This window comes from Sphingobacterium sp. 1.A.4 (assembly GCF_002734245.1).
GTDB lineage: Bacteria > Bacteroidota > Bacteroidia > Sphingobacteriales > Sphingobacteriaceae > Sphingobacterium > Sphingobacterium tenebrionis.
Genome location: NZ_PEAZ01000043.1, coordinates 1 through 57023, shown reverse-complemented (window position 1 = coordinate 57023; position 57023 = coordinate 1). Strand labels below are relative to the sequence as shown.

Genomic DNA, 57023 nt, shown 5'->3' with positions numbered 1-57023 from the left:
ACGGAGATGAAGATTCTGCGTGAACCGATATCGATCCCCGCAGCATGATCGTGAATGATTTTCATGGCACATCAATTAAAATGTGAAACCATTAAGCCCATAGAGGAAAAATAAACGGCAGGCTACCATACGGACAATCTAAAAGATGTACCAAACTCCAATGCCTCAATCTATGGAACCAAGCTCAGGGACAGGCAAGATGCACTATACGATAGTCCGGTCAAACTGCAGAATGGTCAATGAACTAAGTTACTAAATGTCATCACCTTCCGATAAATTTAGTTCAAATTTTTAATTCTAAGGATGACATGGGAAGGAATCAGGATGACATGGAAAGAAAGATTGCTTCGTTCCTCGCAATGACGCGACCCTCGCAATGACGCGGCCGTAGCTATGACAGGGCCCTCATCCCCCACAATGACGGGGATAGAAAACCCATGAAATAAAACATGAAACAAAAAAAAGCTGCATTTTCCAATGCAGCTTTTCCTTTATAATTTTATTTCTTCGTCTTTGGAATTAAAGAAGTGGAATTCAGTTAGATGATACGAACTCATTTCCTTCACGTTAATCCATCGACCATATTTGAAAAACCACTTCATTCTGCGGGATATTAAACCCGATTTAATGTAGGCGGCAATGTAAGGATGCACACAAAGTGTTACACCCTTTTCATTTTGCTCCTGCAAAATAAAGCTCAAATTGTTTTCAATGTCATCCAGCAACACGATGCTAGATCTAATTTCACCCGTTCCGTCACAAGCAGGACACTTTTCATTGGTCACAATGCTCATTTCAGGACGGACACGTTGCCTAGTAATCTGTACTAAACCAAATTTACTAGGAGGGAGAATGGTGTGTCGAGCGCGGTCAGTTGCCATGCACTCTTTTAAGAAACCATACAGTTCCTTCCGATTGTTGGGTTTGTGCATATCGATAAAATCGATGACTACAATTCCACCCATATCCCGCAACCGAAGCTGACGGGCAATTTCTTTAGCCGCTTCCTTGTTCACCAGGAGGGCGTTATCTTCTTGATTTTCCTTGTTGGCAATGCGGTTTCCGCTGTTCACGTCAATTACGTGTAGGGCTTCTGTGTGTTCTACCACCAGGTAAGCACCTCCTTGCAGGTTGACGGTTTTGCCAAAGGACGCCTTGATTTGCTTCTCAACACCGTAATGGTCAAAAATCGGCTCCTTATGTTTATAGAGCTTTACAATTTTTTCCAGGTCTGGAGAGATCTCTTGAATATAGGATTTAACCTCTTCATAGATGTCCTGGTCATTCACATAAATATGGGTGAATTCATCTGTTAAGATATCGCGTAAAATAGTGGATGCGCGATCCATTTCTCCAAGCACTTTTTGTGGAGGTTCGGCTGTTTTAAGACGTTTGGTAAACAATTCCCATTTCGAGATCAGATCGAGAAGGTCTTTTTGGAGTTCATCAACTCCCTTTCCTTCCGACACCGTACGGATTATTACACCAAAGTTTGCCGGTTTAATACTTTCGACAATCTTTTTTAGGCGATTACGTTCAGTGCTTCCTTTGATTTTCTTGGAAATAGATACCGAGCTTGAGAAAGGTACTAATACAACAAACCTTCCAGCAATGGATAAGTCAGAACTCAGCCTTGGCCCTTTGGTAGAGATTGGCTCTTTGGCAATCTGTACGGGCAACAGCATGTTCCGGCTTAAGATATCCGAAATTTTTCCTGATTTGTCAATGTCCTTTTCAAGCTTTAAACTATTGAGCAGTTTTTCTTGGTAACTGCCATTCTTTACTACCCTTGTCAGTTTGATCAAGGATTGAACCTGAGGTCCCAAATCGAGGTAATGCAAAAAAGCATCCTTTTCGTAACCTACATCTACGAAAGCGGCATTCAATCCGGGCATGATTTTCTTTACTCTCCCTAAGTAAATATCTCCTACCGCGTAATTATTGCCGACCTGTTCTCGATTTAACTCAACAAGTTGCTTGTCCTGTAGTAAAGCAATAGTCACCCCCTTATCGGGGACTGAATCGATAATTAATTCCTTTACCAACAGCTACTTCATTAAGGACGGTTGTAGACTCGCTCTACAACGTTTTTGTCCGGTTAAACCTAAAAACCGTTTATGAAAAAAACAATCTATGATGAGTGTTTTCATCATAGATTGTACACATGATTTTACAGGGCCTAAGCCCTAAAAATGCTTATTTCTTTTTGTGTCTATTTTTTCTTAAACGTTTTTTACGTTTGTGAGTAGCCATTTTGTGTCTTTTTCTTTTCTTTCCGCTTGGCATAGCTTAATTTTTTAAAATGTTTAAACGAATGTGTTAATTACTTCTTGAGTTTTTCGATCTCGCGATCGATGAACTGCGAGAGAGAAGGGTCAGCCGCCAGCGACTTGCTTTTTTCAAAAGCAGCGATAGCCTCATTCTTCATCCCTATATTTTGATATCCTGTTGCAAGGTAAAAATACGACTCTGCATCAGGTTTTAATTCAACCACTGTTTTGAAACGATCGATAGCACGATCGAACTGACGTGATTGTAATGAAAACAAACCTAAAGTTTTGTTTGCCTCGATGTTCTTTGGATCAGCTTCAACCACTTCTCTTAAAAGGGCGATACCAGACATAGGATTGTTTGTTCCTGTGACCATGGCAGCACCAAGACCTGTTTTAGCTTCCAAATTTTTACCGTCCAGGTCAACTGCTTTTTGGAAGGCAGTGATGGCACGTTTGTTCAACGCAACAACCAAAGCACTATCCTGCAAATTCGTATATCCTTTACGGTAAGCATTACCTGCTTTCAACCAATAGTCGAATTTTGGTGAAATGGTAGCCATATCCTCATAGATGAATCCTTGAGGGACAGCTTTTTCCACATCATTCCACTTATCGGCCAATTGCTGATAGATCGCAATTTTCTCTTCCCCAGAAGCTTTATCAGCTTTCTTCTCCAGGTCAGTAATTTCAGAAACAATTGCTGGGTTTAATCCGCGTTTGGAGGCTTCCGAAACGCTAGATAGGGTAAAGTCATCTGCAGCGGCGCCTTGTTCAGTAGCTGCTGCAGCTGTTTCTTCTTTTGTCACCAAACCTTTTACAGGACGTACCAATAGAAAGCCCATGATAATGACTACTACTAAAGCTACGACGATCTGTATTTGTCTGGTGTTCTTCATGTTAAATGATTATTTTTTATTTCCGTTTTTCACTTTTTCTACAAAAACTTTTGCAGGTTTAAAGCTAGGCACGTAGTGCTCAGGAATAATGATAGCTGTATTTTTTGAGATGTTACGAGCTGTTTTTTCTGCTCTCTTTTTTACCACAAAGCTACCGAAGCCTCTTACGTAAACATTTTCACCACCAACCATGGCGCTTTTAACTACTTTGAAGAATGCTTCAACGGTCTCTTGTACATCAACCTTCTCTAACCCAGTCTTGTTAGAGATCTCTGCAATAATTTCTGCTTTAGTCATATCTATTTTACTCTAATTAATCTAAACCCTGTACCTCATAGGCCTTTTGGGGTTGCAAAAGTATCTTTTTATATTGAGTAATGAAAATATTTTTGCGTTTTTTTAATAACCAAATCGTTATCATTCAACGAATTAGTAGATGAATCCCCAATATTACATTCCAAAAGGCTTGCAAAGCTACAATTATTTTATTGACAATCAAAGTTTTAAAATATTTTCTCTGGATAAAACCTCCCCTAACCACTCTATATCGGCTGGTCTATGTAGGGCGGACACAATAATACGATTTAAAAGGGGACTGTCCGCCAACGGATAGGGAAAACTTGATATAACAATCTTGTGATTAATAAGGTGTTTATAGAGCGCCGGTGCTTGAGTGGAGAACACGGGAAAATGGGGAATGTGACTTAATTTTAGCCCTTTGACCAGGCCTTCCAATTGGGAAACATTGCCCTGCATCTGGTCGAAGGCGTGGTTATAAATGGCTTTCCCGTTTTTAAGGGCATACAACGCCGCCGGGGCAGAAGGTGATGACCCCAAAAAAATGGGATGCTTTTTAATAGCTATAATGGTCTCGGAATTGCCCAGCACTACCCCCGCATCCGTCCCCATTCCCTTCGCCAAGGAGGCCAGAACAACGATGTTCAGGTTTTCTGCTTTATAGGTTTCTACAGGAGTGGAAACCTGGTTTTTCCGAAGTACCCCGATGCCATGGGAATCATCCAATATCAAGGTAACATACTTATTATTAGAAAGTTGATTTAATGGGGAAAAGTCGTTTAATCTCGGTGTGAGATTATCCATGCTGTTGGAAATCATGACGAACTCCTCTTCATCTGAGGCATTGATTTCCTCGATGCTGTTGGTCAACCAATCCTCGAATCCTACCGCTACCCCTGGATCATCATCCAACCACAGCGAGGGATGGCAGTCGGGGGCATAGTAAACTTTTCTGCCTTTGCTCAAAACCTTTACGGCAATCTGTGCGGCTAAATAACCACTGGAAAGTACCGCAGCATCCTCAAATCCGAATCGTTGTGCCAAGTCCTGCTCTACTTCTTCATAGATCCCTAATTGTACATTATTGGTTCTTGAAGTACCATTGTTCAATCCGTACTTGTCGATACCATCCTTATATAATTCGATATAATCGGGGTTTTGGAGCAGCCCTAGATAGGCCGTACCGCCAAAAAACAGATAAGAGGCATCATCTTGGTGAATAATTCGGCCTGTAGGCTGGTTCAGCTTTCGGAAAGAGGTCATGTTTATTGAAATATGATATCCAAAAATACAAAATCCTTTCAAACTGGAAATCCATCAGTTCATCCGAACATCCTAACGGTTCATCCCTAAAGATTTTTCACAGCTGTAACAGGGAATTAACTTTCCTAAAAAAACCAAATATGCGATTATTATTCTTTTTCTTTTGTTTATTTCCAACCCTGTTGATGGCTCTGGAAATTAAGGTTCAAGGCACGATCAAGAATCCCAAAAAAGTCCCCGTTCAGCATGTCAATGTATTTATTGCTGGAACCTACGATGGGACCATCAGTGATAGTTTAGGAAATTTCCAGTTTAGCAGTTCTGCGCTTGGTAACCAGAAGATCATCTTTAGCAAAGCGGGATATAACCAATTGGAGATGGAAATAGCGTTAAAGGATAGCTTGGATCTTCAGGTTACCCTCTATCCTATTGAAGAAATTGAAGCCATCGAGATCCGTGCCGGACAGATCATGGTGGGGAATAAATACAATGCGGTTTTATCGCCTCTGGATATTGTGACGACCGCAGGAAGCATGGGGAATATTGTCGCTGCGCTACAGAAACTTCCTGGAGCTCAGATCGCCGGTGAGGACGGCCGATTGATGGTCAGAGGCGGTGATCCTACCGAAACCCAAACCTTTGTAAATGGTATTCAGGTCTTTCAACCCTATACTTCCTCGGCCAATGGTGTTCCTGTGCGGGGAAGGTTTTCCCCGTTTCTATTTAAGGGCACCAACTTCTCGACCGGAGGCTATGGTGCTGAATTTGGGAATGCACTTTCCGGGATCTTAAACCTGAGTACCGCCTTGGAGTTGGCAGAACCTAAAACAGAACTCTCTTTTTCCACCGTTGGCCTGGGCCTAAGCAATACGCAAAGTTGGAAGGACAACTCTTTAAGCTTCAATGGGAGTTATACCAACCTGAATCCGTATATGTCCTTGATCCCGCAAGATATCACCTGGATCAGACCCTATCAACAAGCATCCGGAGAAGCCATTTGGAGGAAGAAAGGAAAACAGTCTTTTTTTAACCTGTATGGCAATTATGCCTTCGAAGATTTTCAATTCGAGGACTACAGCATTGAGTATGATGAGCGGATAAAAACCGCTATCCGATCGCACAACGCCTATCTCAATAGCAGTTTCCAACAATACCTACCCAACAATTGGACTTGGGAATCGGGATTGGGTCTTGGATATTTTAAACAGGATCTTCAGTTTTCCAGTTTTGGAATACCTACGGAGCAATGGGGAAGTCATGTTAAAACCCTAATGCGCAAATCCATGGGGAACAAATGGCAATGGATGTTCGGGACGGAATTCCTTTATGAGAAACTGGCGGAGAACCTCCAAGAACCAAGCCTACCCAGGTATAGTTATGGCTACGAAAGAAAGCAGTTGGCTGCATTTTCAGAAGGGCAGTACCGCCTTTTTGCTGGCTTGCAAGTGGGGGTTGGGCTGCGTTATATACAGACCTTTTCGGAGCAACAATTTCTGGAGCCAAGAGCATCGATAGGCTACGCGATCAACCGCAACCATCAGGCGTCTTTTGCTTATGGCAGGTATCACCAGGGGGCGACATCTGCGATTGCCAAGTTCAAAAATGATCTCCCCTGGACTTCCGCATCACATTATGTGCTCAATTACAGCTATATCGGAAAGGGGCAATTACTTCGGTTGGAAGCCTACTCCAAAGATTATGACCAATTGATCACTTATGACACCCAGACTCCCCAATACCAGAGTCGTTTTGAAAACAAGGGATTTGGGAGGGTAAAGGGTATTGATATATTCTGGAGGGACAGTAAGAGTATTCCATTTCTTCAATATTGGGTGTCTTATTCCCTAACGGATGCGCAGAAATTGGAACGTAATTTTACTCATGCGGTACAGCCTACCTATGTGGCCAAGCATCAACTCTCTTTGGTGGCCAAATATTGGATAAGTTCCATTCGATCTCAGGCCAGTATTACCAATACCTACTCTTCTGGCCGTACCTATTTTAACCCTAATGAACCGGATCTAATGCCCATGACCAAAGGGCAGAATGATCTATCCGTTAGTTGGTCCTATCTGTTGACCCAACAGAAAATCCTCTTCTTCTCCATGACCAATGTGCTTGGAAATGAACCTATCTACGGTTATCAATACCGTAGCCATGCAGATGCCAATGGTCAGTTTGCGCGAAAGGCCGTTGTTCCTACCGCAAAACATTTTGTGTTTGTGGGATTCTTCTGGACCATCAGTAAAAACAAAAAAAAAGACAATCAATTGGAGAACCTTTAACGGTTCATCCCTAAAAATCAACAATCCATCAGATTTGACTTGACATATAGGACAGCATCATAGAACTTTAATCGTAAATAACACTAAAACAAAAAGACATGAAAACATTAATGATTTGTTTATTAACAATATGGAGCCTTTCCGGTTTGGCACAGACCCCTTACGAAAAAGCGATGACCGAAGGTTTGGCAAGCTGGAAAGCGGGCAAATCCCAAGAAGCGATGGCGACCTTTGAACGAGTTGCGCAGGTTGAGAAGGATAACTGGATCCCCAAATATTACCAAGCCATGGTGGGGATTACGAATTCTTTTATGATGACCAATAATGAGGAGAAACTGAAAGCCATTGATGCGGCGAAAGCCCTGATCCCCAAAGACGAAAAAAGCCTGAATGCCGAATGGTATGTCTTGAATGCCTTGGCATTAACTTCCGAACTGACCATCGACCCAATGGCAACGGCAATGACCTTGAGCCCGCAGATCATGGAACAATATCAGAAAGCTTTAGCTTTAGAGCCCAACAACCCAAGAGCGCTTTCAGGAATGGCTGACTTTTCCATGCAATCCAAAAAATACATGGGCGGAGATACGAAAGAGGAATGTAAGCAATTGGAAAAAGCGGTATCTTTATTCGATAAGGAAAAAAACGCCACAAAATTCTATCCTTCCTGGGGAAAGGAACGCGCTGCGGCACTTTTGGCTTCCTGTAAAAATTAATTATGAAGTACTTTTTCCTGACCGTCTTATATTCCATAGTGATCACGATAGTCCTGATGTTGGTTATTGCAGGGTTTTACTTGGTCAATGATGGAACATTGGAGATTGCTTTCTTCCAATCTAAGGGTGCCCAAACCGGACTGCTTCGAGGGATTGGTCTAGGAATAGTAGGCAGTTATCTTTCCTATTCCCTGCATAAGGCAATGCCAGCGGAAGATTTGGCCTGGAAAAGGTATTTCTATTACTTGCTCTTGTCTTTTATAATCGTTCCAATAGTGATTTTAGGCATGAACATTCTCTTATCCACCGATAGGAGTTTGGATGGGATAAAAGCCTATGTTTCCGAACTTAGATGGGATTTCGCCCTTTTTCCGACCTTTACCTTTATCATCATTGGTTCTATATTTTATGGCTTGTTCTTTTACTCCAGCTATAAAAATAAACAGATCAAAAAGCAGAAAAGCATTGCTGGGGAAGCAACAGCACAGTTAGAAACACTAAAAAACCAAATAGATCCGCATTTTTTGTTCAATAGCTTGAATGTATTGATCGGGTTGATCGAAGAAGATAAACAGAATGCCATAACCTATACCAAATCACTATCAAGCATCTACCGCTATATCCTCACCCAAAAAGATAAAGAATTAACAAGCATCCAAGAAGAACTATCCTTTGCCCGCAGCTATATTTCTCTTTTAAAACTACGTTTTGAAGATGGAATAAATTATCAAGAAGGAATTATCGAAGCCGAAAGCAAGGAAATCGTTCCTTTGAGCCTGCAATTGCTATTAGAAAACTGCATTCAGCACAACCGCATTTCTGAGGAGAACCCATTGACGATCAGCATCTATCAAGAAGGATCAAAATTAGTGGTATCGAATAACCTTCAGGAGAAGAATTCACCGAATCCATCCACAAAGATAGGCTTGGCTAATATTGTTGACAGATATGCACTGTTAAGTAAAGAGGAAGTTATTATAGAGAAGTCCGATACCTATTTTAAAGTCAAAATCCCTATTATATGAACCTGAACGAAATTCAAGTATTGGTCATCGAAGATGAAAAACCCGCAGCAAGATCGCTGATACGCAAGTTAGAGACCATGGGGTTTTCGCATATCGATATGGTCCATTCCGTTCATCAAGGGAAAATATGGTTTGCTAACCATTCCGAACCGGATCTTATTTTTATGGATATACAGCTTTCTGATGGTCTTTCATTTGAAATACTGGAAAATCACCCTGTAGATTCCAAGATCATCTTTACGACGGCTTACAATGAATACGCTTTAAAAGCCTTCAAGTTGAATAGCATTGATTACCTCTTAAAGCCGATTGTAGAAGAAGAATTGGCCTTTGCCGTGGATAAATATCTGAAAAACCAAAACAGGGCTGATAAGTACATGTTGCATGATCTCAAACAACTACTTGTGAAAGATCAGTTCAAGACCAGGTTCAATGTAAAGATCGGCCAACAGATCCGCTTGGTTCCTGTGGAAGACATCGAATGTATATATGCTGAAAACAAGGGCACCTATCTGTTTACCAAGGAAGGAGATAATTTTTTGTTGGATCAACCCTTAGACAGGGTGGAAGAAGTTTTGGATCCTAAATTATTTTTTAGAATTAACCGAGGGCAGATCATTCATATCCATGCTATCAAGAACATTGCTGTTCATAGTAATTCCCGGTTGAAGATCTACTTCCATAAGTTTCAGACCGATGACGGAATTGTAAGTCGGGAGCGGGTAAATGATTTTAAAAGCTGGATCGATTAATAGAGATGGAAATTTAAAGGGATATTCACGCCTACCCCAAAAGTAAAGCCATCAATAGGCTTAAAATCCTTTTTTGTGTTGATATCAAAGCCATAACCAGCGGAGAACTCCAGTAAATTAAAAAGTCCGATTCCTGCCTTCGCCGTAGCTGTATGGGGTGTAATCTCCCCTTTTATAAACGGCCATACCGCAACATTATTCAAATAATAAGTAACTCCTAATTCCGGGATCACTGTAGTTTTATCCATCATCCAGGTAAAATTAGCTCCGGCATCAATCTTTACATATTGGCTTTGGTTTGCTGCGAAAAGCCCCCAGGCAGAAGCTTTCAGAAAACTGCCACTTTGATACTGATACCCAATGGAAGGACCAAATATCCAACCCGTGTGCTGTTGGTATCTTCGCTGTCCATATCCCAATTGGACCATTAAAAAAAGTGCCAAAAATAAATAAACTGCCTTCTTCATACACATCAATTTGTTGCCAATTTACAATAAAACCCGAAAGTTCTAATAGTGTTTACTGTAAGTTAATATTAATCCCTTAATTTTCAACAATTTTCCAGTTACACATTCAAAGCAATAAACAGATATGAATAGAAAAAGAAGTCTTGGCATACAAAAGGTGCTATTAATACGTTTTTATAATCAGAACATATAACATACTGTTCCTACAGTAGATCACACAACACACAATGAAAATAATTAGTCCGATAAATTCAGACAAGCATCACCCTGGCTTGTTATGCCCATATTGTCAAGAGGCAGACCTCTATGTACGAGTCCGAAGACCTTGGTGGGTAAAGACATTCCTCTTTTATCTTCCTCTACGTCGGTATAAATGCAATAATTGCAATCGAACCACTTATGTAAAAGTGATCAAAGGTATTAATACGTAGTAATAATTCGACAGAAGAATTTTTAATGGCTTTTCGTGTAAGGAAAATATTCCTGTAATCATGGTTTTTGATTAAACTTACAATCAATTTAACATATTACACACTAACACACATCTGCCAGTATGATTCCCTACCTAAGTTCAAAAAACCAGGACTTATTGCTTTTTGCCCAAAAGCGCAAAAAGGAATATGCATCTGCAAAACCCTTTCCGAGTATTCATATCCACGATTTCTTCAATGCGGAATTACTGGAAGAAGTTTTAGCGGAATTTCCGGATCTCTCTAAAGGGGATAATATCGAGTATAACGATCCTTTGCAAAAGAAATTTGCAGGGCAAGGCGAAGCACTTTTTGGCGAAAAGACCAAAGCATTGATGCATTACCTCAACTCCGAACCCTTTTTAAAGTTCATCAATGAACTTACAGGGATTGAAGAACAGCTATTCAGTGATTCGTATTTCTCTGGGGCCGGTCTTCATGAGATCAAACCAGGAGGATTATTAAAAGTCCATGCCGACTTTAATAAACATCCGGTAAATAATCTGGATCGCCGAGTGAACTTTATCGTTTATCTGAATAAGGATTGGAAGGAGGAATATGGAGGACATTTTGAACTATGGGATAAGGAAATGAGCCAATGTGTGAATAGATTTTTGCCCGTATTCAATTCCATCGCAATATTTTCCACAACTTCCATTTCCTATCACGGGCATCCAAATCCATTAACCTGTCCGGCAGATCGCAGCCGAAAATCATTAGCCTTGTATTATTATTCGAATGGTCGCCCAGATGAAGAAGCCATTGCGTTCAAGGATGGTCATAACTCCATTTTTGTAAAAAGGAAAAGTGATGCTACGGATTCTCAGGATTGGGACGCCTATGCGGAAAGGAAGCGGAAGAAACCCCTATTAAAAAGGATATATCGCAAGATCTTTGGATAAAAAGAGCGATATTTATCCTTATGAGCAATATTACCCTTAAGGAGCTGGCGAAAAAACTGGAACTTTCGGTATCCACTGTTTCCAAAGCCTTGAATGATAGTTTTGAAATCAGTGAAGAAACCAAGGTTCGGGTTCGAGCGATGGCGGAGAAATACCATTATCGCCCGAATATATTGGCCAAGAGCCTGAAGATGGGTAGAAGCAATACCATAGGTGTCATAATCCCTTATCTATCCAATCCTTTTCAGTCGCAGGTATTGGAAGGGGCCCATCAGGCGGCCTATGAAAATAATTTCAAATTGGTTTTCATGCAGAGTCGTGAGAATTCCAAGATGGAACAGGATGCCCTAAAAACTTTCCGGCAGCAAAACATCGATGGGATCATCATTACCCCAGCAGCAGAAAGCCATATCAAAACCCTGAAACAATATAACCAGGAGTTCCCCATCGTATTGGTAGATCGGATTGATTTTGAATTGGATACCTTTAAAATCGGGGTGAACAGTGAGAAGGGAGCCTATGATGCCACCCAACATTTGATCGATATGGGTAGAAAGGAAATCCTTTTGTTATGTGGTAAGAACATAGGCATCAATAAGGATCGGATTGCTGGTTATAAGAAAGCGCTTTTGGCGAATTATATCCCTTTGGATCCCAGCAACATTATACAGGTGGAATACGGACAGACCCGAGAGGAATTGATTAAAAACCTGCGTATTTTATTGGAGCGGAGAATAAAGGAATTGGACCATCCCATAGGCCTCCTCGGCACAACGGATACCCTTACGGTTGCCAGTTTAGGAATCCTTTCCCAATTAAACCTTCAAGTTCCTTCGGAAGTGGCTGTGATTGGTTTTGCCAACACCGAAATGGCAGAATCCTTAAACCCATCCCTATCGACCATTGTACAACCGGCCTTTGAAATCGGATATCTCGGCGTCAGCAAATTAATAGAAACCATTGTATCCAAAAACCGCTTTGAAATGGCATTTAACACCACAATGCTCGAAAGCCGGATTATCGAAAGGAAATCGACTAAAGCTTAACCTGCTTCATCTTAGGCACCAATAATTTCATGATAAACCAAGCGATGAGATAAGCAACGGCACAATAGGAAAAGACGAGCATATAACCTTTATCAATCCCATTAGCCACAGTTTCCCCTTGTTTGGTCAAATATTTTAGGAATTCGTCGATATTTGCTACATCAAACTTTTCAAAGAAAGCTTTTCTGCTATCCACATTGGCAATCTCCGGATACTTTTCAAGTAGGTTCACCCCATTTACCTTGCTCCAATGCGTTTCTGCATAATCGAATAATTTCCCAGAATAGATGTTGATGAAGAAGGATCCCAATCCACCTGCCAAACCACCAATTCCTGTTACCGTAGCGATGGCTTTTTTAGGGAACATATCCCCTACTGTGGAGAAAATATTAGCTGACCAAGATTGATGCGCCGCGGCACCTATACCGATCAGTATTGTCGGCACCCAAAAAGACAAATGTCCGTAAGGCTGGGCAAGAAGAACCAATAAAGGAAAGAAGGCAAAAATCAGCATCGCTCGCATCCTTCCTTCGTAGGCATTCATGCCTCGATTAATGAACAAGGATGGCAACCAACCTCCAATCAGGGAAAGCATGGTAATGCTGTACAGTACAAAAAGAGCCAATTGACCGCTCCATTCGGAAGATTTAATGCCATACACCGAGCTCAGATAGGCAGGCATCCAAAATAGGTAGAACCACCAAACACCATCTGTCATAAATTTACCCACAGCGAATGCCCAAGTTTGGCGATGTTTTAAACAATTTAAGATGGAGACTTTTCCTTGGGTTACAGGAACTGTCTGTTCATTTTCTGCAGGGGGAATATCATCCTGTTGGATATAGGCCAATTCTGCTTCATTCACCTTCGGATGTACTTCGGGTTTATCATACATAAATACCCAAAATCCCATCCAAACAAAACCTAAAGCACCAATGATGATAAAGGACATTTCCCAGCCATACCATTTGGCAATAACTGGAATACTTAATGGAGCCGCCAAAGCTCCGATGGTAGAACCGGCGTTGAAAATACTGGTTGCAAAGGCACGATCTTTTTTCGGAAAATATTCCGCTGTGGTCTTGATCGCCGCGGGGAAGTTTCCCGCCTCACCAATGGCAAGGACAAAGCGCACAAAAATAAAGAGCACCACACTGACATTGACTACCCTGGAGAAATCATGAATGCCAGCAATCACCTCTTTTGCTCCTTCGAAGCCTACGAACCATTCGCCTGCTATTATACCCGAGGTTGCAATCCCACAAAAGGCATGTAGGATAGCTCCCACCGACCAGATGGCAATTGCCCATATAAAGCCTTTTTTGGTATCCAGCCAATCTACAAATCGACCCGCAAAAAGCATCCCGACGGCATAAAAAATTGAGAATAACGCCGTGATCAATCCGTAATCATTGTTCGTCCAATGGAACTCGGGAGCTATAAAATCTTTCCAGGTTAGGGAGAGTACTTGTCGGTCTAAATAGTTAATGGTAGTAGCAAAAAACAATAATGCGCATATGGTCCAACGGTATTTTCCAGCTTTTTGATGGTTCATTAGTTTTGTAATTGGTGTGATGTTTAGGTAAATGCAAAACATCCTGTATAATAAAATCCAATTTGCTAATAAAAGTTCAAATAAAAAAGACCTAATTACGCGAACGTTTTCGGAACATTTCGAAATCGATTTCGCAATAAAAGCAACAATTAACACATTTCTAATGTTAACTTGTTGACAAATTAAGTCTTATATGAAAACTACATTTGAAAGCAGATACGCAATCGGTCCTAAAGAAACGAAAACCTTGGACACCCAGGGACTTCGTGAAAACTTCTTGATCGAGCAGTTGTTCTGGGAAGATCGTGTACATTTTGTTTACTCCCATTTTGATCGCTATATGACTGGCGGTGCTATGCCCGTTCAGGAAAGGGTAAAATTGGAAACGATCAATGAACTACTGAAAGAGCCCTTTTTCTTGAGCAGAAGAGAGATCGGTATCATCAATGTAGGCGGCGATGGAAAGGTAGAGGTAGATGGAGAAACCTATGAATTGGGTTTTAAAGAAGCGCTTTATATTGGACAGGGAGCCCAAGAAGTTTATTTCAGCAGCCACAATGCGGCCAAGCCTGCCAAGTTTTACCTGAATTCTACGCCAGCACATAGGTCCTATCCAACAAAAAAAGTAACCAAGGAACAGGCGAACAAAATCGAACTGGGAAGCTTAGAAACGGCCAACCATCGGATCATCAATCAGATGTTATTGCATACCGTATTGGAAACTTGCCAGCTGCAGATGGGGATGACCGAATTGCAGGTAGGTTCCGTATGGAACACCATGCCGGCACATACCCACGAACGAAGAATGGAGGTTTACTTTTATTTTGATATTCCCGAAGGACAGGCGGTCTCCCATTTTATGGGCCCTGTAAATGAAACCAGGCATATCTGGTTGGGGAATGACCAAGCGGTTATTTCACCACCATGGTCTATACATGCCGGCGCGGGAACCAGCAATTATACCTTTATCTGGGGAATGGCAGGTGAAAACCTGGATTATGACGATATGGACAAAAGTCCGATAACGGAATTGAAATAATCATGAAAGCGCTTTTTGGAATCCTTTTTCTTCTCGCATGCTCTATTTCGAGCTTTGCACAGAAACAGATCATCGTCCAAAATCCTTCTGCCCATGTGAGAAAGGAATTGATCGCTATTCCTTTCGAGAAATTCAAGGCAAGCTTTTCAGTAGATACCGTCTTTTCTATATGGGATGAACAGGGAAATGAATTACCCCATCAATTGGAAAAACTAGGACAATCTTCCCCACAGAATGTGTTGATATTAGTGGATCTAAAAGCGAAGGAAAAAGTAAAGCTCTCAGTTAGTGGAACGAGCGGGAAAGTTTATCCAGCCAGAACCTATGCTCGCTATGTTCCTGAGCGCTACGATGATTTTGCTTGGGAAAACGATGTGGTTGCTTTTCGGATGTATGGCAAAGCATTAGAAGGAAGACCAGATGATGCGCAAGGCATGGACTATTGGGCAAAAAGAACAGATAAATTGATTATTGATGCCTGGTATAAGTCTGGGGATTACCATAAAGACCATGGCGAAGGCTTGGATTATTATTCGGTAGGACAGACCTTGGGTATGGGCGATATGGCTTTTTATCCAGAAGGGAAAATCCATTACAGCAAACATTATCGAAGTTTTAAGCTTTTGGACAATGGTCCATTAAGAAGTACCTTTTTACTAATATATGAACCCGAAAATATCCAAGGCCAGCAGATAAGATTTCAAAAGCAGATCAGTTTAGATGCAGGAAGTCATTTCAATCGCATCGAATTATCCATGCACAATGCAAGTACAGCTAACACGCCCTTTGTAATCGGCTTGGCAAAACGAAAGGAAAAAGAGCCTTTGTTCCTTTTGGGTAAAGGGAACCGTAGTTTATCCTATTGGGAGCCTGAGATCAATAAGAGCGGAAGAACAGGAGTCGCCATCATCATTCCAGACCAAAAGGTAGAATTTATAAACGATAGACCAGAACAGTTTCTACTGTTAAGCAAGGCTAAAAATAATCGTCCCTTTGTTTATTACAATGGTGCCACGTGGAACAGGGCAGGAAAAATTACGGATGAAAAGGCTTGGGCAAAGGCAGTAGAAAGCGAAAAAGAAAAAATTGAAAAACCAATAAAAGTCACTGTAAAATAAACGATATGTCGGTATTAAACACATTCGATCTTAGTGGAAAAACCGCTTTGGTAACAGGTTGTAAGCGAGGGATTGGCAAGGCCATTGCCGAAGGATTGGCCGAAGCCGGAGCGGATATCATTGGTGTTTCTGCAAGTCTGGAACGCCAAGGTTCTGAGGTGGAAAAATCCATCCAGCAATTGGGAAGAAAGTTTTTCGCGTATCAATGTGACTTTTCAAACCGAGCGAACCTTTATCAGTTTATTTCTGAGGTAAAACAAGACCATCCACAGATCGACATTCTTTTCAACAATGCGGGGAATATCCTCCGAAAACCAGCTGCAGAACATCCCGATGAATATTGGGATGAAATTATAGAGATCAATCAAAATGCACAATTTATCCTTACTCGAGAGATTGGGAAGGAAATGATTGCCCGTTCATTTGGTAAAATCATCTTTACGGCTTCTCTATTATCTTTTCAAGGCGGAATCAATGTGCCTGGCTATGCTGCTTCCAAAGGTGCGATTGCCTCCATGACCAAGGCTTTTGCGAATGAGTGGGCATCCAAGGGGGTCAATGTCAATGCGATCGCGCCTGGCTACATTGCAACAGACAATACTGAGGCCTTACGCAACGATGCTGATCGATCGGCTTCGATATTAGACCGCATCCCTGCCGGCAGATGGGGGGACCCAGAAGATTTCAAAGGTCCCGCTGTATTTTTAGCATCTGCAGCATCCAATTATGTTCATGGAGCCATCCTTACAGTGGATGGGGGTTGGATGGGAAGATAGGTTTAGGTCTTTCCCTCCATTTTTTATTTCAATTCCTTTAATCTGGTCAAGCCTTCCAGAAAATAATAATCGGCATAGACCAATGGCCTATCGATCTCAGAGTTGTGGGGAAGACTCCCTACACAGTGTTTCAACAGAAAACCACCATTCTCACCATATCCTGCAAAATATTCAGGCCTTGAAAGGGTTTCCAATGTTTCCTTGGCGAAGTTCAAATAGGCTTTTTTATCCTTGCCTTTGGAGAAGGTCGACAGTTCGATCAAAGCTGAAGCAACAATAGCCGCTGCCGAAGCATCTCTAGGGATGTAATTCAAGTTCCGTTTCGAAAAATCCACTACAGGTGTATATCCTTCCTGTCCAGCATTGAAATCCCAGTTCGGAATCTTATCCTTTGGTAGGTTTGGGTGGTTCATATAGAATTTAGCCGCCTTTTGCGCCGTTTCCAGGTATTCCGGTTTTTTGGTTTCTCTATACATCATCGTGAAGCCATAGATCGCCCATGCCTGTCCTCGTGCCCAAGTGGAATTATCGGCATAGCCTTGGCTCGCTTGTCTATGCACCACATTACCAGACAGGTCATAATCCACCACATGATAGGTGCTGTAATCCGGCCTGAAATGGTTCTTCATGGTTTTATCGGCATGGCTGATCGCCACTTGCCTGAATTTGGGATCTCCCGTAAGATCGGATACATAACAAAGCATTTCCAGGTTCATCATGTTATCAATAATAACAGGATATTTCCAAGGTTTGGATTTGTCCCAACCACCTTTAGAATCCCAGGATTTTATCAAGCCTACCTTAGGGTCATAACGTTTTAAAGCCGTATTTGCCGAATAGATGATCAAATCTTTATAGGTTTTAACTTTTTCTGGATCTTTCAGGTATTTGATGGCATTACCATAGGAGCAATACATCACAAAACCAATATCGTGGTTTACGGTAAAATCCTTTGCTTTTTCCAACGCCTCAGTCCATCGAATGGCAGCATTCTTTGTCTGTTCATTTCCAGATTGATGGTATAAAAACCATAGGGATCCTGGGAAAAACCCACCGGTCCAATCCCATTCATTGGTTCCCACGAGTTTACCTGATTTATTGGTCGTTCTTGGAAATAACTTGATTGCATCCGCTTCTTTCGTCAGAAATTCATACTGCTTCTCGGCTTTTACAAAGCTTTCCTTAATAAAAGATGGCGGCTTTGCTGCCATACTTATTAACAACAGGGATGCTACGGCTGCAACGCCTGTTTTTTTGAATTTATGGAGGTTGATTCTCATAGTTTATATTTTTAGTTGATTAGCAAAGTCTATTCTTTAATAAGTTACGTAATAATCTTTGGGAAATACTTCGCCGGAAAAAGCCTTTTGAGAAGTCCATTTCTCGGCTGGGCTGCTCCAGAATTCATCAGATGCAGGCAGTCCCAAAGGCAAAAAAGCTAAAGAAGCTTCATATAGCGAGCCAACATTGGTATAGTAGTCGGCTAAATTGCCTTGTTTATCAGAGGTTAATCCAAGCACTAACCATCCATGTTTATCATAAATATCATGTTGGTAGATGTTTTTCATGATGGCTGTTAAGCCCGCTCTTACCTGGCCTGGTTTTAGGTCCTTCGGTAATTTTTTTTCCAATGCCACTTGCGCTAAGGGTTGGAAACCTCCATTTCTGTAGGTAGAGCTCCGGCCGATGACCGGGAAATAACCCTCCGGCGAGATCAATCTTTCCAAATGGGTAGCATATCGTTGCATGCGCTTGTAGGCTCTATCGTATTTTTCCTGATAGTTCCCTGCTTTTAAATTCTGTCTTAGCGTTTCCACCAACATACTGTGGATCACATAGCCATTGTAGTAATCGAAGGAAAAGGATTTTCCATCGCTGTACCATCCATCGCCAACATACCATTCCGTATCAAAGGTATCAACCGCATGATCTATTTTTGTTCTTTCCGGTTCTACCCCGACACTATACAGAAAACTCTCGGTCATAGCGGCAAACAATATCCAGTTGTTCGGACCAGGTTTTATCCAACGGATATGTTTGAATTCGCTGATCAGCTGATCTTTTGTTTTTTGAGGAAGGGGATCCCATAGGGCTTTAGGAGCACGCATAAACGCTAAGGCAAGGTGGGCTGCATCGACCAAGGTCTGAGAGGACTTGTCCCTCCAGGCAAAATAATCGGGAGAATTCGGATCTACACCATGAATCAGGCCTTGGATGGTCTGCTCCCTAAACTTTTTTCTAAGCTTGCCTTCGGAAGTATTATCATCGGGTAATGCCAGCCATGGCGCAATACCGGCTATCAATCTGGCAAAAGCTTCCAGGTAGCCCACTTTCGGATTGCGGCCATCAAAACTGCTGGAAACAATCATTGGCATATTTATCTGAAAAGTACCTTTACTAATGTTCTCCAGAATTGGACTAGCCATCTTCACCAGAACGGAAACCCAATAGGCCCGATCATCTACTTGTTTATGATCAGGTAAATGGTTTTTTGAAAAAGGGTCTACTTTGCTAGTTGCCTGGGCCCTCTGCATGGTTAATCCTGCAAATAATAATCCTGCCTGTTGTAACCAAGTCCGTCTTTTCATGATTTTGCGTTATAATGGAGTTCCAATTTAATAAGCATTTAACAATAAAAGATGTTTTATTCACGAAAACGATTTCTTAATTAAATTAAGGGAATTGGGATTTTACTTTGTAAGTTTAGTATTCATCCTCATAACCTATAAATTATTCCATGCAAAGAATCTATCTACCTATCTTATTTCTGCTGAGCATTTTTAACATCGAGTCGAATGCCCAGAGCAATTCAGCATATATGATCAAAGCAGATCGCCCTGCCGAATTTTGGGAGGAGGCATTTCCCTTGGGAAATGGTCAAACGGCGGCCATGGTTTTTGGCGGAATATCCGAAGAGTTGATTCAACTCAACGATCATACCTTATGGTCCGGAACCCCAGATCCGGGCAACAATCCTGCTGCAGCGGGTCTATTGCCTGTATTGAGGAAACAGATTTTTGCGAAGGAATATGCAAATGCAGAGGCTACCTGGCGGAAAATGCAGGGACCGTATTCGGCCAGGTATCTTCCTTTGGGTGACTTGCAACTTCAATTTGACCATCAAACCCAAGAGGCTAAGAATTATTTAAGAACATTGGATATCCAACAAGCCGTAAGCACGGTTAGCTATGAATTGAATGGGATTACCTACGAACGATCAGCTTTTATCAGTCATCCCGCGAAAGCATTGATCATTCATATTAAAGCAGACGAGAAAAAAAGTGTCAGTTTTCGTGTAAGGATGAGCAGCAAATTAGAGGCTTCCTCAAGCATCGTATCCGATCAATTGATATTAAAAGGCCGTACGCCATCCATCGTTGCGCATCGGAATTATTTCCCCGAGCAAGTCGTATACAAGGAAAAGGAAGGGATGCTATTTGAGGCCAAACTGGCCATCAAACATAAAGGAGGTACCCTGAAAACTAATGGGGAATTTTTGGAAGTTAAAGATGCAGATGAGGCCACCCTTTATCTCACAGAAAACACCAGCTTCAATGGATTTGATAATTCTGCTATGGCAGATGGAAAAGATCCTGGAAAAGAAGCAGCAAAGAAAATGAAATTGGTGCTGAAAAAGGATTATCAAACCTTAAAGAGAGAACATAGCAGCGATTTCCGCCGATTATTTGATCGGGTTGAATTTGAATTGGGTGTTTCCATGGATCAGAATAACCTGATGACGGTTGATCGAATCCGGAATTTTGAGAAAGATCCCACGGATTTTCAATTACAGACCTTGCTCTTTCAATTCGGCCGCTACCTGTTGATTTCCAGTTCTCGACCAGGCAGCCGTCCTGCCAACCTGCAGGGCATCTGGAACGATAAGGTTCAACCGCCATGGGGCAGTAACTATACGATCAATATCAATACCGAAATGAACTATTGGCTAGCGGAAAATAATAACTTATCCGAATGTCATCAACCGCTATTGGATTTTATTGGGGAACTGGCCATTAATGGAAAGGAAACTGCGAAAGTCAATTATGGAATCCATGAAGGTTGGGTCGCCCATCATAATTCAGACCTTTGGGCGAAAACCTCCCCCGTTGGAAACTTCGATCAGGACCGGACCTATTATCCGGAGGCTTTCTGTTGGCAAATGGGCGGAGCTTGGCTTTCCCTCCATCTTTGGGAACATTTCCAATATACCCAAGATAAAACGTTCCTATCCGAAAAAGGCTATCCACTGATGAAGGGTGCTGCACAATTCATGATGCATTGGCTAGTGGAAGATCCCGAATCAGGGTTCCTGGTAACTGCCCCTTCCAGCTCACCCGAAAACCATTTCAATTATCAAGGAAAAGGGTATAGTATTGGAAAAGCCACCACCATGGATATTTCCATTGTTCGGGAACTTTTTACTGCGGTGATCCAAGCTTCAGAGGAACTAGGATCAGATGCGCAATTTAGAAAGGAACTGATTGGGTTTAAGGAGAGGTTATATCCATTTCAGGTTGGCAAATATGGACAATTGCAGGAATGGTCGGAGGACCTGGATGATCCCAAGGATACTCATCGACATATCTCGCATCTTTTTGGTCTTTTTCCTGGAACACAGATTTCCCCCGGTTTTTCGGATGATCTGGTAAATGCGGCGAAACAGACCTTGGCGCATCGGGGTGATATCAGTACGGGTTGGAGCATGGCTTGGAAAATGAATTGGTGGGCGAGATTAAGGGATGGTGATCGGGCATACCAGATCCTGAACAAGTCCTTCGGGTTTTTAGAGCCTGTTGAAAAGAAGGTGGAAAAAAGACGATCGGGCGGCGGATTGTATAGCAACCTGTTCAGTGGGCATCCTCCTTTTCAGATTGATGCGAACTTTGGGGTAACCGCGGGAATCATCGAAATGCTGATGCAGAGTCATTTAGGTGAAATACGGCTCCTACCTGCCTTGCCAAGTGTTTGGAAAAATGGAAGGATAAAGGGTATTAAGGCTAGGGGTAATTTCGAACTGGATATGGAGTGGAAAGATGGGGAGATTGTAAGGTTAGAGGTAATTTCGCTGGCCGGGAAAGACTGTAACCTGCTGTTCCCGAATAGGGTAAGGTGGAAATCAAAGAATCAAACAGGAAACTCCTTTCAGTTCAAAACCAAGAAAGGAGAAAGGTATGTTTTTGAGAAGATCTAATCTTAGATCTTCTCAAAGTATGGCAATCTTTTCAGCGGAACATCGATCTTGATGGATTTCCCACCTTTGTGTATTTTTCCAAGATCGTCTTTCCATCTACCTTTAGGCAGTTTGACCAGGCGACTATCTTCTTCTGTTATAATCGGAGCGACCAAGAATTTATCGCCAAGCATAAACTGATCCTTGCAGGTTTCAAATCCTTGATTAGGGAATTCGTACTCCAGGTGTCTTACTATTGGCTCTCCAGTTTTAATGGAATATTTTGCCAGGTCTAAAATATAGGCTCCAAATTTTTCATGCAGTTTGGCCATGTTCTTGGTGATCTCCAGGTGTTCCTGATTCAAAATCCGCCAAGGTGCCACCGAAAATTGCATCATCGGCATCAGGGCATGCACCTGGGCAGAGCGAACAATCAATTTCTGATTGAATTCATTTTCTTTGATATTCAGAAAAGTGGCAAAATTACCGCCTCCGATCATATCCGGAAAGGTATAGGCATAGCCCAAAAGACCTGAAGCGAGCATATCCGGAATCAACATCTGCATTGCCCGCCAGGAGTAGGCTTTATCGCCCAATCTCTGTACCAAGGGCTGATTACCCATTTTCCATCCTGAATGGTATTCATTAAACGGAAACTCCAATCCTATTTTTGCCCAAGCCATGGTATGGTCTATGGATAATGCACTGCTGTCAAAGCTTGCCAATCGATCCATCCTGTAGAATTCATTGTCGCCGGCATCAAACTTAAACCCATCGATACCATAATCTTGTTGCATCTTCTTCAGTTTGCCCACAAAATAGGCTTTGGCGTCAGGATTTGTAAGATCAAGACAGGCGCTTTTACCATTCCACCAAGAAATGATCGCTGGGCTTTTTGTTGCCTTCTCCTTGATCAGATAGCCTATGGCGGAAAGTTCCCTATACTCCGGACTATCAGGGCTTATAAACGGACAAATCCATAACATGACCTTGAAACCCATATCATGAAGCTGTTTGACCATCGCTTTAGGATCAGGGAATTTCTCTGCCCGAAAATCATAATTTCCATAATAGCGCTGCCAGTTATCATCGATCATTAATACCCCTGTAGGAAAATCATTATCAACGATAGCCTTTGCATATTTTAGGATATCCTCCTGGTTTTGATTGTACATCAATTCGATCCAGGTATTATATTGAGGCTTTAGGAAAAAGAGGGAATCGGGAAGAATCGGGTTTGCTGGGAAGTACAATTTGCTGGCTGCCATATAAGCTGATCGAAGGGTATTCCCCTCCGTTTGCAATTTTAGATCTTCGTATTTGGAGACTACTTCGATGCTGTTTTCTTCGGTTATCTGAAATTTGAATGGCTTATCCGCCCAAAGGAACCTCCCTTTATTCGAAATCAATAAGGGCACAACTTGATTATTGAGGTTCTGGTATTCCAGATCAAAACCTTTGGTTTCCTTTTCAAATGGCATGGTGGATCCTAGCGCCACTGCCCCACCCCACCAGTATTCCTTTGGTTGGGGAATGATGTTGATGCTTTTGGTTTGGGCAAAAACAGAGGTGAAAGCCAGGGTTGTTAATAGTATGGCTAAAAAAGAAGTTCTTTTCATGTGTGATTTTTTATTTTTTCAATTCCTTAATCCAAATATTCTTAAAATCTACCGGCTGACCCTCACTCTGAAGTGCGATGAATCCACTGCTAAGTAACTTGCCATCGATTTTTATTTTCGGATCATATCCATTGGCGGTACCACCGCCTATTTGGGGCTTGGCATACTGCAGAACCGTATCTCCATTAATGATATGTTTGATCAGAGAATCTCCAAGAACAATTAATTCTCCTTTTACCCATTGATCTCCATCATAGGTTTTGGAGGTTGAATTCAAGCAATGGGTAGAAGCTATTTTTCCTTGATAAACCACATTGGTTCCTGGAGAGCACATATTACCGGTTGGCCTGGGCTTTCCATCAGAAAGTCCACCCAACAATTGCATTTCTACAGAAATTGGCCAGTCTTGCTCCTTTAACATGCCTCTCGGATCTTGGGAATGGAACATCACCCCGCTATTCCGAAGGGTATAGGAAGGGGCTCCACGATGTAGCTCTCCAACAAACCTATACTCAAATTTCAAATGATAATAGGAATAAGGTTTTTTATAGTATAAGTGGCCAAATTGGTCGTTGAAATCACCATACTGGTCATATCTGATTTTAATAATCCCATCCTCAACCCGAAAGGTATTTCCAAAGTTTTCGCCTTCTTCATGGTGATGGATCTTCACGAACCAATCCTTAATGTCCTTTCCATTAAATAGAGGTTTCCAACCATTTTGATCGTTTTGGGACTTATTGCCCGCACAACCGATAGCGAATAAAGAAAAAATGATAAAAGATAAAAAAACACGTTTCATGAATAAGAAATAGAAAGATTAAATTAATTTCAATTCAGTACTAGTTTGTGTTTGTTTTAATAGGTTTTGTAAAGATAGGATTTTAGATGAATAAATTTCTTTAGCAGGAAGGATTAATTCAAGGAAGTGATAATCTGGCATAGATAATATAATAACCTATTTAGTTCGAGGTAAATGCGGGCTGTAAGCACTTTTTAAGTGAGGTGTAAGTGCCTTAAGTCACTTACAACTCACTTGAACACTGTCTCCAACATTTGGAGAAAGTTTTGTCCTTTAATTCAAATCATCTGGAAAAGGAACTTTTGTACCAATTGCTTTAATAAGGGGCATTTGTGCCTCCCAACTTTTTAATTGATCGCTTAAGATCTTGCTTAATGCGCTAAGCTCTTTTGGGTTTTTATCTGATAGATCATTCATCTCTCCAATGTCTTCTGTTATATTATATAATTCCATTTTCCCATTTTTCATGTCATAGATCAGCTTGAAATCTCCTCTTCGGATAGCAGAAAAAAAGTTTATTCCAGGACCATCAGGAACGGTCCATTTATTGGGAATATGCCATATCAAACTCCTCTTTTTCCAAGAGCCATCTGTCTTGCCTTTGGTCAAACTTGCCAAGCTCTTTCCATCTATATTTTTTTGAACCAGGGAGTAATCTTTAATATGGGCATACTCCAGTATCGTAGGAAAAAGATCTTCGATAATTACAGGAACATCTGATATCCTTTCCTTCCCATCCTGAACATCCTTAATTAGCAAAGGCACGCGAATCCCGCCTTCGTAAACTGAACCCTTTCCTGCGCGCAAGGGTAAGTTTTGGGTATGATCCTGCCCAGACCGCATTGGTTTAAGACTTAAGCCTCCATTGTCACTTAAAAATATAATAACCGTATTTTCATATACCCCTTTTTCTTTAAGGACTTGGATAATATCGCCAATGCTCTTGTCGAAACCTTCGACAAGGGATGCATAAGCTGCTTCTGTAGCGTCCAAGCCATTGTCTAAATACTTTTGGACAAATCGCGGATCAGGTTGAATCGGAACATGGACGGCATAATTGGAGAAATTCAAGAAAAAAGGTTCCCCTCTTTTTATGGGTTCGGAAATGGCTTTAATGGCTTCTAATGTTAAGGCTTCTGTGAGAAAAGTTTCGCTACCATAATATTCCATCAAATCGGGAACGGCTTGAAGGCTTGCTTTCCCTGGCATATTCCCATAATGCTGTTGGGCGTAATAACTCTGTGGATGTCCTGCAGAATGCCCTGCCACATTTACCATAAAACCTAGGTTTTTCGGACTTGCAGCGGGTGTACCTGCCGATCCCCAATGTGCTTTTCCAACATGGACCGTATAGTAGCCATGATCCTTCAATATCAAGGGGAAAGGGGTAGCATGAAAGGTTTTTGGAATGTTTGGATCTGGGCTCATCCCGTTGATATTCCAATCTGGAGGGCCTAATAGGTCATCTGGATTGTCCGTGGGTTTATTCGCCAATGGATGCGTCCAGTTTGTAATTCTGTGATGAGCAGCATTCACACCGGTCAACATACTTACCCTGGAGGGTGTACAAACAGGTGTAGCATAGGCATTGGTAAATTTTGTGGCTTCTTTAGCAAGTAATTCCAAGTTGGGAGTATGGAATTTCTTATTTATTGCTGTTTTTTCTTTATAAAATGGAAGGGAAATATCCTGCCAGCCCAAATCATCGACAAAGAATACAACGATGTTGGGTTTATCTTTGTTCTGTGCAAAAGATGGGGACAAGTGAAGGATAAGGGCTAAAAGAAAAAATAGTTTATGGATTATTTTGGAGGTTCTCATAGGCGTTAAATGTTAATAGCTTTGGTTTACCAACTGCGTGGTCAATTATAATGCGTAAGACTTTAGTAGGAACAGGGTTTTCAAGGATGATTAAATGTTTATTTCCGATAGAACTGCCCTGATAAATATCAGTCCATTTTCCATTTGATTGTTCTTGAATTCGAAAAGATCTAATTTTTTGTCCTTCAGAAATATCTTCCCTTAACATAATATGCTTTACTGGATGTTGCTTTTTGAACGTCAATTGGTTCTTTGATTGGTTTGAGGTAACAATTGGCTCCCTATACATATTTGATATATGCTGACCAAATTCCTGCATTCTTTTTCGATCCGAATGTGGCACCAATCCCGCTGTATCCGGGGTAACTCCTAAAACGAGGGTTGCATTTCTCCCTACTGATTTATGATAAATATCGACAAGTTTATCTAAGCTATAAATGCTATGTTCATCGTTGGGTTCCCAAAACCATTCATGTCTTCCATTGTCACCACGTAACGGTGCGTCAGCCATAGCGGGCATAAAATATTTACCATTTGGGTCTCCAGTTTTTAATAATTTATAACCGTCCTTCCAAATTTCCCTTGGGGCACTCTCTCCAGACCCAGTAAAGTGAAAAGGAAAATTGGACCAGCATGGATAATTAACTGTCCCTGACTCTGAACCACCCCATCTTGCTTCTGCCAACTGATCATTATGATAGAATAGACATTCCGGTTGATACTTTTTAACAATTGGTAGTACATCTGGAGCGCCCTTTTCAGGGTGACTCGCTCCCCCATCAAACCAGATTTCAAATAATGGTCCGTACCAAGTACAGATTTCTTTTACCATTTCCTCCACCATATTGTTGTAATAGCGTTGTCTTTGCAACTGCATTTCCCCTTCTCCATCAACTACAAAATCATGCACACCTAAATAAGAATTCCAACGAATTCCGATGTATACCCCTGGTTTTAATCCGTGTTTATGACAAGCTTTAATGAAGTCCCCTAACAAATCTTCCTTTCCGTTTTTCCAACCTAAAGCTAAGGTATTATATGGATTAGCTTTTGAAGGATATAAGGCAAATCCCGTTTCGTGTGTGGCAGTTATTAGGGCAAATTTTGCCCCTGCCTCTTTTGCTGATATCACCCATTGTTCAACATCTAATTTCGAAGGGTTAAAGATTTTGATGTCAGGGATGGGTGTAATTCTATTTTTGCTCTGCTTATAGGCTAGGCCATCAAAGACATGTAAATCATAGTGAAAAATGATGCCTAATTCCGCATTTTGCCAAGCTAATTGTGCTGGATTAGGTTTTGGAAGTTCTTGTGCTTGTAGGTGGAATATGGAAATTTTCCAAAAGCATAGGAAGATTAATATTCCTATTCTAATAACCTTCATTTTGTATCAATTTAGGATTTGCATCAATTTGTTGTAATGGAATTGGGAAAACTACTTGATAGTCTTTTGCAGGATAACCTCTTTCCCGCGCAGAACTAATAAATTTATCATGCCTAATAAGGTCTTCTCGTCTTAAACCTTCTGAATAAAACTCTCGTCCCCTTTCTGCTAATAAAAAATCTCTTAACTTTTCCTTGGATGGATAGGTTTCTAAAGTTATGTTAGAAACATCTGCTCTTCTACGGACTTCATTAATTAGATTTATTGTTTCTTGATTTGGACCAGAAAGTTCGTTTAATGCTTCAGCCCTACTTAACAAAACATCTGCATATCGAATATAAACTATATCATTCCCCATAGCTTCACCTACAGCATTAGGGTCTGGCAAATATTTAAAACTTCTAACATCATTTAAAGGATTGCCATTTACATCTTCCAATAATTCAACTATCTTCCCTGAATTATCTTTATAAGAACGAATTAATAATTCCCTCCTCTTATCATTAGCTTCAAACGTTTTATAAAAAGAAGAATAGGTTCGGAACTGAGCACCAAAATTAACTTGATTAGAAAGAATTGGATAGTTAGGGGGAAAAGCATGTGCCATATAATTATTATGAAAACCATTTTGAGGTAAGCACGGTGCTCTAAATATATACTCTTTATTTGATTCACCTAAAACACTAAATAGAGAATTATAATCTGGGTATAACGTGTATTGTTTACTTGAAATTATTGTTTGAGTTACTTCCAATGTTTTTAACCAATTTTTTTCCTTCATATACAGCTTCATTAAATAACCTAAAGCAGCGCCTTTTGTTGCTCTCCCTAAAAGATTTTCTTCTAATGGAAGATGATTTGATGCAAATTCTAAATCTGTAATTAAATAATTAACAAAATCTTCCTTTGAAGCTCTTGAAGTATTTTTACCAATTTCTTCAATTTCTTCAGGTTTTGCATCAAAAGGAATATCAATAAGTGGAGTAGGTCCAAACAAATTATATAGAAAATAATATGAAGACGCCCTGATAAACCTTGCTTCCGCTTGAATTCTATTAATTTTTTCAATATCCATATTCTGCAATTGATTAGACAACACTAAAACAGAGTTAGCACTAGCTATCGCTTGATACATTTTCTGCCAAAAAGAATTTAAAAAGCTGTTGTTGACGGCCCAATTAAACTGAATGAATGGAGCAGCATCTTTTTCTAAACCTCCGCCAGTTTCAAAAGCAATGTCAGTATTAAACTCATTCATCATATAGGTATAATTCCTATGATCGTATGCAATTATTCTAGACCTTGCATATGCCCCTGTTAACAAGGCATCAATTCCACTTTCGTCTTGTAAAAAACTATCTGGATCGTATTCTGTATAAACTTCTTCTTTTAAAAATGATTCACAACATGCACATAAAAAAGGAAGAAAGAATAATAAGATATACTTAAATTTATATGTTGACATGATTAAATGATTAAAGAGTTAAATTAAAACCAAAACGAAATGTCTTAGCTAAAGGATAGGTATTATAGCTTACTTTGGAAGTAGAACTAGTTCCTGTTACACTTGCATCGGGGTCATAGCCCTTATATTTTGTCCAAGTAAACAAATTTTCAATTGCTAAAAAAACATTTAATTTATCAATCTTAGCCCCATTTTTGAATATTTCATAACTAAAATTAACATTCTTCAACCTTAAAAAAGATGCATCTTGAACAGTCAGGGAATTTATAATATAATCACCTCCATAGGATGTAGGATTAACACCGCTTGGATATTTATTGGTCGGATTCTGAACAGTCCATCGGTTTAACAAATATTCGGATAACCGATTTCGATATTCATTGGTAGGATAAAGGGTTTCCGTAATATTCGCGTCTAGCATACTAATACCTCCCACATATTGCAATAGAAAATCTATAGACATTTTTTTGTGTCTCAAGGAATTATTTAAACTTAAGTTAATGGTTGGAAATGGTTTGCCTAATACTGTTCTATCAAGTAGATCTATTTTTCCATCATCATTCTGATCCACAAACCTAATATGACCTGGTTTTGCATTAGGTTGTGTCGAATTTTTCACTTCCTCATCATTTTGAAAAATTCCATCTGTCTCGAATCCATAAAAAGAGAGCATCGGGTGTCCTTTTTCAACCAATTGATAGTTTGAGATAAAACTAGCAATACTACCAGTAATTAATTGAGGTATAAAATCTGGCAATTCTTTTACTTCATTCTTTAATAGAGATAGGTTAAATATACTCTGCCATTCAAGATTTTCTTTTAGTATATTCTTAGAACGCAATTGGAAGTCAATACCCTTATTTTCCACATTTCCAAAATTCACCATATAACTGCTAAATCCTACTACCGAAGGGATTGGTTTACTAAATAATTGATCCTTTGTATTTCTTTTATAAGCATCAATAGAACCGCTTAAGGCATTATTTAGGATTGAAAAATCAAATCCTAAATTAATTTCTTCGGTTGTTTCCCATCGAAGATTGCGATTAGGCAATCGTGCTGGCACTACTCCTTGATAAATATTATTACCAAAAACTGCATTCCCTGAAGCAATTAAAGTATTAATGGTTTGATAATTTGATATACCCTGATTACCCAATTGTCCATATCCTAATCTTAATTTAAGTGAGATGCCATTTTCTCTCCAGTCTGAAAAAAAGGGTTCTTCAGTTATCCTCCAAGCGAATGCTCCTGAAGGAAATACAGCAAATTTATGGTCTTTTGAAAATCTTGATGTTCCATCTGCCCGTAAAGAGGCTGTCAGAAGATATTTACCTTGATAGTTATAATTTACCCTCCCTAAGACACCATTTAACCTATTTCTAGATTTGCTCGAAGTAACATTGTCACTTTTATCACCATCTCCGCTTTGAAGTAGATGGTAGGACGTGACATCAGAGAGAAATTTCATAGAACTTGCCCCAACTCCTTCTGCACCAAACTCTTCAAAAGTAGTTCCTGCCATAATATTGAAATTATGGCTATTGATAATTTTTTCATAGTTAATTAGGAATTCTGTCAACCATTGATATCCAGAATTTGCTGATTTAGAACCTATACCACTATTTGCAAGTCCATTAATAGTTGAACGATCAGTATAACTTGACATCATGTTATTTGCAGCACTGCCTCCAATCCTTATTGTTCCTGTCAGACCGTTTAATGGCGTTATTTCTACAGCGGCTAATCCATAAAATGTATTATTCAGATTCCTATTATCAATTCCATAAAGTAATGCCAATGGATTGTCCAATGCTATAAAATTATTTAAAAAATAACGTCCATTAATGTCCTTATCAGCAGGAAGAGTTGGATCAAACTGAATTGCAGAATTTAAAGGTCCCGCATTTTCATTCACTCCATTGGAGGTGTAAATTGCTTTTTGACTACCTCTAGTGAAGTTTCCATTTAAATTTATTTTTAAATAATTCTTCGGCCTAAACTCTAAATTTGTTCTAAAATTTATTTTTTTAAATCCTGAATTTTTAACCAACCCATCTTGGTCAAAATAATTTAATGCAGAATAAAAATTGCTATTTTCACTTCCACCAGAAAAACTCATTTGGTGATTTTGTACTAATGCGTTTTTCTGAAGAACCTCATTTTGCCAATCTGTACCTTTACCAATATTATCAATTTGATCATCGGTAAAAATCACATCCCTTCCCGCGTCTTTCCGAATAGCATTTAACACCTCCATGTACTCTCTACCATTCAATACCTCGATTTTTTTTGAAATATTTTGCACCCCAGCATAAGCATCATATTTGGTCACAACGATTCCGGATTTTCCCTTTTTTGTTGTTATCAAAACTACACCATTCGCTGCCCGGGTTCCATAAATTGCTGCAGCTGAGGCATCTTTAAGAATATCAATTGATTCTATATCTTCAGGACTAAGACTTGACGGATCAATTCCAGGCATTCCATCAATAACTATAAGTGCATCATTACTACTATTGATTGAACCAGCTCCTCTGATTTGTATCTTTGTTCCGGCCCCAGGAGCAGAATTAGTTTGACTAATAGTTACACCTGGAGCTTTGCCATTTAATAATTGTAGTGCATTGGAGTTTGCTCCCTGGGTAAACTCTTTAGCCTGCACTCCTACTATTGACCCCGTTAAATCTGATTTTTTCTGACTTCCATAACCCACAACAACAACTTCATCAATTTCTTTAATGGTAGGATTTAATACAATTTGAACATCATTATAACCAGAAAATTCAAAAATCTTCTCAAAATAGCCTATATAGTTTACTATTAATTTGCCTTGCGAAGGAGCATTTTCAAAATGAAATTCACCAACTTCATTTGTAGTTACTATCTGGCCAGATTGTGTTAATTTAACAGTTGCGCCCATAATAGGGCTCCCGTTTGAAGAAACAATCTTGCCTTTTAAGTTTTCTTGAAATTTAGTCCTATTATTATTTTTAGACGTTAATCTAGACTCATTTGAATAAATTAATACGTAATCTGTTCTGACCTCATATGCTAAGTTTTGTGTTTGAAGGAGTTTTTCTAGAACTACCTTCCAATCTTTATTTTTAACAACTAAATCAACTGATTTATTTTCATCAACAACTCGAACATTATAAAGAAAATGTTTTCCACTTTGCTTTCTTATTTTGGCCAATACTTCCTCAAAACGTTCACCTTTAGCATTGATTGAGACATTTTGTCCATAAGTAATTGCACTGACATGGATGCTGCTAATACACAGCAAAAAGATTATCAGTTTCATATACAATAAAATTTTAAGGATATCTTGGTTAAAAGGATATCGCAATATATCAGAAGTTTTATACATTTGGGTTGGGTATAAAATGATTAATAAATTAGTCCATATTGATCATGTATTCTCTTGGGGGGTGCAGCAACACCTCCCATATTTCTCATAATAATTTAGGTTTATTTTTTTTCTACATGGATTCCTCCTTCCTTGATCCTAAAACGAATATTTGAAACCTCTTCTAAATTGTTTAAAAGTATTTCCAATTGATCAGACCGTTTAAATGTTCCAGAAAACCTTTCATCATTCGTAGTCTGAATTTTAATATATTTAACATCATACCAGTCTTCAATCTGGTTCATAATCTCAACTATATTTGCATTATCAAATTTGAAATAACCATCTTTCCATGCTAATAAATCAAGTGTTTCGCTTTCACGTTTAATAATTTGAAAGTCATTTCCTATTGCTATTTCTCCAGGGGACATTATTGTTTTCTTCGTTTTATTTGACACACTAACGCTGCCTTCAAGTAAAATAATTTCTGTATTTTTCATGCTTTGACTGTTTACAATAAAATGGGTTCCTAAAACCTCAGTCGTCAAATCACCAGCAAAGACCTTGAATGGTTTGTTTTTAAGATGTTCAATTTCAAAGTATGCCTCCCCTTTCAAATACACTTCTCGATTATTTTTTTCAAAGGTATTTGGAAGTATTAAAGATGAATTAGAGTTCAACCATACTTTAGAACTATCTGATAAAAAAACAGATAGTACCTGAGAGCTATTACTTTTAATAGTAAAATTTAAAGGGAAAAGAGAAAGAAAATCCTTTCTTTTGTCAATAAATACAATTGAATCTGAATTTTGTATATTAATACCAAATTGTTTTAATGTAGCTTCTGTTAGCTCAATACCATTCCCAAAAAATAAATTATCACTAAAAATCGAAACAGGTAATTTTTTTCTAGTGATAGAATTTTGAGAATAGTTTACAGGATCACCATTTAAATTGGAATAAAAGATAAAGATATAAATTCCACCTACACTTAAAAATAATGTTAAAATAGCTGCAACTCTTTGAAAAATATTCTTCCAATTTTTACTATTATTCCCTATTCCAACTGATATCCCAGACCATATTTTTTGTTTTTGAACTTCAGAAAGTTCTTTTTCAATTTTATATTTATTGTAGATTTCCTCGAATAATTCTTGATACTCTGAATTAGGTTTTTCCGTCATAATTTTTATCAAATCTTTTTCCTCTTTCAAGGATAATTCAGATGATAAAAATTTTTTAATTAAGGATTCTAATCTAATCTTGTCCATGTTATGTCTTTCTAACAATAGAACAATTCTCACGCTATTGATGGACTAGTTTATTTTAAAAAAATATTTAATATTGATGAATAGGTATTATTTAAATAAAAAAAAATAAATTAATATATAAACATATCCTTGATTCTCATTATTTTGAATTTGTTCCTTAACAAACTTTATAGCAGCTACTAAATGATTTTTAACGGTATATTTGGAAATTTGGAGTTTTTCTGCAATTTCTTGATAGGATAACTCTTCAAATCTACTCATTCGAAAAACTAATTGTTGCTTTGTCGGAAGTCTAATAACTATGGATTCTATAAGATCTAGGAAATCTTTCTCCTCCAATGGGTTTTCCTCTAAATAATAGGATTGTTCTAATTCCTCTACACTAAACTTTACAAATCTGGACCGGTTTCTATTGATAATTTTTAATCTATTAAAACTATGATTCCGACAAATTACAAACAATAAAGCTTTTAAATTTGAATCATCAGAAAGTTGAGCCCGATTTTTCCACAATTGGATATAACTGTCTTGGACAATTTCTTCCGCATGTTCTTCATCTTTTAAAATATGAAATGCAAGCTGATATAAAGACGCACCAAAATCATCATATAATACCCTCAGGGCTAATTGGTTCCCCTTTTTTAGTTGTGCTAAGATGTTTGAAAAAATAGGCAAATGATTAGAATATTTTTCTCTAATTTAAGTTAATAAATTCAACATGCAAAATGCACCTAAATACTTCAACTTTTATTTCCTGTACAATATTAAGTATATCATCCAATAATTCGAGTTAAAAAAAATTGAGACAAATCCCATTTAGTTTATATTTTTGAAAAAGAACCTTAAACAAGTTAAAAAATATAAAAGCCGTTAATACTTTAGTAAAAACGGCCTTTGTAAAAAGAGTCGAAACTAGGCAATTCCCCGATTAGTATTCTCTATTTTAATTCGCAACCCCAGACCGACTTACAGTCACCCAATCATTTACCGTAACAGCTCCCAAATTAACCCCAGTCTTCGAAATAGCCAAGTTATACGTATATTCTTTCCCCGCTTCGAAATTCTCATTAGCTGTACTTGTATAGGTATATTGGCTTCCATTGATGACAAAAGTAATAGAAAATGCCCCCGCTGTTGGATTATTTCCAGGAAGCACGATGGCTTCATAAGTTTGACCAGCAGCTGTCATTTTAGGCGAAATCCCCTGCTTCACGGTTGGTGTAGAAATTGTTCCTTGAAATAAATCAAAAATAGCCTTTGTGTACATGCCATTGATATTGATTACCATGGTGCCCCACATAGGATCAGTATTACTCAATCCTGCAGATGCGGTAGGTTTAATGATGATCTTGCTTAATTTATGGTCAAAGGTCAATGGAACGGAAAGTCCAGCGGTTTTTAAGAAGCCAGCTCCTCCATTGTTTGATTTTGCCCATAACAAATCGATTGCCGCTTGGTCTGATTGAACCGCCACATCAATATTTATAGGTCCAGGAAAATTTAACCCTGATTTATGCGGAGCATAGGCGATGAAATCTACAGGCAGCATATTTACCGGATAATAGATTTCCTGACCTGTTTCAGGAAGGAAACTCGTCCCGTTAAATACATATTTTTTATTATTGGCTTGCTCTAGAATAACCGGAGTACCTAATTGAACCATGGTAACCCCAATGGCTTGATTGGCTTGCCAAGAACTTGTTGTAGAAAGCCCCCCTGTTGATGCTTTTTGATTGGTTATTTTCCCATTAAATTGAATGGCTTCTTCTACGACCTCACTTTTGATCGGATCTTTTCCACAGGAGCTGAACAAAAGTGCGGTGGCCATTGCGGTAATTAATAATTGTGCTTTCATATTGATAATAATTATATTTTTAACTTATTTATTTTTCATAGATAACCCGAAAACCTGTTGATAAATTTGCTTGAGTTGAATAAATGGTCGACCTAGCAGACGATGTAGCATCAATTGATCTATAACTTCCTCCTCGAACAACATGATATTCTCCAGTAAAATTCCCTGGGTCCACAACTTCGCCGTTTGGAACGGAGTATCCTTCCAAAACTACTGTATTTGACCTATCCAAGGTCATCTCGTCGACATTCCCATACATATCATGTAAACCCCAGTCATTAGGCAATTTTTGGCCAACAGGTTGGACGGAATTGGAGCTATTGCTATGGATCCACGCATAATCCCCCAGATTGGCGATATCATTTCCAAAAAAATAAGTCGTGGAAGATCCTGCTCGACAAGCATATTCCCATTGCGCCTCGGTAGGAAGTTTGCCACCAACCCAATTGCAGTAGGATAACGCACCATGTGATAAAACAAAGGTCATCGGATATTGCTCATAACCAGGTTCTACCCTCCATTTTTTTAATGTTTCATCATAAATTGGAGATAATTCTGGCCGATTTATATTGTAGTAAAATAGTACTGAGCCATTCCAATTAACTAATGGCGGGTTATTTTTAACATATTTAGCATTCAAAAAATCAACATATTCGCTAAGCGTAACTTCATTTTTGCTCATGTAAAAATCCTTGGAAATTTTAACCAAACGAACCGGTAATTCATTTTCGATTGCACCAGGATTACCGTTTCCCATTAAAAATGTTCCCGCCTTGATAAGTACCGTTTTTCCCCCAGTTGGGAAATCATCCACAATAAAACTGTAAGCATTTGATCGCGTCATTTGAAGGGTATTTTTTTGCTTGGTTACTTTTGTTGTTTTCCCCAGTGTCATAAAGATCAGCGCTTGATCGGCCTCGATCGTTTGGGGTGGAACCAATGCCCTATAGGTATACGTTGTATTTTGCGCTCCACCATCCGTTTGCTCTACCCTATACGGACGAAGCCCTGCATAGGTGTTTGCTGTTGTGGTAAATCGCTTGAGGAACAAATTATAGGTCCCTGAATACTTTAATCGGCTCAACATCAACTCCATACCTGGATCCGGAGCTGAACCATCCAATGCGGTACCAGGAACTTCGATCTGGATTAAACTTAACGCGTGATGAAATGTTAAGCCCACAGTAGCACCGGACGGAATTGCCGACATTGTGGCCGTCATTAAATCCGAATGGCTGAAATTTGACAAGTTTCGTTGATCCTGCTTCACTTCAAATTTGAAATTTGTAGGATCTGTTAGCTTAGGGTTGTACGGATAGTAGGCGTAAAAATCGTAGTTCGCAATATCACGATCCCAGTTTGCATTACTTGACCAGGTTGTACCATCGAATACAAGCTTTGCATTATGGATAAGGTTTCCTGCCGCAGCCAAAGGTTGACCGGCAGGAACAGCAAAAACACCAACACTATCTCCCGCAGTAAAATTAGTCGTAAAATTCGATCTTGACACCGGTGGACTAAGTGCCATAGAAGCCCCTGATGTATTCCTATGGGTTTTTCCTAATGCTGTACCCACTTGGTCATCATGAGATGCTATTTGAATATCAAAGCGGATGCTTCCTTTCTGCTGTTCATTAGGATCTGCTATCTCCATCTTCTCCTGACAAGCCTGCAACCCAATGAAGAATAAAATAAAAAGCGATCCTGACAACTTTCGGAAGTATGATTTAAGCATTTGTTTCATAGCTGATAAGTAACATTGTTAATAAATAAACCTATGGATTTATAACTATCCGAAATCCTGTATATAGATCAGTATTGAAAGCATTTTTTAACCTTCTTTTATACGCCCCACCGAGGGATCCGGAAGATCCATAATTTCCTCCCCTGACAACCCTTGATTGTGTTGTAAATCGACTGATAGGGTCAATCGTTGGATTTTGTTCAGTATTTGACGAATATTGGTTTAGAAAATCGACTTGGTCTAAAGCCCATTCTGAAACATTTCCACCCATATCATATAGTCCCCAAGGATTTGGAAGCTTTTCTCCAACGGCATGTACTCTATTTATAGCATTTATATTTCCATCATGAAACCATTCAAATGGCCGTAAATCGATTGCAAGATCTCCGGAAAAAAAATAAGTTTTTGTGCCAGCACGATAGGCATATTCCCATTGTGCTTCCGTTGGCAATGTTCCTCCTGCCCATTGTGCATAAGCAAGTGCCCCATACCAAGATACCTGCCTCATTGGATGATTTTCTTTTCCCCTGGGTGATTTCCAAGTGTTGTTCTCAAATATTGGTGTTGCTTGAGCATCTACTACAAACAGCAATACATTTTCTCCATTTATGTTATGGTAAATGCTATTTGGGGATCCACTTCCCGCAGAAGCAACTCCTAATGCATTTAAAAATTGAGCATATTGTGAAATCGTAGTCTCATATTTACTCATGAAAAAGCCTTTCGAAATTTTCACCCAATGCTGTGGTCCTTCATAGCGATTAGATGTTTCTGATGTATCAGGAGCACCCATCTGGAAGGTTCCAGCGGGAATATAAACATAGTCCAATGGATATCCATTCACCGTTTCAGTAGGCGAAACAACGTTTGATTTGGTCCAAGGAACAACCTGCGTAAGGGCAATTTTTACCTCTTTATCCTTTAAGGTGATGGTGTAATCATATTGTTTTCCAGGTTCAAATATTTCGGTAAGGGGTAGTTGATAGGTCCAGCTCCAATTGTTGAAACTAAATACTATCATTCGATTGGTCAAGCTGTTATGAGGAATAACGATTCCAGAGAGAGTAGAGCCTAGGAAAATGGGGCGTGAAGAAACTGTTTGATTGGAAAGTAATCCGGTACCTAAATTAAAATCAGCTTTATCATAAAAACCATTGAGGCTGATGTTTGCTGATGTTATAGCGGTACCATTGATAACCTGAATATTAAATTTTATCTTACTTAATTGATGATTGAAGTTTAACGGCACAGCACTGTTGGATTTACCTATATTTTGCGCCGAATTACTGTACAATAGATCAATAGCTTGTTGATCACTTTGATTCCCAACATCTACAGGATAGACTTGGCCTATTCCATTCTTAAAGGGGGCATATGCAAAGAGGTCTACCGTGCCAGACTGCGGGTAATAGATCGGAGGACCCTGCAGGTCAAAAGAACCCGTTGTACTGTGAAATACAACTTGCTGATTGTTGGCCAGCAGTGTGGCAAAGCCATTGGTTCCGGAAGGTTTTACAAATAGCCCAAAATCATCCTGGTCATTCCATGTGGTTGTAGGGTTGGAATTCGTTGAGCCTATATTCGCTTTCACCTGAACTTTTTGATCACTGGCGATAATTCCTATATCGCCCTCCCGGGAACAGGAGACCATCATCAGCATGCTGATGAGGATTATTAAAGGGGCTATTTTAACTTTTACCATGCGATTCCTGATTCTTGTACTTCCTTCCAATCGTTCACTCTTATTTCAAACCCGCCTCAGTATGTGTATCTACATTGGCCGCTAAACTTTTATGTTGTTTTTTGCCATTGCATTTACTACATTTTTTTCCTGCTGTTTGGCAGTCTCCACATCTACCCTAATAGTAGAGATCTGTAATACTTTTTCTACACCTTTAAAGGCTTGTTTGAGCGTTTCATAATCGTTGTAATCCGCTTTCCTGATAATTACGCTCTGTTCCTTAAAATCGTTTATCGTTTCGGGATTTCTCACGATGGCAAAAATGTTTGTCGGCGCGACTTTCTGCAATAAAAATTGAATGGTTGCTTTTCCCAAATGTGCGTTTGCTCCTGTAATGGCTATCATAATTATACTTTTCCTACAAAGTTATCAGCCTGTTTTGTATTAAAATTGAATAAGACCGACAGCCATTAAATTTTCCATTCAGGAAAATTCGCAACTTGTTCGTTGGCCTTGTGTACAAAATGCTTCGGGCTTGTTCCTGCAAACTCCTTAAAAACTCTGATAAAATGCGATTGGTCAAAATAATCGTTTTGATAAGCAATGTTTGTCAGCTTATTAAATTGGGTTTGACGTATGCTTTCCAAAGCGGATTGAAAGCGGTTTATCCTTGCAAATAGCTTGGGAGAAATACCAATGTGCTGTTTAAAATACCGTTCCAATGAACGTTCGGATAAGCTTAGTTCGTTTTGAATGGTCGGTAAGCTGCCACCTTTTTGCAGTTGGGTAGTTGCAAAATTTACTTTCTCGCTTTCCGCTTTTCTTTTTTCAGCCTGTTCTATCAAAAAGCGCGATAACAATTTAATTCTTTGTTGGACAGTAGTGGTATTTAAAAGTTGGTCAGTTATATTGGTTTTAGTCAATTCGTTGATGTCAATATGTTGATTGGTCAGTTCGTTTGCATCTATTCCAAAAATAGATTTTAATGCAGTAGGTTGAAAATAAATACCAATGTTACGGAAAGGTTGAACTGATTTAAGTTCTGTATATCGTGTCGTTTGTCAGTACAAAAATAACTGTGGTAGTTTTTTATTGCCTTTATCAAGAAATGCTTTTTTGTTTTCTAGAAAAATTAGCCCTGGCAAGCCGTCCGACATTATTTTGAATGTCTTATCGGAAAATTCTAAACTATCGTCTTCCAACATCCAAAAGTAGCGAACATGTTTTCGTAATGGGTCTGTAGGATATACTTGTTGATAGTTCATTTTGACTGTTCGATATCGTCTGGTACGGTCGTTTTTTATTTGTTTTTCACAATTCTAAATCCCAAATCGTCTATTTTGAACGAGAAAGGATGACTTCTTCTTCGAGTTGTCGCCATAACACTTCTTTCTTGGTCGCACCATCCACCACCACGGAATACACGATAAGAGCCGTAAACAGTTTCATCATAAATATCTGTACACCATTCCCAAACATTTCCCAACATATCGTAAAGCCCCCAATTATTTGGTATTTTTTGTCCGACTTCTTGCGTGTGATTATTGGAGTTTTCTTTAAACCAAGCGATTTCACTCAATACTCCATATCTAATGTCTTTGGTTCCTGCTTGGCAAGCAAATTGCCATTCTGCTTCTGTTGGTAATCGAAATCCATTTGCTTCTGAATACAGCGTTACAATTTCAGTGACCAAATCAATTTCATAACATTTATCTTTTCCTAAGGATTCAGAAAGAGCGTTACAAAAACTTACTGCATCAATCCAAGAAACTGTTTCAACCGGGAGCTTGCCGCCTTGAAATGTACTCGGATTTTGATTGGTTACTGTTAAATACAAATCTTGTGTTACCGGATATTTTAAAATGAAAAACGATTTAATCTCTGTTGTCCATTTTTCTTTTATTCTGTCATCACGTAATTCTATTGTTCCTTTTGGAATTTGAATCATTTGCTCAGCAATAATTGCTTCTATGTCTATCTTTGTAACATTCATTTCCCTGATAATTTTGTAAATGCTTCATTCGTTGATGAAACAAAGCTAATTTGGTTTCCCTTATTGCTTTCATATATGAAATCTTTTAGGCTCTTGCTGTTGAATGTCGAAAAATTCCCCACAATAGCCAATTGAACACGATAAGTTGAAAATTTTTGAAGGATTTCTCCCGCCATTCGATTTTTGAGTTCAAAAAAGTCTGGAGTAATATTTTTTTGATGAATGACAACTTTATCAAATCCTTGATAATAAACGTTCCCTAATAAATTCAGTCCATCATCTATGTTGTTTATCAGGATTTGTTCTGATGAAAGTTCAGCAATCTTTATGTTATTTATCTCGTGTGTGTTTATTTCCATTTCAATCTCTGGCGTATGTTTTTTTAAATGCCCGCTAACGGTAAACTGTATGAGTAATGGCGGATTTGCGTGCGATTTTCCGTCCATATTTTTTTGCATTCCGTCAATACTTTCGGTTTGATTATGGTGGAAGCCTTATTTTATCAATTATTTGCTGATTCTAACTGTGCTTTTTCAATCAAATTTAAGGCAATCTGTAACGCTTTAATTCTACGTTCAAGTAAAGTTTGTTGAGAAGAATTTTCCTTTAAATTAGGTAGTGCTTTTTTACATTTGCTTAGAAGTGATATAATTGCAACTTTGGCTTCATTCAATTCTTCTTTTCTATGATTCATTTTTTATAGTTTTTCGTATGTTGTTTATTACGCACAAGCCGAGCTGAAAAAAAAATTGTTTTTCAGCTTCCATGATTTCCTCTTTGTTTATTTTTATTTTGTTGATACTACAATGATTTTATTGTTTCCAATTAAGATTTCCATTTTTGTCAAACATTTCGATAGATGGATTCCCTAAACTGTCAACCCTTAAGATAATTCTTGGTACCTCGTTGGCATCTTTCATAATCAGAGCAGCATTTCCGTTTTCTGTTATCAGGTTAATTCTATTAATATTGTGACCTGGTTTGCCAGACAAGTCTTTGTCATTAATAATCAAACCGGCTTTAAAATAACTATCTTCTTTATTATCCTGAGCGAGAACACCAATAGCATCGGCATTTTGATAGTCTAAAGCTATAGCATTTAAATTTGTGGTTTCATTATCGGTTATGGCAATCCCCCCTCGTTCATCACCGTTTTTATCATAAAAAATAATCCCTGCCGGATTAACTGCCCTTTGAAATGTTTTACCACTGATGATGGGAGGCGGAATATTATCCATATTGGAGATTACGATTCTGTTTTTTCCGGTTTTGTCTTTAATGTTAATCCTTTCAGCGTCCATAAATCCATTTGAGCCATTTAGTAGTATAAAACTTAAAGCGGTTAAGAGTGCGATATTGAATACGACAAGTGTATAAAACGGAATTTTAAAAGTTCTTGATGTTGTTTGCATGGTTTAAAAATGTATTTAGATTGATGATGTATGCTGTTTTTTTATCCTTCGTATATGTGAAATTCTGTTACCGTTATGAAATAGCCATCGGGGTCCCTGAACGAGAATTCCTGTCTGCGTGAATTTTTATTTAGGTGAATTTCTTCTTCAACAGTCCATTCGATTTCTTCAAGGTTACGCTTCACTTTCTTCCAATCAGAAGTTCTAAAATAAAGTAACAAGCCATTTCCTGCTGTTGAACTTTGGTCTTTCATCGTTGGGTGACCGTCCCTTTCCCAAGCGTGCAAGCAAAGCACAATTTCATTGTCCTTATTCGTCAGAACGGAAAAATGGTCTCCATCGTGTACAATGTTGAATCCAAATATGTTTCTATACCATTCAGCACTCACTTCAACATCTTTTACGGCAATCATTGGATCAAGTTTTGTCATTTTTTTTTCTATTTATTGTTTATGGTGTATGCTCATTGTTTTGTTAAGCTTTAACAGCAGGCATAATTTTTCAAATATAATAAATCAACGATTCCTGAAAAGTATCATCCTAAAAACTAGTTTCGAACAAACCTTGATTGAAATCGGCCGATAGCAATTTTGTAATAACTTTTCAGCTTCCGTAGGTTAGAGTATAGGAATACATTGAAACCCCATTTTACTCATAAAATGCAGAACAACGTTGGTTTTATCACTTTTACCATAGACGTGTAATATATTATCACAATCTTCTATATCGAAATTTATTTAGTAAGCGGGTAATTTATTTATGTAATCTTCCCTTATATGCGGTTTCCCCTTTTCAACTTGTTAGAATATTTTTTATCATAGCGGGTCTTTGCTATTAGGTGCGCTTCGGATATAAAATTGATAGTTTCTTCGAGCTTTTCTTCTACAGGATTGAGGATACAAATAAAGTGTTGTGCGGAATAGTGAGGGTGAGGAATAAAGGAATTTAATTTCGTGTAATCCCATTCCATTTTAGGATTATTGAATAGTCTGTTAAATGTCTCTTTTGAAACACCTATATTCACTCTGAATACACCGTCACGATTTAAATTAGAAACACTATCGTATTCGTTGTCTGATTTAGCAATGCTTACGAATGGAAGTACATGGTCGTTTCCGTAAAAAAAAAGACTGTAACCAAAACTTTCCAATCCTTGAACGTTTTCCAGACTTTTCGTAATGTGACTTTCAATTTTTAGTAATGACATAATTTATGATTTTCTTAATTGCAAAGTTCAGTCAATTACTTTAAATTTGCAAGTAGTTACCATTTTGATATATAGGAACATAAAGTAGAGTAATGGGTAAAATAGCAATTTCAAACACTACAAAAGAAGAAAATAAAAGCCAACTTTGCCCATTTCAGGAAGCAATGGACTTAATCTCGGGAAAATGGACGATGTCCATTATTAACACTTTAATGAATGGAAAAATGCGGTTTAAAGAACTCGAAAGAAATGTAACAGGTATTAATACACGGATGTTGGTTAAAGAGCTTAAGCAACTTGAAACAAAAAAAATAATAAAAAGAAAAGCGTTTGCAACAATACCACCCACGGTAGAATACTCGTTAACAAAGAAAGGGAAAAATCTTAAACCAATAATCATTGAAATACAGGCATGGGCTATGAAAAACCCCGACTAAAACAAAGATTTAAGTGCTTACAAGTTAGGTGTTTTGCACGAAATGCTGTAAATTAGGGTCGTTCTTGATGCGTTTCATTTCGCTTTCCACAATCTGCACAATGTCCGCTTTGACCTGCCTGTAATTGGCTTCAATTACCTGCTTCATATTGTCGTTGCCGTGTTCATCAGTAAAAGATAATATCAGCGGTATCTTTTTGTACGCTTTGGTTTCGGCAGACACCTTTTCATTATCCACGACAATTTCAGCGCGAAATATTTTCTGCTCGATACGTTCATCAAAATTGTCTGAAACAGACCCAACGAACATTCCCTGTGTCAATGTAGATATTTTGGAGGCAGGTATAAGGGTGTCCAATTGGGTGGAAATGGAAGTGGATTTATCATTGCGGTTAATGGTGATGCTCTGACGTTTCTGCAATACCTTTCCAAACCGTTCGGAAAGTGTTTTTGCTGTCTCTCCTACAACCTGTCCGCTAAAGATATTGCCGACCAGATTTTGTATTACCTTACTTTCTTTATCGCCGTAATCCCGTGTTAATTGCGAATAGTCTTGGATGCCAAAAAGTGACGAAATCCGATTTGAACGTGCCGTACTGATAAAATCCAATCCCCTAAAATAAATGGTGGGCAATTCGTCTATGACAATGGAACTTTGAAGCTGTCCTTTCTTATTGATGAGTTTTACAATCCTCGAATTGTACAATCCCAAAGCGGACGAATAGATATTTTGACGGTCGGGGTTATTACCCACGCATAGGATTTTCGGCTCTTGGGGGTTGTTGATGTCCAGTGAAAAATCATCCCCCGTCATTACCCAATAAAGCTGTGGCGAAATCATCCGTGACAAGGGAATTTTTGCCGATGCTATCTGCCCCTGCAACTGGTCTTGCGCTCCGCCTTGCCACGCATCCATGAAAGCCGACAGATAGTTTTCGAGTTCAGGATATGAGGTCAGTACCGTAAAAACGTCTGCATATTTTTTGTTCAATAACTCGATAGCATGGGGAAACGTGCAGTACTTTCCATTTTCATAGATTTTCAGAAACCAAATGATTGAAGCAAGCAATATAATTGGGCTTTCCACGAAAAAATCCCCTTGCTTCAAAATCCACGACCTATTGAGGTTCAGCATGATGGTATAAGAGGCTTCGTAAGCATCGGATATATCCGTCATAAAGGCAGGACTTAGAGGATTGCATCGGTGGCTTCGGCGTGGGTCGTCAAAATTGATAACATAAAACTTGGGCTTTACCTTATATTTATCGAAATGTTTCAGCAAATGGTTGTAGGCAATCGTGGAAAGGTCGTCAAACTTGAAATCGTAGATATACATCGCAAAGCCCTTTTCGATATGTTGCTTGATGTAGTTGTTTACGATGGCATAGGATTTTCCCGAGCCGGGAGTACCAAGTACAATCGAAGCTCGAAAAGGATTGACGATATTAATCCAACCGTTGTTCCACTTGCCCTTGTAAAAAAATCTTGTGGGAAGATTGACCGAATATTCATTTTCTATCAGACGGGTTTCCTGTTGGAAACTCTCGTTTTCATTATTGAAAACATCGTCCATCAGATTATTGCGGAGTAGTCGGCTCATCCATACCCCTGCCATGAGCAAGGCTATATATCCCAAACTTGTTGTAAGGATGTAAAGCGATGTGGCACCCCTGCCGACAGCTTTAGCAATGGCGTGTTCAGAAAGAACAGCACAAAGCCGATAACTAAGGCGGTGTAAATCTTAGCCCATGTTATCTTTTCATTCTTTACGCCCTTAGTGCCGAGACAACTTAACGCCAACAACAGCAATGCAAAAATCTTGGTGTAAAGGGTGTGGACAAACAGCTCTGCAGTACGGTTGAAATTGGTCAGTATCTTACCGATAATTTCCAGTGTCCACCCACGTTCGGCAAAGAACCCGTAACAGAACCAATAAAAGTGCATCAGTACCAAAAGAATACTTACGGCACGCATAAAAGCCATGATTTTGGCTAATCCTCTCAAATCGTCTTCTCCCTGCATTCTTTTTCAGTTTTAATGTTCGGATGTGAATTTAAAGGCTCTATACAGTAACTTGAAGAATGTTGCGACCGGTTGTGTTGAGTGGCGGTATTTGGCTTTATAAAAGTCAAAATGATTGCTAACCTATTATCTTTGCAACTAAAATATTTTTCAAGAATTCGATGAACCCACTTATTAGACAACTAAAAAAATACGGAAACCTATCGTCTAAAACCGAAACAGAGGTCTGCAAAAAAATTAAGACCATTTCAAAAAAAAAATGGCGACTTTTTACTCAAAGAAGGACAAATAATTTCGAATTTATTCGTAATCGAAACTGGACTTGTACGCTCATTTTACAATACGAACGAAAAAGAAATAAACGTATGGTTCGGTTTTGAAAATAGTATTTTAGGTTCGGTAATTCCATTATTTTTCAACCAGCCTTCCATAGAAAACATCCAGTTTTTAGAAGACACCATATTACATTACATATCAAGAAATGATTTGGAGCAACACTACAAATCTTCTCTTGAAATGAACACGATCGGTAGGAAAATGGCCGAAGAATATTGTAAAATACTGGAAGAACGTTCTTTTCTCTTGCAAACGCATACCGCGGAACAACGTTACAATTGGCTCTTAAAAAATCAGCCACAGGCTTTACAAAGAATTTCTTTAGGACACATTGCTTCCTATTTGGGTATTTCGCAAGAAACTTTGAGCCGAATTAGGAGGAAGTAACGATTTTGACTTTTGTCAAAAAAACCAATTTGTTTGTTTTGTTTCTTTGTATCAGAAAAAAAGGAACAATGAAGTATTTATTTTTATCATTAGCTATCTTGCTTGAAGTAGTGGGTTCGAGTTTTATGAAAGCATCGGAAGGTTTTTCAAAATTATTGCCAACAGCAATAACAATTGTGGCTTACATTATGTGCTTTTTCTTCTTATCACAAGCCTTAAAATCAATCCCTTTGGGAAATGCCTATGCTATTTGGGGAGGGTTAGGCATTGTCTTGACAGCTATAATTTCAGTTGTAGTGTTTAAGCAATCTTTGGACATACCTGCAATTATTGGAATTATATTGATAGTGGCAGGCGTATTCGTAATGAATTTCTATTCGAAATCGGCAGCACATTAAAGCTAAAAACGGTAATTTTAATCAGAATGAAAGAGTTCTGGTTACCATACACAAAACGATAATCCATCGGGTTTTTTTATGGTCATCGTGATTTTCAATTATTGGCGTGATGGTTTTTGCCGTTTCTTCTTCATGCGGTTGGCAAATGCCTGTTCCTCATAGTCTTCGCCCTGTGCCTCCGGCAGAACCCCACCCAATCCGTCTATCAACAAATCATCGGTTGGGTGTTCTTTATTTAGGTAGTTAAAAAGTGAATGGGCTTCTTCTTTCTCTGCGGTCGATGACTGATTTTGTGCGATTGCTTTTTCAGCTTCTTGGCATTGCCAGACCGCCTGCTCATTCCACCAATCATTAAAGACATTTGCCGATAGTTTTTTGTCCAAAGCTGAACCGTTCCAAACGGTACGGCTTTCGTGGTCGATAAAAGTCATACCGTAGATACGCCCCTCATCGTTGCGCCGTACCACGGCATTGATGCCCTGCTCCAACAGTTGCTTTTTAAGATCGGCTTCATTAGTGGCGGTGTGCATCGCTACTTTAATGGTGCTTTTGAGTACGGCTCTTGCAGGGTCGGTTTTCATTTTCTCCTTAGCCTGTGCAAACTGGTTTTGCAGTTCGTCCAGTCCTGCCTGTTTGCCGAAAAGGGATGCCTTAAAAGGACTGCTCGCTTTTTCTCCCTGTTCGTTCAATACAAAATAGACAAGCCCGTTTTTAGGCTGTCCGTGCAATTCCCCTTTGACTTCCTCTGCCGTAATATTGAAAAGCGAAAGCAAGGCATTGTATGCGCCGAGGCTTGCGTACCCGTAATACTTCGGCAGGTGTTGCAGCACCGATGCGATTTGGCTCTTATCGTCTCCGGCTCTGTAATCCACCGGACGGAATACCTGCTCGTTTCCGGTACGCTGTTTTTCCGTGGCAGATATAAGATTGTACGTTTGTTCCAAATCCCGACAGATTTCCATTGAACGTGGATGGTCGTAACTATCCGGTAGCTTCTTGCCGTCCAAACCCACACAGACCGTTACGATATGGATATGGGTACGTTCAATATCGGTATGCTTAAAAACGACATAAGGTTGGTTGCCATACCCCATGCGCTCCATATACTCCTGCGCCATTCCCACGAATTGCCCATCGCTGACCCTATCCGAAGGATCAGGGTTCAGCGATATGTGTCGCACAGGCTTTTCAGTTTTGATATTTGCGGACAGATACGGCTCAAAACACTGGTGCAGGTAACTGGTCGAATAGGTATTATCCAACGTTTCGGGTATTCTGTTCAATAACAAAACCTGCCCGTTTTCGCTGTCAATCTTCTTTTGGTTGTAGGAAATAGCACCGTACAAATTCTCACCCTTACCAATCTTTGCTATCATCCTATCTGTGTTTTTGCAGGTGTTCTTTTTCAAATTCCCGTGTTAGCTCAATCACTTTCCGGCACAAGTCCGCCATTTCTGCCGTCTGCTTTTCCAGTTTAAAGAGGTAAGCCGATGCCTTTTTCTCCGAGAAATTACGGTAAAGTATCTTCACGATTTGGTTGTAATTCACACCAACCGCTCTGAACTGGCTGTAAAAATTGGTTAGCCTTGTATGAAAATCGACTGCATCCATGTCAATTTTTACGGTTTTGACTGGCTTCTGAAAGATGCAGGCTGTAATGAAATGTGCCATTACTTTCATTCCCGATTGCTAGAACAACGTAAGGAACTGTGCGTTTTCCATGTCGTTGAAACTAATCGAATAACGGTGGATGGCAGGGTCTTTCTTAGGCTTGCGACCAACTTTGTTCGTTCGGTTTCTTCTGTTGTCTACCATATCTAAATCAACTTTAGTTAATTACTATAAACTGCGACTTTGGAGCGGTTTTCAGCCCCCTGCAAGGGCAAGTGGTTTTGAGATGCGGAATTTATTTCGAGCATCTCAAAACATAACTTGCTGTGTTTAGGCGAACAGAAAGTTTCTGAGTTCTTAAACGGCTATCAGCCGAGCCTGCTTGCGTTCAAGCCATACGACTGCCTTGATAGATAGCAAGTTTGTAGGCAGGCATAACCGCTTTAAATATATCAGTCTGACAACTTCTTTTGATTTATTAGGTAATGAGAGGAGGTGCTATTTTGTTTCTCGATCACTACCATTTATTCGTTCAAAGGTCGGAGTATGCTATGTTTCGTTTCATGGGCTAAAAAGGTCAGTGTTTAGCTGATACAAGGTTTTGACTGAAAAATACGATCCGCCAAAAGCGGATGGGATTTCTCAGCAAACTGAAGGCTTGACCTTGTAAAGCGTAAAAACACTGATTCACCTTTGCCCTTGAAAATGAAACGAATAGCATACCTACTTTTACTGAAATAGTATAAAATACTGAAAAACAATGGTGTTACAGTAAAGTGAACTAAAGCGGGTTCGATGTTCTCTAAATTTTGGTGATTTTATGAGACACAACATCGAACCCCGAAGATAATTTTCAAGTCAACGCATATCTATCAGAATACCAATAAATTACGAGCTAAAAAAATGGGACAAATCTATGTTTTTTAGATTTGTCCCAAGAGGTGACCCCGCTGAGGCTCGAACTCAGGACCCACAGATTAAGAGTCTGTTGCTCTACCCCTCTGATGCACGTTTAAGCCTTGTTTTTGACCTGTTTTGTAAAATTCGAGACAAAATCGAGATAACATGTTGAAGTACACAATTAAAATTAAACGATCAGATGATTTAACAAAAAGAGCATTTATTGAAATTATTTTTAAAGGGAAACGATTCAAAGAATATACGGGAATAAAATTAGGATTGAATATTAAACCAAATTATGCTTCGACTATTCCTCAAAGGGACGAACAACTTAAAACATTAGAATATGAATTCAAGAAGGCTATAGATTTAAATATTTACCCAGTCAACCTTAAACCTGTTGAAAAAGCAAGAAAATCTTTTTCTGCTCTTGAACTATTTCAAATTGCTATTTCCAATAAGAAAAAAGCGAACCTATCGCCTAAGTATATTTTAAATTTGGAATCAATTACATTGAAATTTATTGCTTTCCTTAATGATTCCGAATTAAAAGGGAACATTGAAAATATTGGAAGAAATCGCATTCAGGAATTCTTAAACAATTTTGGTTCTACTGCATCTTATTATATGATTGTTCGAAGACATTTGAAAGCCATTTATTCTGAAATAAATAAATTCAATCCTTATGATCTATCAGTTTTTAACAATACTGATAAACGCAAGGCTTCTCCTGTTTTACACAAACCATATTTAGATAATCAACTCCAAGTGGTATTAGAAAGTATAAGAGAATTACATCCTGATTTACATCTTTGTTGCATATTAAGCTACGGATGCCTACTTAGACCTCACAACGAAATCCGACTTTTAAAGAAAGACCATTTTAAAAACAATTTTTCAGAAATACATCTTTCAGGTTCAGAAAATAAAAGTGGTAAAATTAGAATTGTCCCAGTTCCTAAATTTGTCAGGATTTTAGTTGTTCCAAGATTGGAAAAATTGTCCAATGAAGACAACATTTTTAGTGGGAATCTAAATGCCTTTAATCAATATTACTTTAATACAGCGTGGAAAAGGATTTTTAAAAAATTAGAACCTATTGGGTTAATTCAAAATAATCAAACAATTTATTCTTTCCGTCATACTGCGGCAATAAACGTGTATAAGAAAACTAAAGACCTCCATATCCTTCAACAACTTTTAGGTCATTCGGACATGATTGTAACATTAAAATACCTCCGTGGATTAGGTGTTCACAATACAGAGGAACTTCGAGATGTAATGCCAGAACTCTAAAAGTTGGGCACGAAAATTTGATTTTTAAGCACCTTGAAAAAAATGAAGTCCAAACCATAATCACAAAATACGCCCAATTCCCTTTTGTGGAGTTGGGCATTTTTGTTTATTATTAACCATCCAATCATTTTTTATGGCAAACAACAGATCAAACCAAAACGGAGAGGATTTAGTTCCAAAACTTTTTAAAGAAGAATTTGCAATCAATGACACAATTGAAATCTCAGATTTCTATAGGAAGTACTTTACCCCAATAGATTTCTCTGTAAAATCAAAAGATGAAAATTCTGAGACTACGAACATCATATCTAATCAACGTGAAAACAACAGGATAATAAATGAAACTTTTCATATGCTATTTGAGCAATCAGAAGATGGTGGCCGTTATTACCATGATGATTATAGGATATATGAATTGATTTCCTTAGTATTCTTTAAGAAGGATTTAAATGAACTTCCAGAGTTCGAACTAAAGGTGGTAAATGATCTATTCAATCAAATCTTGGATATTTTCCTTCTCTATAAAGTTGACTATTGGAATTCTTATTATTCTCAATATCAGGAATCAATATCAAAGTCTGGATTCAATGAAGAAATTGAAGAAATAGCCTATTTAAGACTGCTTTTGGATAAATGGGAGAATATTTCAAACGTGGAAATATCTCTCCGCAAAAAGGATGAATATGGCTCTGTAATAATTTCTGAAACCCAAAAGGTAATAGATGATGATTTAAAATTGATGTTAGAACCTTTCATTAAACGTAAATATTACGACTTTATTAAAACATATAAGCTTGAAGGTGAAATATCTAATGAGGAGAAACTGGAGTCCAAACTTTATCCAAATGAAGTAACCTCTAAATACACTCTTACAAGCTTCATTTCTGAAGCAATTGCGATTTTGAATTTTGAAGGCATTAAACCTTCAATGAGTTTTGAATATTTTGATTCCCTATATACCATGGTTCATAATAATACTCACTTTGAAACCAGACTAACACCAACCTATGAATTCTTAAAAGTTGTTGTTCCTGCACTAAATATATTCTTAGAGGATCATGCTATTAAAGGTTTCAAGAAAAAACACAAGCACATGCTTATTTTTTCTTTGCTAAGATCTTTTTCATTTATTCCTTTTAAGAAAGGCTTGGAATTAAATGGTAATGAGGATGTTAAGGAGGATTTTATCAAACAGCTTCTAAGGTAAAATAGCTCAATTCCAAAAAGGGGGGATGGAAACATTAAGTTGTTTTTATCCCCCTTTTTCGTTGATGCACCTTTGTATTGTCAACAGCGGATAACGCCTCAGAAAATATGCGAATAAACTGTTGAGTGTTCTTTGAAATGCGATAACAATACAAGAAAAAATGGGGGCAAGGAAATATTAATTTAATAGTTGCCCCTCAAATTAAACAAAGAGCTTTGCTCATGACATCTAGCCAATAAATGTGCAGTTGGTTAGTTGGAAATTATAAATAATGCACACACTTTTTTAAAATGAAAAAAATTAAATTAAGGAAAGTAAGCAACAAGGTTGCAGGCTTCCAAACTAAAAACCAACCAATTACTGTTTTATCATTCTTTAAAGATGATAATAGTGAATCTGGTATCTGTACAAAAGAAGAAATGATAAATTATATTTCTAATCTAGACGAAAATGAATTTACTTCCTTTAGATTTCTACTAGAAAATTTATTCATAAAAGCCAGAGTAAATGTTTCGTCAAAAGTATACACTGATCGTTTTGATGTTGATTATGTATATGTAAACATAAATTATATTTCTGGCGGTGGAGAAAAATTTAAAGTGATCTGCTTCCCTGGTTTTGAAAATTTTAGAATGGCATTAAAAACCAAAGGAGTTTATATTAGCTTTCAAGAGTTGATTGATTACCTAAACATTAAAATTGAAATTCCTGATGAAGGTGATACTTCTGAGGATGCGGATTTTGCCGCATAATTAAATAAGTCAAGGCTGTCCTATTTGGACAGCCTATTTTTTAACCTACAAATATTAAAATCATGAAAACTATTACAATCAATAAAGGACAAAAATTAATGGATTTACCTAAATCAATATTTCCTCACATTCCATCTAACCATATTATTTTTAAAAACATCACAGGTATTGGTGCAACAACAATGGAAATTCTAGATTTAACAAGGCATTCAATCATTATTGAACCAAATGTTCCAGTTATAATAGGTAAGGAGAAAAAACATCCTGAAATCCTAGGTGTTTATAGAGGAGTGTCCGAGAGACATGTTTTAGAATATTTACTAAATGAAAACATTAAAAAGAAGAAAATTCTAACCACTCCTGAATCATTTCAAAAGATAGTATTGGCATGTATTGATAACCAAAGTCGTTTTAACCTATATAAAGATTTTTTCCTTTTATTTGATGAGTGCGACAAAATCACTAAGGATATTGAATTTCGAGAATCAATAACAGATCCACTAACACATTTCTTCATGTTTGATAACAAAGCATTCATTTCTGCAACTGCACTAGTCCCAACCGATCCGAGATTTAAAAGTCAAAACTTTGAATATCTTTCAATAATTCCAAACTATGATATCACTATGAATATCGATTTGCATATTACAAATAATCAATATGCATTATTTCAGTTACTTATAAAGCAAAATGAAGGTCGTAAAAATTTCATTTTCTTCAATTCAATAAGAGGAATTGAAAAAATCATTTCAAAACTTAATATTTCTAATGAAAGTGCAGTATTTGTATCAGATAAAAGTTTAGGTGACATAGAAGGAAAGGTGCAATATGCCTCCTCTTCAATTGAAGAAGAATGTTTTGTGAAGTATAATTTTTTCACATCTAGATTCTTCTCGGCCGTTGATATTGATATAGATTATGATTGTAATATATTTCTTATCACAGACACTCATATGGCAGAACATTCTATAATCGATGCTAATTCGGAAGCAATACAAATTATAGGAAGATTTAGAAATGATAGTTTTAGGAAGAAAATAATAGCTATTTCGAACGTTGATGATAAACTAAATTGCAAGAAAATTGAAGACGCAGAGATATTTATCCATACCCTTGATTGTGTTTATAGCCACCTATTAGCACTTCATGATGCTTCTACAAAACCATCTCAAAGAGAAGCTTTTAAAATTTCATTCGAAGGTCATGTTTATAATAAATTTCTCGATCCCATCACTCGTAAAAAATCTTATTTCCTTATTGATAATTATTTTTTAAAGCAAAAATGTTTATTTCAGTATACCTCCCAAGTCGAATTAATAGACTCTTATAATACTTCTTCAATTTTTAATACTGATATTAATTATTTTAACGTTGAAACTTATTTCAGAAATTTTTTCTACGATTCACAGTCAGATATTTCAAGAAGAATATTCAGATCTTACAAACAAAACATAACAAGAATTTTTGATCTTTTAGATGGGTATAATCATTTCGAACCAACCTCTGATGAATACAATGATTTACAACAGCAAGTGGCTGAAACTCAAATGTATTTTCCAGAGATATTCCTGGCTATAAAGTTGAACCTATTAGAAGAAATATATAAAGCACATTGTAAAACTGATGTTGAAAAAGCAATTAAGTCAAAATTGATTGACGACTCAGATGATTGCATGCCTTTTATAGAAGATTTGAGAAATGAATTTCCAATCAATTCTGAATGGCAAGGAGATGATCTAAAGCAACAATTTGGAGATATAATTGACAAATATTCCCTTCCGATGAAACATACTATTGTTAATGCAAAACGATACTTAGAAATTAGTGATCGCTATAAAGGAAGAGGGGAAAATCGTAACATTTGGTTTTATAAAATATTAGATCATAAATAATGAACTCAATTTTTTGGGACAGTAAATTATTTACCCCTATAAGAGGTATTTCAAGAAAAATACTGTCCCATTTTTAGAGTTAATTCTACTTCAATTTGCTTTCCAAAACGAATTATGAAAAAGTTCAACCCAAATAAACTAAAAAATACCAAATCTGATGAAATGTTTCATTCTTCACGATTCGAGCCAGAAAGTTCGAATCCTTAAAGATAAAGATTCAATATTTTTATTTTAATCTTGCACCTAATAATACAATAAACAAGAGAGTTTAATTTTGATAAAACTGTTTAATTATCATTCATTTAAAATCAACCAAAAATCTATTTGACCTTAGACATCCTTATTGTCAACATATTACCACTATAAAACTTTTTTTCTATTCCCCCCGCATCAAACCTAGATATCAACATCCCCCCACAACGCATCGATTTGGAAGCCATTCTTTCAACATCAAAACCAATAACACAGCCTATCGGAAAGACCGATAGGCTTTTTTTATGTACAAATTTTCACAATCGATTATGAAAAATCTAATGAACGTATCTGAAATAAACGTTGAATTTAAACCTAAATTCAAGCTTTCTGAATGTCCCCAAGTTTCATCTTCTAAGGAAGCCTTTCAGATATTTAAAAATGTGTGGGACGAAGGATTAATGACCTTCTTGGAAGAGTTCAAGGTAATCCTTTTGAACAATGCAAATAGGGTTTTGGGAGTTGTTGACATTGCAATGGGTGGTAAGGACTATGTACCTGTTGATATGAAGATTATATTCTCAATAGCTTTGAAATCTTCAGCATCTAAAATAATATTGGCACATAATCATCCATCAGAAAAACTGATTGCCAGTTCGCATGATATTGCGATTACAAAGAAAGCTGTTGATTGTGGTAAACTTTTGGATATTGAGGTTTGCGATCATTTGATATTGTCAAATCATAGCTACATTAGTTTACGTGATGAGGGAATGTTTTAACCGACATTCAATATTTGTTATATTTGCATCAGTAAAAATATTTAAGAAATTAAGCGTTAGCTTGAAGTTCTTGTGACAGAGAAAACCTAGGAAATTTTCAAATGCACAACAAGGATGGATATGGTAACGTTCTACGCTATATTATTAAGCGTGGGACGTAACCTATCTGTTTGTTTGTGCAGGGTTCTCCTAGGTACCTCTCTCAGCAATCAGCTCTAGGTTATTAGTCCCACGCTTTTTATTTATTAACCATTCGAACTGGGGCATTCGAACCATTTAAATTTAATTTTTATGAAATTTAGATCTTTTTTATTTGCCCTAATTTTGGGTGCATTATTGTTGAGCTCTTGTGGATCTGGAAAGGTTTGGAGCAGAATTGGAATGTCAGAGCAAGAATTTTTGGAAACAAAGAAAAACCGTAAACGTGTACACCTGGTCCAACAAACAATTTCTAAGTCTGTTTACAAGGCTAATGATTTTAATTTCTTCTATTATTTCCAAGACAAAATCTTAGTTGAACAAAATCAGGGACAGAGACAGTCTGATTTTATTTTGGAAAATAGAACTAGATAGGGTTATGAAAAACTTTTTTCTGAATGTTTTAGCAATTCTTATTGGAATAGGATTGCCAGCGTATTATTATTACAATAAAAAACAAAAAGAAATCCATCAACAGGAGTTGGAAGTTGAGAAAACACAAGAGTTAAAGGTAAGAGAGGAAGAAAGAATGAATGAACAACTTTCAAAATCCTGTAAGTATGATTTAGCCTATAAAACTGCTATGAATTACTTATGGAAAGAGAATTATAATCTTATTGAATTAACTATGACCACAGAGAATCCTTCAAATTGTTCTATTGAATACAGTAGCGTCCTAAACGATGGAAAAAATGGCGGTGGATTTATATAGCAGGGAATGCTATATTTATTTCGCTAAAAAAACCTCCATCGCCATGGTAAATATAAACGTATTTTCCCAGATTTTGGGTCTAATCGATCGAGACATTTTTGGCAGATTGGTTCAACAATACCAATCCGACAAGCATCATAAGGGCATCAACAGCTGGACACATTTTGTGAGCATGCTATTCTGCCATTTATCCTCTGCGGATTCGGTTCGGGACATTTCTAATGGACTCCGCAGCACTACTGGCAACAT

General features: G+C 38.2%; 48 protein-coding genes, 1 tRNA gene and 4 pseudogenes. 21 read left to right on the top strand and 32 right to left on the bottom strand.

Features of this window, described 5'->3' with window-relative positions:
- Window positions 1–491 precede the first annotated feature (491 nt).
- From CRJ00_RS06570 to CRJ00_RS06555, 4 genes are all read right to left on the bottom strand, one after another.
- The gene (locus tag CRJ00_RS06570; RefSeq protein ID WP_099366073.1) at window positions 492–2045 is read right to left on the bottom strand and encodes an Rne/Rng family ribonuclease; all 1554 of its coding nucleotides are present in this window, start codon (window positions 2043–2045) and stop codon (window positions 492–494) included.
- A gap of 278 nt (window positions 2046–2323) precedes the next feature.
- Window positions 2324–3169, bottom strand: coding sequence for a tetratricopeptide repeat protein (locus CRJ00_RS06565; RefSeq protein ID WP_099366072.1), 846 nt, complete (start codon window positions 3167–3169; stop codon window positions 2324–2326).
- Window positions 3170–3178: 9 nt separating this feature from the next.
- Window positions 3179–3466 (bottom strand): HU family DNA-binding protein, encoded by a 288-nt coding sequence (locus tag CRJ00_RS06560; RefSeq protein WP_099366071.1) that lies wholly within the window; start codon window positions 3464–3466, stop codon window positions 3179–3181.
- 198 nt (window positions 3467–3664) lie between these two features.
- Window positions 3665–4729 carry a pyridoxal phosphate-dependent aminotransferase family protein gene (locus CRJ00_RS06555; RefSeq protein ID WP_099366070.1) on the bottom strand — a complete coding sequence of 355 codons (1065 nt, stop codon included), beginning with the start codon at window positions 4727–4729 and terminating at the stop codon, window positions 3665–3667.
- 140 nt (window positions 4730–4869) lie between these two features.
- Here CRJ00_RS06555 and CRJ00_RS06550 point away from each other — a divergent pair, with 140 nt between their 5' ends.
- From CRJ00_RS06550 to CRJ00_RS06535, 4 genes are all read left to right on the top strand, one after another.
- Window positions 4870–7014 carry a TonB-dependent receptor gene (locus tag CRJ00_RS06550; protein WP_134776076.1) on the top strand — a complete coding sequence of 715 codons (2145 nt, stop codon included), beginning with the start codon at window positions 4870–4872 and terminating at the stop codon, window positions 7012–7014.
- 98 nt (window positions 7015–7112) lie between these two features.
- Window positions 7113–7730, top strand: coding sequence for a hypothetical protein (locus tag CRJ00_RS06545; RefSeq protein WP_099366068.1), 618 nt, complete (start codon window positions 7113–7115; stop codon window positions 7728–7730).
- Window positions 7731–7732: 2 nt separating this feature from the next.
- Entirely contained in the window at window positions 7733–8755 is a 1023-nt protein-coding gene (locus CRJ00_RS06540) for a sensor histidine kinase (protein WP_099366067.1), read from the top strand.
- The gene (locus CRJ00_RS06535) at window positions 8752–9507 is read left to right on the top strand and encodes a LytR/AlgR family response regulator transcription factor (RefSeq protein ID WP_245153256.1); all 756 of its coding nucleotides are present in this window, start codon (window positions 8752–8754) and stop codon (window positions 9505–9507) included. The genes CRJ00_RS06540 and CRJ00_RS06535 overlap by 4 nt, the downstream gene beginning before the upstream one ends.
- Here the strand turns inward: CRJ00_RS06535 and CRJ00_RS06530 are convergent.
- Window positions 9504–9974 carry a hypothetical protein gene (locus CRJ00_RS06530; protein ID WP_099366066.1) on the bottom strand — a complete coding sequence of 157 codons (471 nt, stop codon included), beginning with the start codon at window positions 9972–9974 and terminating at the stop codon, window positions 9504–9506. The genes CRJ00_RS06535 and CRJ00_RS06530 overlap by 4 nt on opposite strands.
- Window positions 9975–10527: 553 nt before the next feature.
- Here CRJ00_RS06530 and CRJ00_RS06525 point away from each other — a divergent pair.
- Window positions 10528–11346 (top strand): 2OG-Fe(II) oxygenase, encoded by an 819-nt coding sequence (locus CRJ00_RS06525; protein ID WP_099366065.1) that lies wholly within the window; start codon window positions 10528–10530, stop codon window positions 11344–11346.
- A gap of 20 nt (window positions 11347–11366) precedes the next feature.
- Window positions 11367–12392 carry a LacI family DNA-binding transcriptional regulator gene (locus CRJ00_RS06520; protein ID WP_099366064.1) on the top strand — a complete coding sequence of 342 codons (1026 nt, stop codon included), beginning with the start codon at window positions 11367–11369 and terminating at the stop codon, window positions 12390–12392.
- Here the strand turns inward: CRJ00_RS06520 and CRJ00_RS06515 are convergent.
- The gene (locus tag CRJ00_RS06515) at window positions 12382–13947 is read right to left on the bottom strand and encodes an MFS transporter (protein WP_099366063.1); all 1566 of its coding nucleotides are present in this window, start codon (window positions 13945–13947) and stop codon (window positions 12382–12384) included. The two genes, CRJ00_RS06520 and CRJ00_RS06515, sit on opposite strands and share 11 nt — an antisense overlap.
- A 193-nt stretch (window positions 13948–14140) precedes the next feature.
- Between CRJ00_RS06515 and kduI the strand changes: the two genes are divergently transcribed.
- The 3 genes from kduI to CRJ00_RS06500 are packed head-to-tail and all read left to right on the top strand — an operon-like array spanning window position 14141 to window position 16880.
- Window positions 14141–14986: a 5-dehydro-4-deoxy-D-glucuronate isomerase gene (gene kduI, locus CRJ00_RS06510; RefSeq protein ID WP_099366062.1), complete on the top strand. Its 846-nt coding sequence runs from the start codon at window positions 14141–14143 to the stop codon at window positions 14984–14986.
- Window positions 14987–14988: 2 nt separating this feature from the next.
- On the top strand, window positions 14989–16104 hold the full coding sequence (locus tag CRJ00_RS06505; RefSeq protein WP_099366061.1) for a DUF4861 family protein: 1116 nt from the start codon (window positions 14989–14991) through the stop codon (window positions 16102–16104).
- Between the two features lie 5 nt (window positions 16105–16109).
- Entirely contained in the window at window positions 16110–16880 is a 771-nt protein-coding gene (locus CRJ00_RS06500) for an SDR family oxidoreductase (RefSeq protein WP_099366060.1), read from the top strand.
- A gap of 23 nt (window positions 16881–16903) precedes the next feature.
- On the opposite strand, the gene CRJ00_RS06495 is transcribed toward CRJ00_RS06500, so the two are convergent.
- Entirely contained in the window at window positions 16904–18160 is a 1257-nt protein-coding gene (locus CRJ00_RS06495; RefSeq protein WP_099366059.1) for a glycoside hydrolase family 88 protein, read from the bottom strand.
- A 36-nt stretch (window positions 18161–18196) separates the two neighbouring features.
- A complete protein-coding gene (locus CRJ00_RS06490; protein ID WP_099366058.1) occupies window positions 18197–19468 on the bottom strand; it encodes a DUF2264 domain-containing protein in 1272 nt (423 codons plus the stop codon).
- A 149-nt stretch (window positions 19469–19617) separates the two neighbouring features.
- On the opposite strand from CRJ00_RS06490, the gene CRJ00_RS06485 reads away from it, so the two are divergent.
- The gene (locus CRJ00_RS06485; RefSeq protein WP_099366057.1) at window positions 19618–22071 is read left to right on the top strand and encodes a glycoside hydrolase family 95 protein; all 2454 of its coding nucleotides are present in this window, start codon (window positions 19618–19620) and stop codon (window positions 22069–22071) included.
- Window positions 22072–22073: 2 nt separating this feature from the next.
- Here the strand turns inward: CRJ00_RS06485 and CRJ00_RS06480 are convergent, their stop codons facing one another.
- From CRJ00_RS06480 to CRJ00_RS06390, 20 genes and pseudogenes are all read right to left on the bottom strand, one after another.
- Entirely contained in the window at window positions 22074–23669 is a 1596-nt protein-coding gene (locus CRJ00_RS06480) for a glycoside hydrolase family 31 protein (protein ID WP_099366056.1), read from the bottom strand.
- Window positions 23670–23679: 10 nt separating this feature from the next.
- Window positions 23680–24471, bottom strand: coding sequence for a 3-keto-disaccharide hydrolase (locus CRJ00_RS06475; RefSeq protein WP_099366055.1), 792 nt, complete (start codon window positions 24469–24471; stop codon window positions 23680–23682).
- A gap of 273 nt (window positions 24472–24744) precedes the next feature.
- Complete coding sequence (locus CRJ00_RS06470; RefSeq protein WP_099366054.1) at window positions 24745–26292, bottom strand: sulfatase; 1548 nt, start codon at window positions 26290–26292, stop codon at window positions 24745–24747.
- The gene (locus tag CRJ00_RS06465) at window positions 26267–27676 is read right to left on the bottom strand and encodes an alpha-L-fucosidase (RefSeq protein WP_099366053.1); all 1410 of its coding nucleotides are present in this window, start codon (window positions 27674–27676) and stop codon (window positions 26267–26269) included. The genes CRJ00_RS06470 and CRJ00_RS06465 overlap by 26 nt, the downstream gene beginning before the upstream one ends.
- Window positions 27663–29141 carry a RagB/SusD family nutrient uptake outer membrane protein gene (locus CRJ00_RS06460; RefSeq protein WP_099366052.1) on the bottom strand — a complete coding sequence of 493 codons (1479 nt, stop codon included), beginning with the start codon at window positions 29139–29141 and terminating at the stop codon, window positions 27663–27665. Before CRJ00_RS06460 ends, CRJ00_RS06465 begins: the two co-directional genes overlap by 14 nt.
- A gap of 10 nt (window positions 29142–29151) precedes the next feature.
- Complete coding sequence (locus CRJ00_RS06455; RefSeq protein WP_180268435.1) at window positions 29152–32445, bottom strand: TonB-dependent receptor; 3294 nt, start codon at window positions 32443–32445, stop codon at window positions 29152–29154.
- A gap of 167 nt (window positions 32446–32612) precedes the next feature.
- Window positions 32613–33761 carry a FecR family protein gene (locus CRJ00_RS06450; RefSeq protein WP_099366050.1) on the bottom strand — a complete coding sequence of 383 codons (1149 nt, stop codon included), beginning with the start codon at window positions 33759–33761 and terminating at the stop codon, window positions 32613–32615.
- A gap of 87 nt (window positions 33762–33848) precedes the next feature.
- Window positions 33849–34436, bottom strand: coding sequence for an RNA polymerase sigma factor (locus CRJ00_RS06445; protein WP_180268434.1), 588 nt, complete (start codon window positions 34434–34436; stop codon window positions 33849–33851).
- Window positions 34437–34704: 268 nt separating this feature from the next.
- A complete protein-coding gene (locus CRJ00_RS06440; RefSeq protein ID WP_099366048.1) occupies window positions 34705–35616 on the bottom strand; it encodes a fimbrillin family protein in 912 nt (303 codons plus the stop codon).
- Between the two features lie 28 nt (window positions 35617–35644).
- Complete coding sequence (locus CRJ00_RS18960) at window positions 35645–37360, bottom strand: SUMF1/EgtB/PvdO family nonheme iron enzyme (protein WP_099366047.1); 1716 nt, start codon at window positions 37358–37360, stop codon at window positions 35645–35647.
- 31 nt (window positions 37361–37391) lie between these two features.
- Entirely contained in the window at window positions 37392–39062 is a 1671-nt protein-coding gene (locus tag CRJ00_RS06430) for an SUMF1/EgtB/PvdO family nonheme iron enzyme (protein WP_144038112.1), read from the bottom strand.
- Between the two features lie 81 nt (window positions 39063–39143).
- Entirely contained in the window at window positions 39144–39446 is a 303-nt protein-coding gene (locus CRJ00_RS06425) for an NmrA family NAD(P)-binding protein (protein WP_099366045.1), read from the bottom strand.
- A gap of 65 nt (window positions 39447–39511) precedes the next feature.
- On the bottom strand, window positions 39512–39964 hold the full coding sequence (locus tag CRJ00_RS06420; protein ID WP_180268433.1) for a helix-turn-helix transcriptional regulator: 453 nt from the start codon (window positions 39962–39964) through the stop codon (window positions 39512–39514).
- Between the two features lie 21 nt (window positions 39965–39985).
- Window positions 39986–40306 (bottom strand): annotated as a pseudogene (locus CRJ00_RS19345) (DUF6597 domain-containing transcriptional factor); the annotation flags it as partial.
- 35 nt (window positions 40307–40341) lie between these two features.
- Window positions 40342–41034, bottom strand: coding sequence for a formylglycine-generating enzyme family protein (locus CRJ00_RS06415; protein ID WP_180268432.1), 693 nt, complete (start codon window positions 41032–41034; stop codon window positions 40342–40344).
- Window positions 41031–41480, bottom strand: coding sequence for a DUF4180 domain-containing protein (locus tag CRJ00_RS06410; RefSeq protein ID WP_306473103.1), 450 nt, complete (start codon window positions 41478–41480; stop codon window positions 41031–41033). The genes CRJ00_RS06415 and CRJ00_RS06410 overlap by 4 nt, the downstream gene beginning before the upstream one ends.
- Window positions 41481–41536: 56 nt before the next feature.
- Window positions 41537–41728: a hypothetical protein gene (locus CRJ00_RS06405; RefSeq protein ID WP_099366043.1), complete on the bottom strand. Its 192-nt coding sequence runs from the start codon at window positions 41726–41728 to the stop codon at window positions 41537–41539.
- Between the two features lie 118 nt (window positions 41729–41846).
- On the bottom strand, window positions 41847–42446 hold the full coding sequence (locus CRJ00_RS06400; RefSeq protein WP_099366042.1) for a hypothetical protein: 600 nt from the start codon (window positions 42444–42446) through the stop codon (window positions 41847–41849).
- A gap of 41 nt (window positions 42447–42487) precedes the next feature.
- On the bottom strand, window positions 42488–42877 hold the full coding sequence (locus CRJ00_RS06395) for a VOC family protein (protein WP_099366041.1): 390 nt from the start codon (window positions 42875–42877) through the stop codon (window positions 42488–42490).
- 341 nt (window positions 42878–43218) lie between these two features.
- Complete coding sequence (locus CRJ00_RS06390; RefSeq protein WP_099366040.1) at window positions 43219–43653, bottom strand: DUF6194 family protein; 435 nt, start codon at window positions 43651–43653, stop codon at window positions 43219–43221.
- A gap of 92 nt (window positions 43654–43745) precedes the next feature.
- Here CRJ00_RS06390 and CRJ00_RS06385 point away from each other — a divergent pair, with 92 nt between their 5' ends.
- Window positions 43746–44090 (top strand): winged helix-turn-helix transcriptional regulator, encoded by a 345-nt coding sequence (locus CRJ00_RS06385; protein ID WP_099366039.1) that lies wholly within the window; start codon window positions 43746–43748, stop codon window positions 44088–44090.
- A 24-nt stretch (window positions 44091–44114) separates the two neighbouring features.
- Here CRJ00_RS06385 and mobC read toward each other — a convergent pair.
- Window positions 44115–46111: pseudogene (gene mobC / locus CRJ00_RS06380) on the bottom strand (conjugal transfer protein MobC).
- Between the two features lie 267 nt (window positions 46112–46378).
- On the opposite strand from mobC, the pseudogene CRJ00_RS19340 reads away from it, so the two are divergent.
- Together CRJ00_RS19340 and CRJ00_RS06370 are read left to right on the top strand one after the other, a co-directional pair.
- Window positions 46379–46834 (top strand): annotated as a pseudogene (locus tag CRJ00_RS19340) (Crp/Fnr family transcriptional regulator); the annotation flags it as partial.
- Window positions 46835–46902: 68 nt separating this feature from the next.
- Complete coding sequence (locus CRJ00_RS06370) at window positions 46903–47232, top strand: DMT family transporter (RefSeq protein ID WP_099366074.1); 330 nt, start codon at window positions 46903–46905, stop codon at window positions 47230–47232.
- Window positions 47233–47330: 98 nt separating this feature from the next.
- Here the strand turns inward: CRJ00_RS06370 and mobB are convergent, their stop codons facing one another.
- The 3 genes and pseudogenes from mobB to CRJ00_RS06355 all read right to left on the bottom strand — a co-directional run bounded on the left by mobB (window position 47331) and on the right by CRJ00_RS06355 (window position 49862).
- Window positions 47331–48608 carry a conjugal transfer protein MobB gene (gene mobB / locus CRJ00_RS06365; protein WP_099366038.1) on the bottom strand — a complete coding sequence of 426 codons (1278 nt, stop codon included), beginning with the start codon at window positions 48606–48608 and terminating at the stop codon, window positions 47331–47333.
- A 1-nt stretch (window position 48609) separates the two neighbouring features.
- Window positions 48610–49047 (bottom strand): annotated as a pseudogene (mobA, locus tag CRJ00_RS06360) (conjugal transfer protein MobA).
- Window positions 49048–49788: 741 nt separating this feature from the next.
- Window positions 49789–49862, bottom strand: a tRNA-Lys gene (locus CRJ00_RS06355).
- 46 nt (window positions 49863–49908) lie between these two features.
- Between CRJ00_RS06355 and CRJ00_RS06350 the strand changes: the two genes are divergently transcribed.
- The 8 genes from CRJ00_RS06350 to CRJ00_RS06315 form a co-directional block, all read left to right on the top strand.
- Window positions 49909–51039, top strand: coding sequence for a tyrosine-type recombinase/integrase (locus tag CRJ00_RS06350; RefSeq protein WP_099366037.1), 1131 nt, complete (start codon window positions 49909–49911; stop codon window positions 51037–51039).
- A gap of 133 nt (window positions 51040–51172) precedes the next feature.
- Window positions 51173–52246 carry a hypothetical protein gene (locus tag CRJ00_RS06345; protein ID WP_099366036.1) on the top strand — a complete coding sequence of 358 codons (1074 nt, stop codon included), beginning with the start codon at window positions 51173–51175 and terminating at the stop codon, window positions 52244–52246.
- 290 nt (window positions 52247–52536) lie between these two features.
- Window positions 52537–52998, top strand: a complete 462-nt coding sequence (locus CRJ00_RS06340; RefSeq protein WP_099366035.1) for a hypothetical protein — start codon at window positions 52537–52539, stop codon at window positions 52996–52998.
- 62 nt (window positions 52999–53060) lie between these two features.
- Complete coding sequence (locus CRJ00_RS06335) at window positions 53061–54890, top strand: hypothetical protein (RefSeq protein ID WP_099366034.1); 1830 nt, start codon at window positions 53061–53063, stop codon at window positions 54888–54890.
- Window positions 54891–55411: 521 nt separating this feature from the next.
- Complete coding sequence (locus CRJ00_RS06330) at window positions 55412–55864, top strand: JAB domain-containing protein (RefSeq protein ID WP_099366033.1); 453 nt, start codon at window positions 55412–55414, stop codon at window positions 55862–55864.
- Between the two features lie 291 nt (window positions 55865–56155).
- Window positions 56156–56437, top strand: a complete 282-nt coding sequence (locus tag CRJ00_RS06325; protein WP_099366032.1) for a hypothetical protein — start codon at window positions 56156–56158, stop codon at window positions 56435–56437.
- A gap of 4 nt (window positions 56438–56441) precedes the next feature.
- Complete coding sequence (locus CRJ00_RS06320) at window positions 56442–56774, top strand: hypothetical protein (protein ID WP_099366031.1); 333 nt, start codon at window positions 56442–56444, stop codon at window positions 56772–56774.
- 43 nt (window positions 56775–56817) lie between these two features.
- Window positions 56818–57023, top strand: a 206-nt coding sequence (locus CRJ00_RS06315; RefSeq protein WP_218962189.1) for a DUF4372 domain-containing protein, incomplete at its 3' end; no start/stop codon positions are given.

Bases quoted from the DNA above. Each gene is read 5' to 3' on its own strand.
- CRJ00_RS06495 (WP_099366059.1), bottom strand. From the start codon at position 18,160: ATGAGAATCAACCTCCATAAATTCAAAAAAACAGGCGTTGCAGCCGTA.
- CRJ00_RS06545 (WP_099366068.1), top strand. From the start codon at position 7,113: ATGAAAACATTAATGATTTGTTTATTAACAATATGGAGCCTTTCCGGT.
- CRJ00_RS06390 (WP_099366040.1), bottom strand. From the start codon at position 43,653: ATGTCATTACTAAAAATTGAAAGTCACATTACGAAAAGTCTGGAAAAC.
- CRJ00_RS06370 (WP_099366074.1), top strand. From the start codon at position 46,903: ATGAAGTATTTATTTTTATCATTAGCTATCTTGCTTGAAGTAGTGGGT.
- CRJ00_RS18960 (WP_099366047.1), bottom strand. From the start codon at position 37,360: ATGAAACAAATGCTTAAATCATACTTCCGAAAGTTGTCAGGATCGCTT.
- CRJ00_RS06450 (WP_099366050.1), bottom strand. From the start codon at position 33,761: ATGGACAAGATTAGATTAGAATCCTTAATTAAAAAATTTTTATCATCT.
- CRJ00_RS06480 (WP_099366056.1), bottom strand. From the start codon at position 23,669: ATGAAAAGAACTTCTTTTTTAGCCATACTATTAACAACCCTGGCTTTC.
- CRJ00_RS06335 (WP_099366034.1), top strand. From the start codon at position 53,061: ATGAAAACTATTACAATCAATAAAGGACAAAAATTAATGGATTTACCT.
- CRJ00_RS06385 (WP_099366039.1), top strand. From the start codon at position 43,746: ATGGGTAAAATAGCAATTTCAAACACTACAAAAGAAGAAAATAAAAGC.
- CRJ00_RS06565 (WP_099366072.1), bottom strand. From the start codon at position 3,169: ATGAAGAACACCAGACAAATACAGATCGTCGTAGCTTTAGTAGTAGTC.
- CRJ00_RS06525 (WP_099366065.1), top strand. From the start codon at position 10,528: ATGATTCCCTACCTAAGTTCAAAAAACCAGGACTTATTGCTTTTTGCC.
- CRJ00_RS06320 (WP_099366031.1), top strand. From the start codon at position 56,442: ATGAAAAACTTTTTTCTGAATGTTTTAGCAATTCTTATTGGAATAGGA.
- CRJ00_RS06540 (WP_099366067.1), top strand. From the start codon at position 7,733: ATGAAGTACTTTTTCCTGACCGTCTTATATTCCATAGTGATCACGATA.
- CRJ00_RS06505 (WP_099366061.1), top strand. From the start codon at position 14,989: ATGAAAGCGCTTTTTGGAATCCTTTTTCTTCTCGCATGCTCTATTTCG.
- kduI (WP_099366062.1), top strand. From the start codon at position 14,141: ATGAAAACTACATTTGAAAGCAGATACGCAATCGGTCCTAAAGAAACG.
- CRJ00_RS06500 (WP_099366060.1), top strand. From the start codon at position 16,110: ATGTCGGTATTAAACACATTCGATCTTAGTGGAAAAACCGCTTTGGTA.
- mobB (WP_099366038.1), bottom strand. From the start codon at position 48,608: ATGATAGCAAAGATTGGTAAGGGTGAGAATTTGTACGGTGCTATTTCC.
- CRJ00_RS06415 (WP_180268432.1), bottom strand. From the start codon at position 41,034: ATGAATGTTACAAAGATAGACATAGAAGCAATTATTGCTGAGCAAATG.
- CRJ00_RS06560 (WP_099366071.1), bottom strand. From the start codon at position 3,466: ATGACTAAAGCAGAAATTATTGCAGAGATCTCTAACAAGACTGGGTTA.
- CRJ00_RS06425 (WP_099366045.1), bottom strand. From the start codon at position 39,446: ATGATAGCCATTACAGGAGCAAACGCACATTTGGGAAAAGCAACCATT.
- CRJ00_RS06460 (WP_099366052.1), bottom strand. From the start codon at position 29,141: ATGTCAACATATAAATTTAAGTATATCTTATTATTCTTTCTTCCTTTT.
- CRJ00_RS06530 (WP_099366066.1), bottom strand. From the start codon at position 9,974: ATGAAGAAGGCAGTTTATTTATTTTTGGCACTTTTTTTAATGGTCCAA.
- CRJ00_RS06325 (WP_099366032.1), top strand. From the start codon at position 56,156: ATGAAATTTAGATCTTTTTTATTTGCCCTAATTTTGGGTGCATTATTG.
- CRJ00_RS06330 (WP_099366033.1), top strand. From the start codon at position 55,412: ATGAAAAATCTAATGAACGTATCTGAAATAAACGTTGAATTTAAACCT.
- CRJ00_RS06350 (WP_099366037.1), top strand. From the start codon at position 49,909: ATGTTGAAGTACACAATTAAAATTAAACGATCAGATGATTTAACAAAA.
- CRJ00_RS06485 (WP_099366057.1), top strand. From the start codon at position 19,618: ATGCAAAGAATCTATCTACCTATCTTATTTCTGCTGAGCATTTTTAAC.
- CRJ00_RS06465 (WP_099366053.1), bottom strand. From the start codon at position 27,676: ATGAAGGTTATTAGAATAGGAATATTAATCTTCCTATGCTTTTGGAAA.
- CRJ00_RS06455 (WP_180268435.1), bottom strand. From the start codon at position 32,445: ATGAAACTGATAATCTTTTTGCTGTGTATTAGCAGCATCCATGTCAGT.
- CRJ00_RS06405 (WP_099366043.1), bottom strand. From the start codon at position 41,728: ATGAATCATAGAAAAGAAGAATTGAATGAAGCCAAAGTTGCAATTATA.
- CRJ00_RS06430 (WP_144038112.1), bottom strand. From the start codon at position 39,062: ATGGTAAAAGTTAAAATAGCCCCTTTAATAATCCTCATCAGCATGCTG.
- CRJ00_RS06490 (WP_099366058.1), bottom strand. From the start codon at position 19,468: ATGAAAAGACGGACTTGGTTACAACAGGCAGGATTATTATTTGCAGGA.
- CRJ00_RS06550 (WP_134776076.1), top strand. From the start codon at position 4,870: ATGCGATTATTATTCTTTTTCTTTTGTTTATTTCCAACCCTGTTGATG.
- CRJ00_RS06410 (WP_306473103.1), bottom strand. From the start codon at position 41,480: ATGGACGGAAAATCGCACGCAAATCCGCCATTACTCATACAGTTTACC.
- CRJ00_RS06535 (WP_245153256.1), top strand. From the start codon at position 8,752: ATGAACCTGAACGAAATTCAAGTATTGGTCATCGAAGATGAAAAACCC.
- CRJ00_RS06475 (WP_099366055.1), bottom strand. From the start codon at position 24,471: ATGAAACGTGTTTTTTTATCTTTTATCATTTTTTCTTTATTCGCTATC.
- CRJ00_RS06345 (WP_099366036.1), top strand. From the start codon at position 51,173: ATGGCAAACAACAGATCAAACCAAAACGGAGAGGATTTAGTTCCAAAA.
- CRJ00_RS06515 (WP_099366063.1), bottom strand. From the start codon at position 13,947: ATGAACCATCAAAAAGCTGGAAAATACCGTTGGACCATATGCGCATTA.
- CRJ00_RS06555 (WP_099366070.1), bottom strand. From the start codon at position 4,729: ATGACCTCTTTCCGAAAGCTGAACCAGCCTACAGGCCGAATTATTCAC.
- CRJ00_RS06395 (WP_099366041.1), bottom strand. From the start codon at position 42,877: ATGACAAAACTTGATCCAATGATTGCCGTAAAAGATGTTGAAGTGAGT.
- CRJ00_RS06520 (WP_099366064.1), top strand. From the start codon at position 11,367: ATGAGCAATATTACCCTTAAGGAGCTGGCGAAAAAACTGGAACTTTCG.
- CRJ00_RS06470 (WP_099366054.1), bottom strand. From the start codon at position 26,292: ATGAGAACCTCCAAAATAATCCATAAACTATTTTTTCTTTTAGCCCTT.
- CRJ00_RS06440 (WP_099366048.1), bottom strand. From the start codon at position 35,616: ATGAAAGCACAATTATTAATTACCGCAATGGCCACCGCACTTTTGTTC.
- CRJ00_RS06340 (WP_099366035.1), top strand. From the start codon at position 52,537: ATGAAAAAAATTAAATTAAGGAAAGTAAGCAACAAGGTTGCAGGCTTC.
- CRJ00_RS06400 (WP_099366042.1), bottom strand. From the start codon at position 42,446: ATGCAAACAACATCAAGAACTTTTAAAATTCCGTTTTATACACTTGTC.